Raw genomic sequence first — 57,671 nt, forward strand, 5'->3', positions numbered from 1 at the left:
TCTACGTCGTGGTGGGCCTCGGCGGCGGCGACGCGGCGTACGGCACCGTGTTCGGCGCGGTGTTCGTCGGCATGGCCTGTGGCATGTTCTTCGGGCTCCGGCTGATGCGCGAGCTGTCCAGGCGGCGGCTGTTCGGGCTGGCCATCGTGGCGGCGGGGGCGGTGCTCGCGGCCACCGCGCTGATCCACAACCTGGTGATCGTGGTGCTGCTGACCGTGCTGCTCGGCGCGTGCGCGGGCATCGCGTGGATCATCGGTTACACGCTCATCGGCCTTGAGGTGGAAGACCAGCTGCGCGGACGCACGTTCGCGTTCCTGCAGTCGCTGGCCCGCGTCGTGCTGCTGCTCGTGGTGGCCGTCGCGCCCACCCTGGCCGGACTGTTCGGCGAGCGCGACATCAAGCTCGGCCCCAACGTCGACTACTCCTTCGACGGCTCCAACCTGGTGCTGCTGATCGGCGCGGTGCTCGCCGGGGTCGTCGGCGCCGTGGCGCTGCGTCAGATGGACGACCGCAAGGGCGTCTCCATCGCGAGCGACCTGCTGGCCGCGCTGCGCGGGCACCGGTACGCGCCGGAGGAGCCCGAACGCCCGCGCGGCATCTTCATCGCGTTCGAGGGCGGCGAGGGCTCCGGCAAGACCACCCAGTCCAGGCTGCTCGCGATCTGGCTGCGCGACCAGGGGTTCGACGTGGTGCAGACCCGCGAGCCGGGGTCCACCAAGGTCGGCATGCGGCTGCGCGCGATCCTGCTGGACGCCGCCCACCAGGGCCTTTCCGCGCGTTCCGAGGCGCTGCTGTACGCCGCGGACCGCGCCGAGCACGTCGAGAAGGTGATCATGCCCGCGCTGACCCGCGGCGCGGTGGTGGTGACCGACCGGTACGTCGACTCCTCGCTGGCGTACCAGGGCGCGGGCCGCGCGCTCGACCGGGACGAGGTGGTCAGGCTGAACGGCTGGGCCACCGGCAGTCTGGTCCCCGACCTGACCGTGCTGATCGACGTGCCGCCGTCGATCGGGCTGACCAGGTTCGCCTCGCCGGCCGACCGGATCGAGTCCGAGCCGCTGGAGTTCCATGAGCGGGTGCGGCGGGAGTTCCGGGCGCTGGCGGCGGCCGAGCCCGACCGGTACGTCGTGATCGACGGCACGCTGACGCAGGGGGAGGTCAGCCGGTTGATCCAGGACCGGGTACGCGAGATCCTGCCCGACCCCGTTCCCCACGACTCGGAAGACTCCACCGGCACGATGCCCGCCATCCGCGACTAACCTTTGTTGTCGTGAGCGTCTTCGACGATCTGGTGGGCCAGGAGCGGGCCGCCGCCGTGCTGGCGCGGGCCGCGTCCGCCGCCGCCGAGGCCGTCGCGGGCGGGCGCGGCGCGGGGATGACGCACGCCTGGCTGTTCACCGGCCCGCCCGGCTCGGGCAGGTCCACCGCGGCCAGGGCGTTCGCCGCCGCGCTGATGTGCCCCGACCGCGGCTGCGGCCACTGCGACCTGTGCCACCAGGTGGCCATCGGCTCGCATCCCGACCTGGAGTCCGTCCGCCCGCAGGGCCTGTCCTACAGCGTCAAGCAGACCCGCGAGCTGATCCTGCGCGCCGCCGGGGCCCCGACGCTCGGCCGGTGGCGGGTCGTGCTGTTCGAGGACGCCGACCGCACCACGGAGGCGGCGGCCAACGCGCTGCTCAAGGCCATCGAGGAGCCGCCGCCGCGTACGGTGTGGCTGCTCTGCTCGCCCGCGCCCGACGACATGGTCACCACCATCCGCTCCCGGTGCCGGCTGGTCACGCTGGTCACGCCGTCGGCCGCGGCCGTGGCCAACGTGCTCGCCACCCGCGACTCGGTGCCGCCCGCGCTGGCCGACTTCGCCGCGCGGGCCGCCCAGGGCGACATCGAGCGGGCCCGCAGGCTGGCGCTGGACGAGGAGGCCAGGCGGCGGCGCGAGGCGGTGCTGTCGATCCCGGTGTCGCTGTCGGGCGTGGGGGAGTGCATCTCGGCGGCCGAGCGGCTGGTCAAGACCGCCGAGGAGGAGGCCGCGGCGGCGACGGCCGAGCTGAACGAGTCGGAGACCGCGGAGCTGCGCAAGGCGTACGGCGAGGGTTCGTCCGGCAAGGGGCTCAACAAGGGGCTGGTACGCGGCGGCGCGGGGGCGCTGAAGGAGCTGGAAGATCGGCAGAAGTCCCGCGCGACCCGGATCAAGCGCGACACTCTGGACGTCGCGCTGCTGGAGCTGGTGGCGTTCTACCGCGACGTGCTGGCCGTGCAGTTCGGGGCCGGGGTGGTGCTCGCGAACGAAGACCGCCGCGCCGACATCGACGACCTGGCCCGTACCACGACGGCGGAGCGCTCCCTGCGCCGGATCGACGCGATCATGCAGTGCCGCGAACGGCTGGCCGCCAACGTCAACCCGCAGATCGCGGTCGAGGCCATGACGCTCGACCTGCGCCCGTAGGAGGGGCCCACAGAGGCCCATAGCGGCGCCCATAGGCTCGTGAAGGGCGTGCGCGTAGGGTGGGCCGCATAGGCTGGCATGGCGGCAAGCTGTACGCATGAGGAGGCGAGCACGACTCCATGGGCATGATCATGGCGGTCAGCTTCACCCGTTACGGGCGGCTCTACTACCTTGATCCCGGCGGGCACACGCCCAAGGTCGGCGACAAGGTGCTGGTTCCGACCGACGCCGGGCCGGAGGTCGCCGAGTGCGTCTGGGCCCCGCAGTGGGTGAGCGAGGAGATCGACGGCCTGCCGGTGTGCGCCGGGCTCGCGCAGGAGGAGCACCTGGGCCGCGACGAGGCCAACCGCAAGCGCCGCGCCGAGGGGCGCAGCGTCGCCAAGCGGCTGATCAGACGCCACGACCTGCCCATGAAGGTGGTCGGCATCGACTATCTCGACGGTGACAATGTGTTCACCGTCTACTTCTCGGCCCCGCACCGGGTCGACTTCCGCGCGCTGGTCCGCGACCTGGCCCGCAACCTGCGCGCCCGCGTCGAACTCCGGCAGATCGGCCCGCGCGACGAGGCCCGTCTGCAGGGCGGCATCGGGCCGTGCGGGCGTGATCTGTGCTGCGCGACCTTCCTGAAGGACTTCGAGCCCGTCTCGGTGCGGATGGCGAAGGACCAGGACCTTCCGGTCAATCCCCTGCGGATCGCGGGGGCGTGCGGGCGGCTGATGTGCTGCCTGAAGTACGAGCACCCGCTGTACGTCAAGGCCCACGAGAAGATGCCGCGGCTCGGGCTGAAAGTGGACACACCGGAGGGGTCGGGCACGGTGGTCGGGCGCAACGTGCCGTCCGACTCGGTCGTGGTCCGTCTCGACGACGGCGGGCGGCGCTGCGCGTGCCCGTCCGCGTCGGTCTGCTCGCCGCGCAGGCAGCACGACGCCATGTACACCGGCGGCGGTGGCGATGCCTGAGGCACGCCGGTGGCGTGTACTGGCGCTGGCCGTACTCCTTCTGGGCACGGTCACCGCCTGCTCCGGCCAGAAGGGCGCTGAGCCCTCGCCGGGCGCCTCTGACAGGCGGGCCGCGGCCCCCACCGAGCAGGCGCCCACTCCCGCCCTCCAGCCCTACTACGGCCAGCGGCCGGCCTGGTCGGAGTGCGGCGACGGATTCGAGTGCGCCAAGGTGCAGGTACCGCTCGACTACGGCAAACCGGACGGCGAGCGCATCCAGATCAGCGTGAACCGCCTGCGCACCGAGGACCAACGGCAGCGCATCGGTGCGATCCTCCTCAACCCCGGCGGACCCGGAGCATCCGGGCTCAACTACGCACGAGCCGCCACCTCGGTGCTGACCCCGCAGATCCGCGACCGGTTCGACGTGATCGGCTTCGACCCGCGCGGCGTCGGCGAATCCACCCCGATCCGGTGCCTTTCCACCGAACGCCTCGACGACTACCTATCCCTGGACAACACCCCCGATTCAGACGCCGAGACCGGCGCGCTGGAGGAAGGCGCCCGGCGGTTCGGCGCGGGCTGCCAGGCCACCTCCGGCAAGCTCCTGCCGCACGTCGGCACGGTCAACGCCGCCCGCGACATCGACGTCCTGCGCGCCGCCCTCGGCGAGCCGGGGCTGACCTACCTGGGCAAGTCCTACGGCACGTACCTCGGCGCGGTGTACGCCGACCTGTTCCCCAACCGGGTCCGCGCCCTGGTCCTGGACGGCGCGGTCGATCCCGCGCTCACCCCGATCGAGACGAACCTCACCCAGGCGGCCGGCTTCGAGGTCGCGATGCGGGCGTTCGTCGAGGACTGCTTCAAGCGGGCGAGCTGCCCGTTCCAGGAGCATCGGGTCGAGTCGGCGCTCACCCAGGTGGAAGACCTGCTCCGCCGTACCGACCGCACCCCGCTGACCAACGCCACCAGCGACGGCCGTCAGGTCACCGAGGCGTGGGCCGCCCTGGGCGTGATCACCCCGCTGTACGACAAGCGCTCCTGGGCCACCCTCAGGCAGGCGCTGACGTCGGCCTTCAAGGGCGACGGCACGGAGCTGCTGCAACTGGCCGACATCCTGATCGACCGCCGCCAGGACGGCACGTACTCCAACCAGACCGAGGCCAACATGGCGATCAACTGCGTGGACGGCGAGTTCCCCGCCACCGTCGCCGCCTACCGCAAGGCCGCCGACCAGGCCGCCGACCGCTCCCCCCGCTTCGGCGAGCCGGTCATGTGGAGCTCGTTGCCCTGCGCCTTCTGGCCCGCTTCGCCCACCCCGATCCCGGCCCCCCTCGACGCCAAGGGCGCCCCGCCCATCCTCGTCGTCGGCACCGAACGCGACCCGGCCACCCCCTTCCGCTGGTCCAAGTCCCTGGCCGCCCAACTCTCCTCGGGCGTCCTGCTCGGCTACGACGGCGACGGCCACACCGCCTACCTCACCGGCTCCAACTGCGTCAACAACGCCGTCGACGCCTACCTCCTCACCACCCGGCCTCCCGCCAAGGGCACCCACTGCCGCTCCTGAAGGCACACGAACCGCCCCGATGCCTGTAGACTCTTCCCTGCCACACGCTCGCGCATGTGGCGTGCCGCCTTAGCTCAGTCGGCCAGAGCGACGCACTCGTAATGCGTAGGTCAAGGGTTCGATTCCCTTAGGCGGCTCCACTAATGAACAGGGCGTTCTCCGGCCGGGGAGCGCCCTTGATCATTTTGGGTTGCAGTTCAGGTTGCAGCTCCCAGACCGCTGGCCGCCGTCGTCGAGTACATCGACTGGTTCAACAAGCGATGCCTCCATGGCAAGCTCGGCCACGTCCCTACATGCATCACTGGCCGACGCTCCTACTCTAAGGGTTAACAGTTTTTGTAGGCTCCCTACACTTGCGTGGAATGATCGCATGCCTGTACGTTGGAGGTACAGCGAAGAGCTCTTCGAGGCGGGATTCGTACGGCTATTGGACCAGGAAAAGCCGTGCCCCGGGCGGCATGCAGAGCAGAGGCGGACCCGGGGCTTACGAGGCCCAGTATACCCCGAGGCGCCGCTGCACGTCAGCTATGCCTTCGGAGGTGCCATCTTGCGTGCCGAACTGCCCGGATGGGTTGAGCGGGTGATCTCCGTGCCGCGCTTCGCTCCGTACCTCGGTGCGCTCTCGGGCGATCGCCTGGTCGCGTGGGACTTGTATCAGTGGAATATCCAGGTGTCCGAGGCATTTTACGGGCCTTTGCACTGCTTGGAGATCTGTTTGCGCAACGCCGAGCACGACCGGTTGCGGACCCGGTTCCGAACGGACGACTGGTGGAGAGTGGCTCCTCTGGACGAGTCCGAGGCGGCCAAGGTCGCTGCGGCGAAGCAGAAGTTGGCTAGAAAGGGCATCGGCCTGCCCACCGCCGATGACGTGGTCACCGAGCTGACGTTCGGCTTCTGGGTGTCGCTTCTGAGTCGGAAGTACGATCGGCACCTGTGGGTCCCGGCCTTGCATCGGGCGTTCCCATACTATTCGGGCAGGCGGGAGCCGCTGCGTGACAGTCTGCAGACCATGGTTTTTCTGCGTAATCGCATCATGCATCATGAGCCGATCCATCACCGGCATCTGGCAGCAGACCATGACAAGATCTACAGGTTGCTGGGCTACGTGGAGCCGCAGGTCGTCGGTTGGCTGCGAGCCTTCGACCGGGTGCCGGACCTCCTGACCCGCCGACCAGGGGGGAGGAGACGTTGATTTCGCCGAAGGGTTTCGTCTCCCGGGCCGAGATCGCGCGACTAGCTCATGTGAAGCGCCCCGCGGTGACCAACTGGGAGCGCCGTCACAAAGATTATCCTCGGCCACAGCTCGTCGAAGGAGAGGAACTGTTCGCGGTCGTAGCGGTGCTGGAGTGGCTCGACCAGCACAAGATCGCGAGTAATGCGCTGCTGCCGGATGAGCGGCCAGGCGCGACCTTCGGCGAACGGTTCCGCAGAAATCTTGCAAAATCGGCGGTACAGAGTCCCCCGGCTCGCTCGACAGCCATGCGCGAGCCTTCCGCGACGGCCGATCTGTGGCGGACTGTCGAGCGACTCAGAGGCACATATGACATCGTCCGTTACCGCGATCTGGTGCTCAGCCTGGTCTATACGCGAGCGCAAGACCAAGATGGATGGTCGTCTATCCTCGCCGCCGGCCGTAGCAAAGCGGCGATACCGATGACCTCCATCGTCGACAAGCTCGCAACCGGTGACACGCTGCCGCCCATCGCATTCAACATGAACGCAAAGATCCGCACAGAGCTCGTCGAGTTCGTCGACGATGCGGTGCGTGCCCTGGGCGGTGCCGAAGCCTTTCAGGCTCTGCTGGATCGCTTCGCCACGTTGGAGGGCCAACGTGGCGGCGAGTTCTACACACCTCCTTCCGTTGTCCGCATCCTGGTGGACGCACTCAACGCTGAGGCACCTGGGGACATCTACGATCCGTGCTGTGGCTCGGGAGAGATACTGCTCTCCGCGGCCCTTCGAGCCCCCGGCCTTACCGTCCATGGCGACGCTCTAAATGCCGAAGCCCTGGTCTTGGCGAAGATGAACATGACGCTGCATGGCGTCGACGCCCGGCTCGGCACGCAGTCGATAGACGTCCTCAGCCGCCCCGATCAACACTCGTCTAGTTATCCGTACATTGTTGCGAACCCCCCATTCGGCACGCGCGACTGGTCTCGCAGAGATCCGGAGCTAGTCAAATCCTGGCTATATGGGCCACCACCTCGCCGCAACGCGGAATTCGCGTGGCTGCAGTTCGTACTGGAGCGGCTGGCGCCAGGTGGGCGTGCCGCAGTCGTCATGCCAGTCGGGACTCTCTTTCGCGGGGGACGCGAGCGTGTGATCCGGCAGGCCATGGTGGCGGGCGGTTGCATCGAGTCGGTGATAGCACTGCCTTCGATGCTCTTTTACGGTACGGCGATCGGCACCACGATATGGGTCCTGCGTGCCGCCCCGAATCCACGGCAGGACCTTCTCTTGGTAGATGCGACACGGCTTGGCCAGTTGTCACAGCGTGCTCGGCGAAAGCTGTCGGAAGAGGATCACCAGGCGATTCGCGAAGTTCTCGCTGACTGGCGTGCGGGTGTGACCCCGGCCCATAAGACGTTGCCCACCGCTGTTGTGACCGCTGAGGACCTGAGCGGGAGCGACTATGACCTCACTCCTAGCAAGTACGCCATCGGCGAGCCTGCCGCTGCCGGGACGGGTGATGGCCGTCAAGGTGTTGAGACGCTGCTCCGGGAACTGGTCCGGCTACATGAGCAGGCGGCGAAGGCCGACATGACGGTGGATCAAGTGATCGGGCGGGCCCAGATTCGGGAATTCCCGATTGGTGAGTTGCCGCCAGGGTGGCGCGAAGTGAGCCTCGCCGACCTCGGGGAACTCACCTCGGGCCCCTTCATCCGCGCCTCGGATGACGGAACCGTGGGCATTGTCAAGCCGCGCAATCTCGAAGGGGGATGTATCTCAGGAACTTACGATCGGATAGATGAGGATACCGCTGGCAAGCTGGACAACTATCGGCTCGCGGAGGGGGACATCGTCTGCACACGGACTGGCGGGATCGGCCGGCACGCCCTGGTCACCTCCGCTCATCAAGGATGGGTATGCGGTACAGGGCTGATCAGGATTCGCCCCAGAGAGGGAGCCGACCCCCGGTACCTGAGCGACTATCTGAGCTCTCCATCGGTGCGTGACTGGCTGATTCGTCACTCTGCGGGGAGTGTCTTGCCCAGCATCAACACCCGCGTCCTGGGAACTCTGCCTGTGGTACTCCCGCCTGCTGAGGCGCAGGAGACGATCGGTCGTGTGCTCGAAGCCTTCAGTGACAAGATCACCGCCCATGACGAGATCGCACGGACCACCGCGGCGCTCCGAGACGTGCTGTTCCCCCTGCTGACCTCGGGGAGAGTGATCCCCCCGAGTGACGTGCCCAAATAGTCGTGAGGACGGTGGCGGGGTCACAACCGTCTCCAGGCGCCCAGGGGATTGACGGGGCTGCGCCACGGATACCGGCAGCCGACTGGCCGCGGCCGAGCGCATATCCGCTTGCATCGACCGCGGTGGCGGCCGGTTCGCCCTCTTTGTCAAAATGCTAAATCTGTCGCTCATGGGAACCCGCAGAGTCATTCGGGAATGAGGGCAGGTCCGCTCTGGCCGGGTCCTTCTGGCGGTGATCACCCCTGCCAGGTCGGCGTCCAGCTCCAGAAGCGTCTCCTGCGGCTTGAGGCTCGGGGCGTCGGGCAGGAGGTCGCGGAATTCGTCGAGAGACAGGCCCGACTTGGCCAATGGCTCACACGCGGGTGAGCGTTACCGCGTCGTGCGGCCGGTACTTTCGGTATCCGTCGTCCGGCCATCCGCGTGGGCATGGGTCCGCGGCGGTACGCGCCGGTCCTCATCGCCTCCGGTGCCGGTTCGCCCCGCTCCACCGTCGTGGGCAGGTCCGTGCTCGGTCACGACCTGCTCGGGATTTCCATCCTGTGGTGGGGACGCGTCGGGAAGATTCTTTCCTTCATCAGTGGGGCGCTCATCCTCAGTGGGCTGGTAGGCGCGGAGAAGCTCGCTCGCCATATGCGCCAGGGGGTTCCACTTCGACCTGCTCGCCTCGTGGGGCGTTGACGGCCTTACGCATGTAAGGTAGCTTCGGAGCACTACCTTACGGGTGTAAGAGAGGGGTGCCGGGTGAGCAGGCTGGCGGGGGTGTTGGTGATCGTTGGGGTGGTCGCTGGGTTGGGGAGTGTGGTGCCGGTGTTGGAGGAGCCGGGGTATTTCGGGCGGATTGCCGCGAATGAGGGGCGGATCCTCATGGGGGCGGGGGCTCAGTTGGTGATGGTGCCGGCTTGTGCGGGGTTCGCGTTGTGTTTGTATCCGGTGGTGCGGGGGGTGAGTGAGGCGCTGAGCCTGGGGTTCGTCGGGTTCAGGGTGATCGCGGCGGGGTTTCATTTCGTCGGGGTGATACTGCTGCCGCTGTTCTTGGTGCCGGGGTTGGACGCCGCCACTGTTGAGATGCTGCGGGTGGGGCGGGATCTGGTCAATCACGTCGGGGTGATCGTTTCATTGGGGGTGGCGGACGGGTTTTTGTTCTTTATGCTTTATCGGGCGAAGTCGGTTCCCCGGTGGTTGTCGGTTTGGGGGTTGGCCGGGGCCGGGATCGCGGTGGCGGCGAGTGTTCTGGTGTTGTTTCGGCAGGTGGAGATCGTCGGGCCGGCTTATTTGGGGATGAATGCGCCGATGGCGGTGCAGAGTCTGGTCCTGGCCGGATGGTTGATGGTAAAAGGCCATAAAACGCGGAACCCGCCGAGTGGCGTTCGGCGGGTTCCTTGAACAGGGCGTTTTATGAGCAGAAGTTGAGGGCCACGAGGTCGGGGAGGACGGCCTGGCCGTCGCCGGTGCAGACCACGGTCACCGAGGTGGTGCGGTTGACCAGGTTGCGCGTGGCGGCGGGGAGGGGGCCGGAGGTGGGGGCGCCGGCGGAGCCGACGCAGTTGCCCCAGCCTGCCCAGCCGTCGCCGATATCGGACTTCATGACGTTGTCACAGGTGTACGTGTCGACGAGGGTCGTTGTGGCGCCGGCGGCCGGGGCCGAGAACAGTGCCGTGCCGATGGCGGCGGCGGCGATGAGCGGAAGAGAAAGTGCGCGGGGTATCACGGCTTCTCCTTTTGGAGTGGTGACATGACTTACTCAAGGTGCAGGATCAGGCCATTTCCCGAGAAGTCCCGTCGCCGTCAGAATATCTGTCCCCGCGCACACCCATCTATAACTCGACATACCTCGCTAATTCATCTCGATTATTGGTCATTTTGACCGTTCGTCAAGCGCCGACATAAGCCGCCAGGTGTTCGCCGGTGAGGGTGGAGCGGGCGGCGACGAGGGCGGCGGGGGTGCCCTCGAAGACGATCTGGCCGCCGTCGTGGCCCGCGCCCGGGCCGAGGTCGATGATCCAGTCGGCGTGGGCCATGACCGCCTGGTGGTGCTCGATGACGATGACCGACTTGCCGGAGTCGACCAGGCGGTCCAGCAGGCCGAGGAGCTGTTCGACGTCGGCCAGGTGCAGGCCGGTGGTCGGCTCGTCCAGGACGTAGATGCCGCCCTTGTCGGCCATGTGGGTGGCCAGCTTGAGGCGCTGCCGCTCGCCGCCGGACAGGGTGGTGAGCGGCTGGCCGAGGCTGAGGTAGCCGAGGCCGACGTCGGCGAGGCGGTGCAGGATGGCGTGCGCGGCCGGAGTACGGGCGTCGCCCGCGCGGAAGAACTCCTCCGCCTCGGTCACCGACATGGCCAGCACCTCGCTGATGTCCCGGCCGCCGAGGTGGTGGTCCAGTACCGACGCCTGGAACCGCTTGCCCTCGCACTCCTCGCAGACGGTCGCGACGCCCGCCATCATCGCCAGGTCGGTGTAGATGACGCCCGCGCCGTTGCAGTTGGGGCAGGCGCCCTCGGAGTTGGCGCTGAACAGCGCCGGCTTCACGCCGTTGGCCTTGGCGAACGCCTTGCGAATCGGGTCCAGCAGCCCGGTGTACGTCGCCGGGTTGCTCCGCCGCGACCCGCGGATCGCGGTCTGGTCGACCGACACCACGCCCGCGCCCGCCGGGATCGACCCGTGGATCAGCGAACTCTTGCCCGACCCGGCCACGCCGGTGACGACGACGAGTACGCCGAGCGGGATGTCCACGTCCACGTCCTGGAGGTTGTGCGCGTGCGCGCCGCGGATCTCCAGCTTGCCGGTGGGCGTCCGCACCTCGTCCTTCAGCGCGGCGCGGTCGTCGAGGTGGCGCCCGGTGAGGGTGCCGCCGGCCCGCAGCCCTTCGACGGTGCCCTCGAAGCAGACCGCGCCGCCCCCCGTACCGGCCCCCGGACCGAGGTCGATCACATGGTCGGCGATCGCGATGGCCTCCGGCTTGTGTTCCACGACCAGCACCGTGTTGCCCTTGTCGCGCAGCCGCAGCAGCAGGTCGTTCATCCGCTGGATGTCGTGCGGGTGCAGGCCGACGGTCGGCTCGTCGAAGACGTACGTGACGTCGGTGAGCGAGGACCCGAGGTGGCGGATCATCTTGGTCCGCTGCGCCTCACCGCCGGACAGCGTGCCGGACGGCCGGTCGAGCGAGAGGTACCCCAGGCCGATCTCCACGAACGAGTCGAGGGTCTGCTGCAGTGTCGCGAGCAGCGGGGCCACCGACGGGTCCTCGATGCCGCGGACCCACTCGGCCAGGTCGCTGATCTGCATCGCGCACGCGTCGGCGATGTTGACGCCCTTGATCCGCGAGGATCTGGCCGCCTCGTTGAGCCTGCTGCCGCCGCACTCGGGGCAGGCGGTGAACGTGACCGCCCGGTCCACGAAGGCCCGGATGTGCGGCTGCATCGCCTCGCGGTCCTTGGCCAGGAGCGACTTCTTGACCTTGGAGACCAGGCCCTCGTAGGTGAGGTTCATGTTCTCGAACTTCACCTTGACCGGCTCGCGGTACAGGAAGTCGTGCAGCTCGGTCTCGGTGTAGTCGCGGATCGGCTTGTCGGGGTCGAGGAAGCCGGACGAGGTGAAGATGCGTACCATCCAGCCGTCCGCGTTGTAGCCGGGGATGGTGATCGCGCCCTCGGCGAGCGACTTGCTGTCGTCGTAGAGCTGGGTCAGGTCGATGTCGTTCACCCGGCCCATGCCCTCGCAGCGCGGGCAGGCCCCGGCGGGCAGGTTGAAGCTGTAGTGGAAGGACGGTCCCGCGCTCGGCTCGCCGAGCCGGCTGAAGACGATCCGCAGCATCGCGTTGGCGTCGGTGGCGGTGCCGACGGTGGAGCGGGAGTTGGCCCCCATCCGCTCCTGGTCGACGATGATCGCGGTGGTCAGCCCCTCCAGCAGGTCCACCTCGGGCCGGGCCAGGGTCGGCATGAAGCCCTGGACGAAGGCGCTGTACGTTTCGTTGATCAGCCGTTGCGACTCGGCGGCGATCGTACCGAACACCAGCGAACTCTTCCCCGAACCGGACACCCCGGTGAACACCGTCAGCCGGCGCTTCGGAATCTCGACGCTGACATCTTTGAGGTTGTTCTCACGCGCGCCTTGCACGCGGATCAGATCGTGACTGTCGGCAACGTGCAGCGCGGGCGACTGCGTGTCCGTCCTGATGGGCGTGCTCATACTCTCTCCATCTGTGGTGGGGGTAGCGTTCGCGGCCTCCGTGGGCGTCGCCTCGCTAGATTTAACCAGGTCCGGGCACTATGTCGGGTTCTCTTGAACGCGGATCATGTTCCCGGGTCGGTGTGCGGGAGAAAACCGGCGTAGATGTTGATGTCCATGCCGGCCAGGCTAAACGCGCCCAACCGGGTGGCGCTTCTCGATTCCTGACCGTTCCTGCGCAGGGCGGCTCAGCGCAGCGCGGCGAGGTCGAGGATGCGCGGCGCGAGGCGGCGGGCGGCCTGTTCGGTGAAGTGGACGCCGTCGGCGCGCAGGCGGGCGGGCCCGTCGTCGTGCGGGCAGGGCAGGCCGTGGGGGCAGACGACGGTGCCCAGGTCCAGGAGGGAGACCTGGCGGGGGTGGTGCCCGGCCCATTCGCGGTAGAGGCGGCGCAGGTGTTCGGTGGTGACGGACGCGCGGTCGCATTCGGCGGGCGTGAGGTTGAGTTCGCCGCCGCAGGTGGATTGGGCGCTGGCGCCCGGCCCCCAGGCGGGCAGCAGCACGATGACCCGGGTGCCGTGAATGGAAAGGCGGTTCAGGGCGGCGTCCCAGTTCGCGTAAAGGCGGGCGGTCCATTCCGCGGTGCCCGCGTGGAGTCGCCGCCCACCGGCCCGGATCTCCATGCGGTCGCGCGAACTGTGCCAGAGCACCGCCCGGGGATGAAAGCGGTTCATCAGCTCGCTCTGCAGGCGCGGTGTGCGCTCGGCGCATACCTCCGAACGCGGGAACGGATGGCCGGTCTCGTCCAGCAGCAATGACGTACCGATGCCGCATCCGGGACGCGCCCCGGAAACGAGCGTGTATCCGCGTTGCCGGGCGACGGACGCCAGCCCCGGCTGAAGGCTGGCCGCCACCGAATCGCCGACCAGCCCGACCACCGGGAGATGCGGGTCGGCGTCGCGGGGGACGATGAGGCCGTCGCTCTGCTGCACGTAGGCGGGTTCAGGCCGGGCATTGCCGGTCGCAACGAATGTGGCGCCGAACAATCCGGCCAGTACGACCAGCGCCCCGGGCAGGAATCGCCGCGCGGGAAGCCGGAAACCGGCGATCGCCCCCCGGCGGATCGGCATTTCCAGCAGGTGATAGGACGCCACGCTCACGACCAGGGTCACCGCGACACGGAGTACGGCCAGGGCGAGACCGGAAACGCCGATGCGCTCCTGCGTGAGAATGACGATCACCGGCCAGTGCCACAGATAAACGCCATAGGAGATGCGGCCCAGCGCGGCCAGCGGCGGCACCCCCAGAAACCGGTTCGGCACGGCGACCACACCGGCGATCAACGCCGCCGTGATGAGGGACACCACGAGTGAACCCCCGTGGTAATAGAAGTGCCCCCGATCGTCCACGGTGAGAAAGAGCACCGCGAGCCCTGTCAGCGCGACCGGCGCGAGCCATTCCCGCACCAAATCGCTGACCCGCCCGAAGGAGAGCGCCAGGCCGACGCCGATGAGAAGTTCGTGCAGCCGGGTGTCGGTGCCGTAATACGCGCGGGAGGGGTCGGCCTCGTCGTATAACCAGGCCAGCGCGACCACCGACAGCAGGACCCCCGCCCCCCAGAAGGCCGCCTGCCTGCGCCGGCCGATCCGCGCCAGCGCGATCAGCACCAGCGGAAAGACCAGATAGAACTGTTCTTCGATGGCCAGCGACCAAAGGTGCCGCAGCGGGGAGGGTAACTGGAACTCCCCGAAATACGAGCGCCCTTCGAGCACGAACTGCCAGTTGGTGACGTAGAGCAATGAGGAGAGCAGGTCGTCGCGCAGCGGTTTCTGCATCTCCGGCGGGCGGGTGGCGGCGTAGATCACCAGCACCGCCAGCAGGCCGAACAACGCGGGCAGCAGCCTGCGCGCCCGCCGCACCCAGAACCGGACCAGATCGATCCGCCCGGTCGCGCCGAATTCGGCCGCCAGCAGCCTGGTGATCAGAAATCCGGACAGCACGAAGAAGACGTCCACGCCCAGGAACCCGCCGGGCAGCCAGGGCGCGCCGAGGTGGTAGACGACCACGGCGAGCACCGCGATGCCCCGAATCCCGTCCAGTGCCGGATCACGCTCGGCCGTGACAGGACGACCGGCGGACGTCGCGGCCTTCTCCGTGGTCGTCAAGAGATCTCGTCCCCTTGTGGAAACGGCCGTGCGAGCGCCGCCGGGCCTGCGGTCAGTGACCTCAACACGCTACGTCGCAGGCCGCAGGCTCGCGACAGATCACCGTTCCTGATCCGGTACGCAGACAAGAAGGCGGCGCGCGTCTGGGGCACGCGCGCCGCCTTCAGGTGTGAAAAGGGTTCGCTATGCGGGTGCCCTCAGATGCGTACGAAAGCGATGCTGAACGGGAGTTGCGGGGTGCCCTCGCCTGACGGGCCGCCCTTGTCGAACTGGGAACGCACCACGTAAAGACCGCCGTGCGTGCGGACCATGGTGGTCGGGAGTTGCAGAGCCTGGTCGGTGATCCGCCGGGTCATCTGAGCCGTGCGGCCGTCCTTGCCGATGCTCCACCGGCTGATCGCGTTGGCGTCGAGGATGGGGTGGGCCACCCACAACGTGCCGTTACGTAGTTCCATGCCGTCGGACCGGTTGAGGTCTCCGCCGCGCAGCGCGACCCGGCTGACCCTACCGGAGGGCAGCTCGATGCGGTAAAGGTCGCCGCCGGTCATGTCCACGGTCAGCAGGTAGCGTCCCGTCGGCGCGGCGACGATCCCGTTGAGGGTGATGGCGCCGGGCTCACGCGGGTCCAGATGCCCGCTCAGGTCGAACGCGGGCGTGATCGGCACCGGGCCGTCGTGGTCGCGGGCCTCCTCCAGCTGCCGGGGTGTGACGCGGTAGACCTCGGCGCGGCGGCTTTCGGTGATGTACGCGGTGCCGTCCGGGGCGATGGCCACGTCGTTGATCAGACGATCGGCATCGCGGGGGACCACGAAACGGGCGATCAGCCGCTGGCGTGGGATGTCGTACACCGCGACCCCGGTGTTGCGGTCCGCCACCCACAGCCGCCTGGCCCGGTCGACCTCCAGCCCGAGCGCATGCGCACGCCCGTCCGAGGGCAGGAACTCCTTCGCGACGCGCTGCCCGCGAGTGACCTTGAAGATCGCACCGCCCTCGTAGGCTCCGACGTAGATATCGCCGGTGTGCGGGTCGGCGGCGATGCCTTCGGGGTAGACCCGGTCACCGGGGATCTCGAACGCCGTGGAGACACGGCCGTGCTCGGGGGTTGCCGCCGCCTGGGCGGCGGAACCGATGAACAGCGATGCGGCGACGGCGGCGACAACCGCGGAACGTCGCCAGGTTGCTCGGTACATGCACACCTTCTTCTGACTTCGGCGCGCTGGTCTCGCGTCGCGGACCGGAAAAGCGCGGCTAACCATAGATTTCGGCTATGCGCCCGTCGTGGCTGGGGATAACCTCGCACGAAAGGCTCGCGATGTACTCGAAGGTCTCGAAACACTCGATCACGTTCGTGTGAATGGTCGGCGGCACGCTTTCCCGCCAGTCCTCCGTGTTCCAGTTCTCGTACACCCCGAGCGCGTCGCCCGCGATCAGATACCGCCCGCCGCCGGTCTCCACGAGCACGCCCTGCGACCCCGGAGTGTGCCCTGGCAGCGGAACCACGGTGACCCCCGGGCAGATCCGGTGTTCGCCGGTCACGGTCTCGATGCGGTCCCAGGCGGCCATCCAGGGGGCCTGAAGGCCCGGCAGTTTCTCATAGGCCCGGCGGTGGATCGGCAGTGGATCGATGGCGTATTCGAGCTCCTTCTTGTTCACCAGCACGCGCGCATTGCGGAACAGCCCGTTGTTGGAGCAGTGGTCCCAGTGCAGATGCGTGTTGACGACGGTATCGAAATCGGCGGGGTCGTATCCGTTTTCGCGCAATACGATCAACGGCTCGCTGTCCGGGTCCCTGGCGAAGTCGTACGGGTGGTAGCGCCGCACGTACTCCGGGTCGAGCGTGCCGCTGTCCACCAGGATGCGCCGGTCGCCCGCCTCGACCACGAACATGAACATGATGATGTCCACGGTCTCGCCGTGCGGATGCCCGTACACGGCGGCCTCCATCGGCACGTTCCTGGACCGCCCCACCTGGAGAGGCACGATGCGCGGGCTCACACGGCCACCTCCATCTCCAGCTCGGCCGCGAGCTTGCGCAGGTCGGCCAGGGTCTGTTCGGGCAGCCTGATCCCCTCGGCCAGGTTGCGCGCCGCCGTGCGGTCCTCGATCTCCCACGGGTACACCACCTCGCCCGTCCCGCCCGCCGGCGGGTTGGACTTCAGCTCGCGCACCAGTTCGCCCATCCGCTCGGTGAACTCCGCGGGCGGCATGAACGCCGCGATGTCCATGGCCAGGTACAGGTGCCCGGACCTGCTGCGCTCGTCCGGCTGGTACGGCCCGGCGACCTGGGTGCCGAACCCGCTGCCGGTCAGTACGCCCGACAGCACGTCCATCATCAGCGAGATCGCGTACCCCTTGTGCGCGGCCATCGGCAGGATCGTCCCGGCGATGGCCAGGCTCGGGTCGCGCGTGGGGTTGCCCTCGACGTCGATCGCCCAGCCGTCCGGGATCTGCTCGCCCCGGTTGCGGGCCAGGTAGATCTTGCCCCGGGCGACGGCGGTGTTGGCGATGTCCAGCACCATCTGCCGCTCGCCGTCCAGCGGCACGGCGACGGACCACGGGTTGCTGCCCACCGCCTTGACCCGGCCGCCCCACGGGGCCATGGCCGGGCTGGAGTTGGTGGTCAGGATGCCGACGCAGTTCTTCGGCGGGGCCATCCGGGTGAAGTGGGCGGCCATGCCGAAGTGGCCGGAGTTGCGCACGGCGACCGCGCCGATGCCGTGCCGCGCGGCGCGCTCGGTCGCCTCCCGGGCGGCATGGGCGGCGATGACCTGCCCGATGCCGTCGTGGCCGTCGATCGTCGCGACCGCACCCGCGTCGATGACGGTCTCCGGCGTGGTGCGCGCCCGCATCGCGCCCGAGCGCAGCCGCGCGACGTACCAGGGCAGCCGCAGCAACCCGTGCGACTGGTGTCCCCACAGGTCCGCCTGGACCAGGCAGTCGGCCACCAGGCGGGCGTCCTCGGCGGGCACGTCATGGGCCAGCAGGATGCGCGTGGCGGTGTCGGCCAGCAGGTCCGCGGGGACGGGCGGGGGTGTGTCGTCGGTCGTCACCGGTCGCCGTCCTTGGCGGGCTCCAGCAGCACCAGGCGCTCCTCGGTCATCTCCCTGGCCGCGTACTTCGGCCCCTCGGTGCCGTAGCCGCTGTCCTTGACGCCGCCGTAGGGCATCAGGTCGGCGCGGGTGCTCGACGTAGAGTTGATCACGACGCCGCCGACGCGGAGCCGCTTGGTGGCCTCAAGGGCCTGGTTCAGGTCGCGGGTGAAGATGCCCGCCTGCAGGCCGTACGGCGTGTCGTTGACGACCCGCAGCGCCTCGCCGAAGTCCTTGAACGGGATCACCGACACGACCGGCGCGAAGATCTCCTCGCAGACGACGCGGGCGTCCGAGGGGACCTCGGTCAGGATCGTCGGGGCGAACGCGACCCCGTCGCGCTGACCGCCGTGGATCAGCCGGGCGCCCTGGGCGACGGCCTCGTTCACCCACTCCTCGGCCCGCTTGGCCGCGGCCTCGCTGATCATCGGGCCGATGTCGGTGGCCGTGTCCTCGGGGTCGCCGACCACCAAGGTGGAGGCGGCGGTGGTCAGGTGACCCAGGAACTCCTCCAGGATGTCGGCGTGGACGTACAGCCGCTGCACGGAGGTGCAGACCTGGCCGGCCTTGCGGAACGCGCCCCTGGCGCACTGCTCGGCCGCGTCGCGTACGTTGGCGTCCGCGCACACGATCGTGCCGGACACGTTGCCGCACTCCATCGTGCCCCGGCGCATGCCCAGGCGGGCGGAGATGGCCTTGCCGGTCGCGGTGCTGCCGGTGAAGGTGAAGAAGTCCACGCGCTCGTCGTCGACCAGGCTCGTCCCGACCGGGTCGCCGGGGCCGAGCAGCAGGCCGATGAAGCCCGGCGGCAGCCCGGCCTCCAGCAGCATCGTGCACAGCGAGGCCGCCGCGATCGGCGTGAACGGCGACGGCTTCACCACGACCGCGTTCCCGGCGGCGAGCGCGGGGCCGACCTTGTGCGCGACGGTGTTCAGCGGCGAGTTGAACGGCGTGATCGCGCCGACGACGCCCACCGGGTACCGCACGGTGAACGCCATCCGGTGCGCGAACCCGGGGGCCCCGGCGATCGGCACCATCTCGCCGGTGATCCGCTTGGCCTCCTCGGCGGAGGTCCGCATGGTCTCCACCGCGCGGTCCATGTCGCCCAGGCAGTCCTTGAGGGTCAGGCCGGACTCGCGGCAGACCTCCAGCGCAAGGCGTTCCTTGTCGCGCGCGATCGCGTCGGCGACCTTGGACAGGATCTCGAAGCGCTGATAGGGGTTCAGCGGCGACTCGCTCGCCTTGCGGGCGGCGGTCACCGCGTCCGTGACCTGGGCGGGGGTGGCGTCGTGCGCGATGGCGAGGACCTCGCCGGTGTACTTGTGCAGCACCTCGCGCTCGGTGCCGTCGAAGTGCCACTCGCCGTTGATCAGGTTTCCGATGCGGGGGACAGCGGTCACTGTGCCCCTCCTTCCAGCTCATTGGTGGTGCGCAGCGGGGGGACGGCGTCCGTCCACCGCGCGCACTGCTCGTAGGCGTGCCCGATGCGCAGGGCGAGGGCGTCCTGGTGGCGCGCGGTGACGATCTGGAGCCCCACCGGCAGGCCGTCGCCGGTGAGGCCGCAGGGCACGCTCAGCGCGGGCTGCCTGGTCATGTTGAACGGATAGGTGTACGGCGTCCACGCGGCCCACACCTCCGACGGCGAGCCGTCGGGCTGGTCGCGGCCCGCCGCGAACGCCGTGATCGGGGTGGCCGGGGTCACCAGGGCGTCGTAGCGCTCGTGGAACCGGGCCATCCGGATGCCGAGGTCGGTGCAGACCGCCAGGGCGTCCAGGTACGCGGGCACCGAGACCGCCCGCCCGCTCTCGCCCGACCGCAGCAGCCCCGGATCGACCCGCGACAGGTCGGCGTCCTGGTACCGGTCCAGCGTCTTGGCGGCCCCGGCGCACCAGAGGGTCTGGAACGCCTCGATCGGGTCGGCGAAGCCGGGATCGACCTCCTCGACCTTGGCCCCGAGGTCGGCCAGCACCTCCACGGCCCTGGTCACGGCCGCCTCGACGGCGGGGTCGTTGCGGCCGTAGCCCAGGGTGCGGGAGTAGGCGATGGTCAGGCCGGAGATGCCCGCGTTCAGGCCGTCCACGAACGAGGCCGATGGCGGCGGCAGCGCCGCCGGGTCGCGCGGGTCGTAGGCGGCCACCACGTCCAGCATCCCGGCCACGTCCGCCACGGTCCTGGCCATCGGCCCGCGGTGGGACAGCAGGCCGTTGTTGCCCTGCGGGTACATCGGGATCAGGCCGCCGGTCGGCTTGAGCCCGACCGTCCCGGTGAACGCCGCCGGGAGCCGTACCGAACCGCCGCCGTCGGTGCCCATCGCCCAGGTGGCCATCCCGGTGGCGACCGCGACCGCCGACCCGCCGCTCGACCCGCCCGAGGTCAGCGCCGGGTTCCACGGGTTGCGGGTGACGCCGAACCCCGGCGAGTCGGTGACGCCCTTCCAGCCGAACTCCGGCGTCGTCGTCTTGCCGACCAGCACCGCGCCCGCCTCGCGCAGCCGGGCCACGCTCGGCGAGTCGTCGTGCCACGGCCCGGAGGGGTCCACCAGCAGGCTGCCGCGCAGGGTCGGCCAGCCCCGGGTGAGCAGCAGGTCCTTGACCGCGACCGGGACGCCGTCGGCGGGCCCGAGCTGCGTCCCGGACGTCCAGCGCGCCTCGGACTCCGCCGCCGCACGCAGCGCCGCGGGCCGGTCGGCCAGCACGAAGGCGTTCAGCTCGCCGTCGTGCGCGTCGATGGCATCGAGTGCGGCCTTGGCGGCCTCGACCGGGGACAGCTCCCGCCGCCGATAGGCCCGGACCAGTTCGGCGGCGCTCAACCGGCCGGGATTCACCGGACCGCGGACAGGTCGAGGTCGAGTTCGGTGAGCGCGGCCACCTCGTCGGGGGTGAAGCCGGGGGCGACGTACTCCATCCGGAACCTGGACCCGTCCCAGCGGAACACGCCGAGGTCGGTGACCACGATGTTCACGCACGCCAGGCCGGTCAGCGGGAAGTCGCACTCCTTGACCAGCTTCGGCTTGCCCTTGGAGTCCAGGTGCGTCATCAGGACCATCACGGTGGTGTCGCCCGCGACGAGGTCCATCGCGCCGCCGATGCCGCCGCCGATCATGTCGGGGGTGCTCCAGTTGGCGAGGTTGGCCTTGCCGTCCACCTGGAACCCGCCGAGCGCGACGAAGTCGACGTGCCCGCCCCTGACCATCTCGAACGACGTGACGCTCTCGAAGAACGACGCGCCGGGCGTGAGGTGGACGTACTGGCCGCCCGCGTTGTAGAGCTCGGGGTCGTAGTCGTCCTTGGTGGCCATCCCGCCGTACCCGAGCACGCCGTTCTCCGAGTGCAGCACGATGTCGCGGCCCTCGATGTAGTTGGAGATCAGCGTGGGGATGCCCAAACCGAGGTTCATGTAGCTGCCGGGCGGGACCAGCCCGGCGGCCACCTCGGCCATCTTGTTGCGGGTCATCGCGGGCTTGCCGTTGTAGGTGCGGGCGCTGTCGGCGCCGCGCCCGGCGCGCGGGGTGGGGAAGTCGTGCGGCACGTCCACGGTCCGGATGACCACGCGGTCCACGAAGATGCCGGGCACGCCGATGGCCTCGGGGTCGAGTTCGCCGTCCACGATCTCGTCCACCTCGGCGACGGTGATCTTGGCGCCCTTGGCGAAGGACGGCATGAAGTTGCGGCCGACGCCGGTGAAGGAGAGGTTGCCGAAGCGGTCGGCGCGGGCCGCGCGGATCAGCGCGTAGTCCACCTTGAGCCCGTACTCGAGAACGTGTTCCACGCCGTCGATCGTGCGGGTCTCCTTGCCCTCCGCGATGGCCGTGCCGACCCCGGTGCGCGTGTAGAACGCGCCGATGCCCGCGCCACCGGCCCGCAGCCGTTCCACGAGGGTGCCCTGCGGTACCAGCTCGACCTCGATCTCACCGGCCGCGATCTGCTGCTCGGCGGCCGAACGGGCCTCGCCCGCCCGTGCCGAGAACGACACGATCAGGCGGTTGACCTGGCGGTTCTCGATCAGCGTGTTGGACCGGTACTCGCCGGTGCCCAGGGAGTTCGCCACGATGCACAGCCGCCGCGCGCCCTGCTCGCGCAGCGCGACGGTGAGGCTGGTCGGGAAGCTGTGCGTCATGCCGAACCCGGCGATGGACACACTGGAGCCGTCGGGGACGTCGGCGACCGCCGCGGCGGGGGATTCGTAGACTTTGTTGATTGCCATGGCCTGGTACCTCTTCTGCGGTCGGTCGGCGTCAGCGGGGGGCGGGACGGAACCGGGGGAGCGCGCTGCCCTGGCCGGTGTCCTCGAAGACGACTTCGACGGGGTCGCCGATGGCGACCTGTTCCACGTCGCAGTCCACGATGTTGGTCATCATCCGGGGGCCTTCCTCCAGCTCCACGTACGCGAGCACGTAGGGCGTGACCCCCTTCCAGTCGCCGCCGGCCTTGCGCACGACGCTGAAGGAGTAGATCACCCCGCGCCCGCTCAGCGGCTCCCAGACGGTCTCCTGGCTGTGACAGAACGGGCAGATCGGCCGCGGGTACCAGATGTACTGCGCGCAGTTCGTGCAGCGGCGGGTGATGAACCGGCCCTCCGCCGTCGCGGCCCAGAACTCCGCGCTGTCGGGGTTGATGGTGGGAACCGGCGTCGGCAGCGCCGTGCTCGTCCGGACCTCGCTCATGCGTCCTCCCTGCCCAAGATCATCGTGGCGGCGCGCATCCGGGTGCCCAGGTCGCCGCCGTTGCCGTGTACGAGCGCGATCTCACAGTCGGGGATCTGCACGCCCGGGTTCGCCTCGCCGCGGAGCTGCCGGACCGCCTCGATGATCTTCGTGATGCCGCCCCGGTGACCGGGGTGGTTGTTGGCGAGGCCGCCCCCGTCGGTGTTGAACGGGAGCCTGCCGTGCGGGGCGACGAGCGTGCCGTCCTGGACGAACTCGCCGCCCTTGCCCTTCTCGCAGAACCCGAGATCCTCCAGGATCTCCAGCACCGTGATCGTGAAGCTGTCGTAGACCGAGACGTAGTCGATGTCGGCCTGCGTCACGCCCGCCTGCTCGAACGCGCGCGGCCCGGACCACACCGCCGGGGTGTAGGTCAGGTCCAGCTTGCCGCCGTTGACGATCTTGCCGGCCTCGCCCTGCCCGAGGACCTTGACCGACCGGCGGTTCAGGGTGCGGGCGATCTCCGGGCTGGTCACCACGACCGCGCCGCCGCCGTCGGTGACGACGCAGCAGTCGCCGCGCCGCAGCGGGTCGGCGATCAGCGGGGAGTTGACCACGTCCTCGACGGTCAGCGCCTTGCGCAGGAAGGCGTTGGGGTTGTGCGAGGCGTGGATCGAGGCGGCCACCTTGATCTCGGCGAGCTGTGCGCTGGTGGTGCCGAACTCGTGCATGTGCCTGCGGGCCGACAGCGCGTAGGAGGCGACCAGCCCGGTCACGCCGAACAGGCGGCCCTCGAAGCTCTCCTCCGGCGTCAGCGGCCCGCCGCCGCCCGGCTGGATGCCGGTCCGCGGCTTGCCCGCCAGCGCCACCAGGGCGATCTTGCACTTGCCCGCGGCGATGGCCGCAGCCGCGTGCGAGACGTGGTAGATGGGGGAGGCCCCGCCGCTCTCGGTGGAGTCCATGTACGTGAGGTTCCGCAGGCCGAGGTACTCGGCCATGGAGATCCAGCCGCCGCCGTAGCCCGGCGCGTCGTGGCCGACGAAGAAGCCGTCCACGTCGTCGAGCGTCAGCCCGGCGTCGGCGACCGCGCCGAGCGCGACCTCGGCGTGGACCTGGGCGAGGGATTTGTCGGGGAGTTCACGTCCTGGATGCTCGTAGGCCCCGACGATCACTGCGTTTCCCCGGGTGTTCATCTCGTTCCTCTCATCTGCGCTGGGGCGCCTTCGTGGGATTGCCGCGGGCCGCTGAGCACCACGGCGTTGTGCTGGCCGAGGGAGGGGGCGGGCCCGGGGTCCGGGGGCTCGTATTCGCAAAGCCGCAGCGGAAAGCCCTTCCGGCGCGGTACGCCGGGAAGGAACACCCGGCGGCGGTGGAAGTGCGGATCCCTGGCCCGCTCGTCCGCCGACACCACCGGCGCGCAGGGGACGCCCGCCTCGGTCAGCTCGCGCACGCAGTCGGCCTTCGCGCGGTCGCCGGACCAGCGGGTGATCGCCGCGTCCACCGTCTCGCGTTCGGCGAGCCACCACCCGGCGGGACGTCCGGCCAGTTCGCCGGCCCCGATCAGCCGGGCCAGCGCGGCGCGCTCGTCGTCGCTTCGGCAGGCGATGCCGACCCACTGGTCATCGCCCGCGCACCGGTAGACGTCGTGCGGGGTGCTGCCCGGCCGGTGGTTGCCGGTGGGGGTGGCGACCTCGCCGGTGTCCAGGTACCGGGCGATGCTGTCGGCGAGCGTCCAGGTGACCAGTTCGCGCTGGGACAGGTCCAGGTGCGTGCCGCGCACCTCCTGGTTCAGGCAGTAGACCACCAGGGCGGCGCCGAAGAACGACACGATCTGGTCGGGGTAGTTGAGGTCCGCCGACGACCAGATCGGATGGCCGTCGTCGTAACCGGTCACCGACGCCAGGCCCGACAGCAGGTCGAGCGTGGAGCCGTAGGAACGGCCGCGCGCCTCCGGTCCCGTCTGGCCCTGGCTCGACAGCGAGAGGTACACCAGCCGCGGGTTGATCTCGCGCAGCGTCGGGTAGTCGACGCCGAGCCGTTCGGTGACGCCGACCGTGAAGTTCTCGATCAGTACGTCTGCCGTGGCGACGAGTTCGCGCATCGCCGCCCGGCCCTCCGCCGTCTTCAGGTCCAGCGTGATGCCCAGTTTGCCCGCGTTGTTCGACTCGAACAGCGGCGATTCTTCCAGGCCGCCGTCCGTGGCGTCCGGGCGGGTGGACGGCCACAGCCGGAAGGAGTCCGGGCGGTTCATCGACTCGACCTTGATGACCGTGGCCCCGTAGTCGGCCAGCAGCCGGCCCGTGGCCGCGCCCGCGGTGATGGTGCCGAGGTCCAGCACGGTCACCCCGGCCAGCGGGGGATCGGCGACCTCGCGGGCCGCCGGTTCGGTCTCAGGTACGGCCGCCTGGCCGGGTGCCGGGGGCGGGCCGCTGCGCCAGCCGAGTTCGGCGGAACGCACGATCGGGCCGATGCCCCGCCGCTCGTTCGCGGAGATGAAGCCGCGCTCCAGGTACTGCGGCGTGGCGACCAGCTCGGCGACGTCAACGCAGTAGCCGAACGGCAGCCCGGCCCGCTGCGCCTGCGCGTAGACCTCCCGCATTGGCAGCCCGGCCGCCCACCGCTCCACCGCGGGCCACCACTGGCCGGCCAGCTCGAAGCGGCCCCGGTCCTCGCGCAGCCGGGGGTCGGCCAGCGCCGGATCGCCGACCAGGGACGCGACGGCGTCCCACTGGGCGGGCTGGTACACCACGCCGATCCAGCCGTCGGCGGCCCGCAGGATCCGCCAGATCCCGGCGCTCGCGCCGGTGCGCGTCGGCACCGTGCCGTTGTGCGCGTAGGTGACGTCGCTCTTCCAGTCGATGTAGGCGGCGATGTCGCACAGTGCGATGTCGGCGATGTCGCCGCCGGGCCGGCGCAGCGCCAGCATCGCCCCGAAGAACGCGGTGAACGCGGCGGCGTGCGCGGTCTGCTCGCCGCCCAGGGCGAGCGGCGGGCGGTCCGGCTCGCCGACCATCGCGGCGAGGCCGCCCGCGCACTCGGCCAGGAAGCTGTCACCGAACCGGTCGGAACGCGGGTCGTCCAGGCCGTACGGGGTGATGGACACCACGACCAGGCCGGGGAACTCCTCCCGCAGCCGCGTCGCGGACAGCCCCGCGGCCTGCGCGGCGGCCGGGCCCAGGTCGGTGATCAGGACGTCGGCGTCGGCCAGCAGGCCGCGCAGCGGGCCGCCGTGGCCGGTGAGGTCCACCTCGACGCTGTGCTTGTCGGCGTTGTGCGCCGCGAACCGGTAGCTCAGGCCGCTCGCGTCCACCGGTTCCAGCGTCCGCAGCGGATCGCCGCCGGGCGGCTCGCACTTGGTGACGGCGTGCCCGAAGCCCGCGAACAGCCGGCCGCAGACCTGCGCGGCGATCCCTTCGGAGATCTCGACCACGCGCAGCGAGCGGCCGGGCAGCGGCGAGGAGCCCAGGTCAGCCATCGCCGGCCGTCCGCCGGGGCGTGGCGAACCCGTCGTCAAGGACGCCGGTACGCGCCTGGACCTGCACCTTCAGGCTCTCGCCGTACGCGAGCGCGGTGGACCAGTCCGAGATGTGCATCGGGATCTCGCGCAGCGCGCGCTTGGCCCACGCCAGTGCGACCGGGTTGTGCCGGGCGATCCGCGCGGCCAGGTCGAGCGCGGCGGGCAGCAGCTCGCCCGCCGGTACGGCCTGGTTGACCAGGCCCCACTCGGCGGCGGTGCTGCCGTCGATGCGCTCGGCGGTCAACACCATCCAGGCGGCCCGCTTGGGGCTGAGCCGGAGCTGCGTGGACGGCCCGGCCAGGCCCGGGTAGAAGCCCAGCCCGACCTCCGGCATGCCGATCGGCGCGTTCTCGGCGGCGATGGCCAGGTCGCTGGAGTTGATCAGGGTCACCCCGCCGCCGAGCGCGAACCCGTTGACCGCGGCGATGATGATCGCCGGGTGCTCGCGGATGCGCTCCTGTACGGCGTGCCAGCTCGTGCGGCGGCCCTCGGCCGTGGCGTCGGTGTCCGGCGGCTCGGCGCCGGCCTCCTTGAGGTCCACTCCGGCGCAGAACGCCGGGCCCGCGCCGGTGAGGATGACGACCTTGGCCGGGCCGTGGGAGGCGTCCAGCGCGTCGAGCAGCGCCGCTCGGGCGGCCCGGCTCATCGCGTTGCGCTTGGCGGGGCGGTTGAGCGTGATCAGGGCGATGCCGTCGCCCAGGGACTCGTGCTTCACGAGCGGTTCCGCCGCGGTGGTCTCGCTCATCGGGTCACCGCCCCGGCGGACTCGACGGCGAACCGCACGATGGGACGCCCGGACGGGCCGGGCCCGAACACCGCGCGCACCGGCTGGTCCAGTTCCAGGTCGGCGGGGGGATCGACGAGCGAGCTGATCAGGAACGGCCCCTCGGTGAGTTTGATGTAGGCCACCAGATAGGGGATCTCGTCGGCGAAGGCCGGGAAGTACTTCTGGTGCATGGTGAACCAGGACCAGAGCGTTCCGGTGCCGCTGACGGTCTGCCAGGTGTGCGCACGGGAAAGGCAGTTGGGGCAGGTGGGCCCGTCGGGAAAGCGGTGGGTCGCGCATTCCGTACACGTTTGCAGCCGCAGTTCTCCGGCGGCGCAGCCGTCCCAGAACGGCTTGTTCGCCGCGGTGATCTCGGGCAACAGCCTGGCGTAGGCTTCGACGTTCATCGTCCGCTCCCCGCTAGTCGATCGTGAAGATGTGCGAAGTGACGATCGGCGAGGCGCACATGTACTGCACCGTGCGGCAGCCGCGGACCTGCCGGTCACCGGCCTCGCCGCGCAGTTGGCGCACCGCCTCGACGTGCAGCGCGAAACCCTGCATGTAGCTCTCGCTGGTGTGACCGCCGGAGGTGTTCAGCGGACGCGATCCGTTGAGGTTGATCGTGCCGTCCGCGACCCATTCCCACGCGCTCCCCTTGGGTGCGTGGTCGAAGCCCTCCAGGGTGAACAGGATCGTCGGCAGGAAGTTGTCGTACACCTGCATGCAGTCGATCTGGTCCGGGCCGAGGCCGGTCTCCTTGTACAGCCGGTCGGCCACGTCACGGCAGGCCGCGAAATAGAAGTCCGGGCTGGTGTAGTGGTTGTTCAGCTCGGCCATTCCCGCGGTCCCGGCGATCCGGACCGGCTTCTTGCGCATGGACCGCGCGCGGTCGACCGAGGTGACGATGAACGCCACCGCGCCGTCGTTGATGATGCAGTAGTCCAGCTTGCGCAGCGGCTCGGCGATGAACCGCGAGCCGATGTATTCGGCGTGGTCGATCTCGCGCTGGAAGACCGCGCGGGGATTGCGCGCGCCGTTGTAGCGGTTGTTGATCGCGAGCGGCGCGAGGGCGTCTTCGGGGACCCCGTACATCTTGCGGTACCGCTGGTACATCAGCGACACGTAGGCGCCGGTCGAGGTCATTCCGTACATCGTGTCGTAGGCGGTGGTCGGCCCCCCGTCCTCGCCGCCGTACTTCATTCCGACGGAACGGCCGACTGTGGCGTAAACGACGGCCACCACATCGGCGAGCCCGGCCTGCACGACCGCGCAGGCCTCCTGGAGGGACACGCCGCTCATGCGGCCGGTGCCTTCCAGGTCGTGCACGAATTTGGGATTTCGCAGGCCGATCACATCGCCCATGCGGCCGTACTTGAGATTCGTGCACAGCAGGCCGTCGATGTCGTTCTTGCCAAGGCCGCAGTCGTCCAGCGCCTCGCGCAGCGCGTCCGCGGCCAGTCCGTACGGATCTCTGGAGGCGTCCTTCTCCGCGTAGAGTTCGTGGAAGTTGGACGAGCCGACACCTACGATTGCGACGTCTTTCGCGATCATCAGTATTCAGCCTTCGCTGTTCGTGATGGGCGGGGGAGCACCACGCCACATCTCCGGAGTGGCTCCGGAGGCCGGCTGGGAGGCGCGTATCTCCGTGCGGCCAGGGGAGGTCACCACGCCTGCCCGCGCCAGGTGGTGGCGCGGGGCGCGGTCGATCGGCCCGTGACCGGGTCCGGCGTCATGGTGCGACGCCGGCCGGACGCGGGCTCATGGTCGGCAAAGGGTCATCGCCGTTGTTTCTCGAAGATCTTCACGGCTTCCAGCGCGGCCTTGGCGGCCGCCCTGACGTGCCGGTGCGACGCTTCGGCCGCCCGCTCGGGCGAGCGGTCCGCGATCGCGTCGGCGAGATCGCGGTATTCCTGGATGGAGGCCTCCCGGCGACCGGGAATGGTCACAGAAAGGCTGCGCAGCGCGTGAATGCGGGTGTGCAGGGGGGAGAGCATGGAGGCGAGCAGCGTGTTACGGGCGCCCGCCACGAGCAGTTCGTCGAATTCGAATATCGCCCGCTGCCGCTCGTCTCCGGTGGCCCTCGGCTGCACTTTCTCCACCAGGGCGGCGACTTCTTCGTCGGTCGCCCTGAGCACGAAGAGCTCGGCGGCGGCCGGCTCCAGCGCGTCGCGCACCTCGTAGATCTCCCGCACCTCGGCGCTGCCGAGCACGGCCACCCGTACTCCGCGGCTCGGCGAGGCCTCCACCAGACCGAGGGTCTGGAGATGTCGCATCGCCTCGCGCACCGATGTGCGGCTGACGCCGGTGAGCTCGGTGAGCTCGCGCTCGGTGAGCTGCCGCCCGGGGGGCAGCAGGCCATCGGCGATCGCCCTGCTTATCCGTCGCACGACCATTTCCGGGACGGACTCGGTCGGGCGTTCGATGGCCAGGTCGAGCTTACGGTCCACCAAGGCTCCCTAGAGTTTGTCTGACGTATGTAATAGTACGTCTGCCGATAAGTCGCCGTCAAGGAGAAGTTGATCTCCACGGGCTGTAAGAAATGCCACATTAATGTGGTCCTACCAGCCAAGACGACTTCATGCGCGACGTATCGCCGCAGCGGTCAGGTCGCCCAGGGGCGCCCCGGAGAGTTCCGGGCCACTTGTTTGCAGATGACATGCCACCTCGCCACCGCCGTTGATCGCCGTGTGCTCGGGCATTCGCTCCGCGCAAATGTCCATGGCGAAAGCACAGCGGGTCCTGAAGGGGCATCCCGACGGGGGTCGCGCCGGGTCCGGCACTTCACCGGCGAGCACGATTCTGCGGTCGGCGCGCCGGTGCGGGCTGGGATTGGGGATGGCCGACAGCAGCGCCTGTGTATAGGGGTGGGCCGGCTCGTTGTAAACGCGTTCGGCGGGGCCGCTCTCGACGATTCTGCCGAGATACATCACCGCCACCCGATGGGAGATATGGCGGACGATCGCCAGGTCGTGCGCGATGAACAGATAGGCCAGGTCGAACTCCGTGCGCAGCCGCTCCAGCAGGTTGATGACCTGGTTCTGGGTGGACACGTCGAGCGCGGAAACGGCCTCGTCGCACACGATGAAATCGGGATTCAGCGCGATGGCCCGCGCGATGGCGATCCGCTGCCGCTGGCCGCCGGAGAACTCGTACGGATATCGGTCGGCATGGCTCGCCCGAAGGCCGACGAGTTCGATGAGTTCCAGCGCCCGGGCGCGCGCCGCGCGGGCCGAGACATGGTCGTGGACCATGAGCGGTTCGGAAATGCTCGCCGCCACGGTCGCCGACGGATCGAGCGACGAATAAGGGTCCTGGAAGACCATCTGCATTCGCCTGCGGGCCTTGCGCAATGCCCGGCCGTTCAGGTCGGTGAGATTCTGCCCGCCCACGGTGATGTCGCCGGAGGCGACCGGTACCAGCTTGAGCACCGCGCGGCCGGTGGTGGACTTGCCCGAACCGGACTCGCCGACCAGGCCCAGCGTCTCGCCCCGGTCGATGCCGAAACTGACGCTCTTGACCGCCTCGACGCTGCGCGTCTTCTTGAACAGCGCCTTCTTGTGGAACACGACGCTGACGTCGCGTACCTCGACCAGCCGGTCGCTCACCGGACACCTCCCAGCGCGAGGTCACCACTGCGGCAGCAGCGGCAGGCGCGGCCGTCGTCCAGCACCCGCAGCGGGATCGCGGCCTTGCCGCACTCCTCCACCGCGTGCGAACAGCGCGGGCTGAACCGGCAGCCGCTCGGCATGCTCCACGGCTCGGGCGTGCGGCCCGGGATCGTGGGCAGCTCCTGGCCGCGTACGCCCTGTTGCGGCATCGCCGACAGCAGCCCTTCGGTGTAGGGGTGCTTGGGCTGGATGTAGAGATCGCGGGCGAGGGAGGTCTCGACGACCTCGCCCGCGTACATCACCACGACCTTGTCGGCCAGTTCGGCGACCACGCCGAGGTCGTGGGTGATGAACAGGATCCCGCACCCCGTCTCGTCGCGCAGCCGGATGAGCAGTTCGACGATCTGCGCCTGCACCGTGACGTCCAGGGCGGTGGTCGGCTCGTCGGCGATGAGCAGCCGGGGTTCGCAGATCAGCGCCATGGCGATCATCGCCCGCTGCCGCATCCCGCCGGAGAACTCGTGCGGGTAGTCGCGGACCCTCGCGCCCGCGTTGGGGATGCCGACCAGGTCGAGCATCTCCGCGGCCCGCGCCAGCGCCGCCTTCTTCTTGCCGCCGCGGTGCCGCCGGTACGCCTCGGCGATCTGGTCGCCGACGGTGAACGCCGGATTGAGGCTGGTCATCGGCTCCTGGAAGATCATCGAGATCTCGTTGCCGCGGATGTCGCGCAACTCGCCGATGGGCAGCTCGGTCAGGTCCTTGCCGTCGTACCAGATGTGCCCGCTGGTCTTACGACTGTGCGCCCGCGGGACCAGCCCCAGGACGGACAGGCTGGTGACGGTCTTGCCGGAGCCGGACTCGCCGACGAGCACCACGATCTCGTTCTTGCCGACGTCGAAGGACACGCCGTTGAGGACGTTCACCCAGCCACGGTCGGTGGCGAAGTCGATCCGCAGGTCCTCGATGCTGAGCAGGCTGCCGGAAGGTTCGGTACCGGTCACCCTTCCGCCTTTCTCGTCGCGCGGCCGAACGAGTCGCGCAGGCCGTCGCCGACCAGGTTGAAGGAGAGCGTCGCCAGCGCGATCGCGATGCCCGGGAAGACGGCCAGCGAGGGCGTGCCGCGGATCTCGGCGAACGCCTGGCCCAGCATGCTGCCCCAGCTCGCGGTGGGCGGCAGCGCGCCCAGGCCGAGCAGGCTGATCGTCACCTCGGCCAGCAGCGCGGACGCCAGCAGGAACGAGACCTGGATCAGCAGCGTCGGCAGCACGTTCGGCAGGATCCGCCGCCACAGGATCGTGTGGTTCGCCGTGCCGATGCTGATCGACGCCTCGATGTACACCTCCTGCCGGACCACCAGCGTCGCGCTTCTGATGACCCGGAAGAGCCGCGCGGAGTAGACGATGCCGAGCGAGATCATCGCCGTGGTGAGGCCGGGGCCGACCACCGCGATGATGGCGATCGTCAGCACCAGCGCCGGGAACGTCATCAGGATGTCGGAGGCCCGGTTCAGCAGCCAGTCGGGGCCGCGCCCGACGTACCCGGCCAGGATGCCCAGCGGCAGGCCGATCAGCGTGGCGATGGCCACGGACAGCGCGGAGGCCGCGAGCGAGATCTGCCCGCCGAACAGCAGGCGGCTGAGGGTGTCCCGGCCGAGGGCGTCCGTGCCGAGCCAGTGCGCGGGCGTCGGGCCGGACAGCCGGTCGGCGATGTTGATCTGTTCAGGTGTGTAGGGGGCGAACAGCGGGGCGCCCATGGTGACGACGAGGATGACGAACAGCAGTATCCCGCCGGCCACCGCCGGCTTGTTGCCGGCGAACCTGCGGGCGAGCTGTGCGAACCGTCCCGCGCGCTTGCGGCGTACGGCAGGCTCTTTCGGTCGTGGCATCGTCCCCGCCGTCATTACCGGGGGGTCGGTGGACTGCAATCCCTGATTCTGTGTCATGTCGCTTTGATCTTCGGGTTGAAGTAGCCATAGGACAGATCGACGGCCAGGTTGACGAACATGATCAGAATGGCGGTGATCAGCAGAATTCCCTGCACCATCGGAAAGTCGCGGGAGAACACCGAGAAGTACGTCAGCTTTCCCACTCCGGGCAGCGCGAACAGTTGTTCCATCACCACCGTGGCGCCGATGAGCCGGTTCGCCTCGACCCCGAAGGCCGTGACGACCGGCACCGCCGCGTTCTTCAGCACGTGCTTGCCGACCAGGCGGATGGGCCGCAGCCCCTTGGCCTCGGCGGTGCGCACGTAGTCCTCGGTCATGACGCCCGTCACCGCGGCGCGGGTCTGCCGCGCGACGACCGCCACCGGCACGATCGCCAGGGCGAACGCCGGTGTGATCAGGTGCAGGAACCAGTCCGTCGGGCTCTGCGCGAACGACACGTAGCCGATGGCGGGCAGGATCCGCAGGTCGATGGCGAAGACCAGGACCAGCATCATCCCGACCCAGAAGTACGGGAGGGACATGAAGAGGCTGGCGATGATCGTCGCGGTCCGGTCGATCCAGCTACCCGGGCGCAGCGCGGCGGCAAGGCCGAGCCCCAGCCCGAGGACCGCCGCGATCAGCAGCGTCAGAGCGACGAGCGAGAGCGTCACCGGGAATCCGCCCGCGATGGCGGACCAGACGCTCTGCCCATTGACGAACGAATTGCCGAGGTCACCCTGGACCGCGGCGGTGAACCAGTTCCAGTACTGCACCAGGAATGGTTCGTTGAGGCCCAGTTGCTCGCGCACCATGGCCAGCTTTTCCGGCGTCGGGTTGCTGCCCGCCAGCGCGGTCTCCGGGCCACCGGGGACCAGCGCGATCAGGCCGTAGATCAGGAAACTGACGACGAGCAGCAACGGGACCATGGTCAGCAGCCGGGTGCCGAGAAGACGAAGCACGTGAGTTCTCCGTTCCTTTCCGGGCGGCCGGCCGGATCACCGGCCGGCCGCCCGGAAGGCCGTTACTTCTTGATTGCGACTCCGCGGAACTGGCGCGATCCGTCGACGTACACCTCGACGCCCTGCACCTTGGCGTTCATCGCCAGCGGTGTGTTGAGGTGGCACAGGGTGACGGGGGGAGCGGCGTCCGCGTACGCCTCCTGGAACAGCTTCTTGTACACCGCGGCGCGCTCTTCCTTGCTCTGCGCGGCCTTCGCCTCGGCGTCGAGTTCGACGACCTTGGCGTTGGTGTAGTTACCGGGGTTGCTGAAGCCGTTCTTGAGGTAGAACGCGGCGATCTGGATGCTGGGGTCGGCGTCGGCCTTCTGCTGGACCATCACGGCGTCGGCGGTCTTGTTGACCGAGAAGTTCTCCATGAGCTTCGGCAGCTCGACCGGCTGGATCTTCATTTTGATTCCGGCCTGCTGGAGATTGGCCTGAATCAGTTCGGCCACGCTCGTGTAGGACTCAAGGTTGTCGGTTTCGAGGGTGAATTCGAAGCCGCTGGGAACGCCGGCCGCCTTCAGCAGTTCACGCGCCTTGGCGGGGTCGTAGGGGTACTTTTCGGCGGTCAGGTCGGGGTCGGAGGCGTAATAGGAGGTCGGGAACATCTGGATGCCCGGCTGGCAGAATCCCTGCATCAACTGGTTGATCGACTTACGGTCGATCGCGTAGTTGAGCGCCTCCCGCGCCTCCTTCTTGTCGAAGGGCGCGTGGGTGGTGTTCAGGGCGATGGTGAAGCTCGCCAGGCTGGGCTTCTGGCAGACGACGAGCCCGCCGTCCTTGGCCGGCTGGTACATGGCCGAACGCAGGAAGGTGGCGTCCGCCTGGCCGGTCATGACGGCGTTCAGCCGCGCGTTGTCGCTGCTGGAGATGAGGAAGATCATCTTTGCGACGTTCAGCGCGTCGGGGTCCCAGTAGTCCTTGACGGCGGTGTACTCCACCTTGGTGGCGGGGTCGTACCCGGTCACCTTGAACGCGCCGGACCCACCGGTGGGCATGTTCGCCTGCTTGGGGTCGTCGAACACGGCCGGGCTCATCATCATGCCCGCCGAGCTGGCCAGAATGCTGATGAGCGGCGCGGCGCCGTGGCCGGTCGTGATCTTGACGGTGCTGTCACCGCTGACATCGACCTTCTTGACATCGGACAGCGCCTGCTCGTTGAACGAGCCCTTGGCGCGGTGCCGATCCAGGTTGGCCTTGACCGACTTGGCGTCGAACGGCGTGCCGTCGTGGTATTTCCAGTTCTCTATGAGGTCCAGGGTGAGGGTCTTTCCGCCGTCGCCGACCTCCCATTTCTTGGCCAGCATCGCCTCGGGCTCGCCGTTGGCGTTCAGGCGGGTAAGCGTGTCGTAGACCGGGAACAGGTACATCCAGCTGTTGCTGGTCGTCACCTTGTCCGGGTCGAAACTCGTGTTCGCGACGCTGTACATCCAGGTGAAGGTCGCGTTCTTGTCGATCGCGCCCTTGTCGGTGGGGGGACAGGCCACATTCTGGGCGGGCTGGCCCGCCGCTGTGCTGGTGGAGCCGGGATTTAGGTCGCCAGGTTTTCCGGATGCGCTGGAGCAGGCGGTCGAAACAGCCAACAAAGCCACGGCCGTGGCGACAATCAGTTTCGTCCCCATATGGAGAGTCCTCCAGGCTAGATCTGAGGGCGCGAGAGTGCCCTAGAGCTCCCCGATTAGTTGAGTGGTGATGTTCGCTCCACGCCTGTGGTGCCCGTCGGGCGCAGGGTCGCTGCTTCGATGCCGCCAACGGTGTGCGGAGCGGACCGCCTATAGGTCGGATCCCTGTTTGTCCGACATATGAAATCATACGTATGTCGGCCCGTAAAGACCTGGAAGCAGGGAGATGAACCCCGGGCTACGGGGACATGACGCCCCAGCCCACCGGGAGCAGGCCGCCGGACGCGGGCGCACGGCCGTCCTGCTCAGAGGTCCGCAGGCGGTACCCGCCCCGAGAAGTGACGCCCCGCCCCCACCAAGGAAGAGGCCCCACACGGCCGGCCTCCACACCGAGCGGGTACCGAGCGGGTACCGATCAGGCGGACCGACGCCCACCGCAGGCCGGCCACGGCTCCTCCCTACCGGTCCGGCTACCGGCCCACCCATCAGCCGATCGGCCGCCACCGCGGACCGGCTGCGGCTGATCCCCATCGGGCCGGGCACCGGTACCCCCATTGGGCGGATCGGTGGCCATGACCGCTGAGACCCTTCTCCGACCGGCCGCTGTCCACCAGTCGTGGCGTCGGTCACGGCAGGCCGGCGAGATCCCCTCAAACTGAGGGGACCACGCACACCTGCCGGGCGGGGGCTACCGTCGGCCGTCCACTATCCCTTTCTCGCCGGCCGTGATGGCGTCCCGCCGAGTGGTGTAAATGGGAGCGTTCAAATCGGGCATCGCGCAGGTCGGCCACGCCAGGGTGCGGGGAAGTCCCACCACTCCACGGGACGCGGTCCCGGCCGTGGCCCATGCACGCCGGGTGGGTACTGGTACACCGGGCTACCTCTCGGGCTGGGCGGCGGCCACGGCAGACCGGCGAGACCTCTTCCCCCTTCGTCGCCGCGAGCCCCGCGACGTGATCTTCGGTTGCCGGGAGACGGATATATCATGCTTCGCCGGGTCAGTGGCCTTCCGCTGCCTTGGCGGCCTCGGCGAGGAGGCGGGTGCGGTGGGATGGGGAGATCCAGGTGCCGTCGGCGAGTACCGCGTGGACGCGGGTGGTGTTGGCGATTTCGCGCAAGGGGTCCGCGTCCAGGATGACCAGGTCGGCGAGCTTGCCGCGTTCGACGGTCCCGAGGTCGTGTTCGCGGCCCAGGTACCTGGCCGGTTCAAGGGTCGCCGCGCGCAGGGCCCGGCTCGGGCTGAAGCCCGCCCACACCAGACCGGCCAGCTCGTCGTGCAGCCCGAAGCCCGGTACGACGTACGGCACATCGCCCCCATCGGTGCCGGTCATGATCGGCACGCCCGCCTCGTCCATCGCGCGGACCAGCTCCAGCCGCAGGTCCAGCAGGCGCGACCAGCGCGCCGCCTCCTTCTGGGTACGCCCGCCCCGCAACATGTCACGCAGCGCCCGCGCCCAGAACCCCGCGATCCGCGCGGGCACGTACTTCATCCGCCGCGGGTCCGGCCCCACCGTGTGCGGCCGGTCCAGCACCCGGTACACGGTCAGCGTCGGCGCCACCCGCGTCCGCGCCTGCGCCAGCCGCTCGAAAGCCATGGCCGTCAGCCTCCGGCTCTGACTCCTGGCGGCCATCCACTCCAGTTCATAACCCGCTCGCAGCCGGCCAGGATGGTCGCCCGGCGGTATCTTCTGCGCCTCGATGGCCGCGCGGATCTGCCGTTCGCGGGTCGAAGTGGAGTACCAGACGGCGTTCAGGTGCTCGATCCCGCGCTGCCCCGCCGCCGCGGCCTCGGCGATCGGCACCCGGTCGGGCAGGTGCCCGGCGTACGGGACGCCCAGTTCGCGCGCTTCGCGAGCGATGGCCCGGTACGGCCCCGGGCGCAGGTTGGAGTAGACCTTGATGAAGTCGGCGCCCTCGCGTACGGCCTGCCGTACCGCCGCCCGCGCCTGCTCCTCCGTCTCCACCGTCACCGCGATGGCCGGGTCCGTGCCGATCGGTGACGGACCGTCCAGGATCTTGCTGCCGATCACCCAGCGCGGCCCGAGCAGATCGCCCCGCCCGATCCGCCGCCGCCACTCGTGGAACTCCGGCCTGCCGTACATCTCGCGCACGGTCGTGACGCCGTTGGCCAGGTACAGGGCAGGGGAGATGCCCTCGACCAGGAAGCTGTGAACGTGCATGTCGCACAGCCCGGGGATCACGTAACGCCCGGTCAGGTCGATCACCCGCGCGCCGTCCGGAATCGGTACGGCCGGGCCGACGGCGGCGATCCGCCGCCCGCGTACCAGCACCGTGACGTTCTCCCGGGGCGGCCCTGAGGCGTCGATCACCGTCACATGCGTGAGCGCGATCACCTGGTCGGCCGGGCCGATGGCCGCGCCGGTGGTCACGATCGCCCCCGCTCCAGTGACGGCCACGGCCCGCAGAGCGTCCCGCCGTGAGATCTGTCCCGCCATCCTCGCCTCTCCCCGCTGAGGTCGTCCCGGACGCCTCACGCTAGGGAGACGGTCCCCTTCCTGTCGTCGTCCTGCGAGCGGGATTCGCCCTACCGCCGGCGGCGCACCGCCCTCGCCGGGTACCACGGCGGGAGTAGCTGAATTTCTCAATCTCCCCCCTTGGAATCACGACGGACCGTTCGTTTAGGATTGCCTACGGCGGGCAGCAAAGCCGTTACCCGCGTACTGGTCCCTGTCTGGAACATTACCTACGCACTTCCGCAATACCGCGAACATCGCCACCCACGCCGGTCGAGAGAAGGGTGATTGTGGATGACCAGGACGACGCAGCTCCGCGTATACACCGTGCGCGCGGGGCTGCTGGACGAGTGGGCTGACAAATGGCGAAGACTTGTCGTGCCGCTACGACAGCAGTTCGGTTTCGAGATACAGGGCGCCTGGATGGATCGGGATCGAAACCAGTTCTTCTGGATCTTGTCGTATGCGGGAGCAGAGAATTTCGCCGAGATCAACCAGCGCTACTGGGTGTCGCCGGAGCGCGAGCGGATCGGGCTCGATCACCGCGAGTATGTTGTGAAGACCGAGGTCCGAGAGGTGGACGAGGTCTAGGGGCCGAGGGCTGAACACCCTCCGCAGCCGGATGGGTGTGATCGAACGAGACGGTGGCCGCCTGAGCGGGGGCCACCGTCTTCTCGCGTGAATTGATGGACACCTGCCGTCCGGGAATTACTCTGAAGAGGGATTTGGGTCTCCCAGGAGAGGCGGCAGGGCGATGCGGGATGACGCGGCCCGTGGGCCGGGCGAACGACTGCGGCAGTTGCGTTCTCGGCGCGGGTTCACCCAGGAAGGACTGGCGGAGGCGTCCGGGCTGAGCGTGCAATGCATAAGGAAGATCGAGCAGGGCGGTAGCGCCCGTATGGAGACATATCACCAAATCGCCAAGGCGCTCGGCGTGCCGACGGTATGGTTTGTCGTACCCGGCTCGCCCGAGCCTATTGCGGAAAGTGAGAATGTCGCTCTCCTGGCCGACATACGCGGCGCGATCATTCCGCCGGTCGGTATGGACGGCACCGCGCTGTACGACACGGCCGACCAGGAGGAGCCGTCGCTGCCGCGCCTGCGGACCGCGGTCGATGCCACCGCCGCCGCCTACCATGGCGACCGGTACGACCACCTCGCCCAGGTCTTCCCCGAGCTGATCAAGTCGGCTCAGTACCACGTCGCCCGCTTCGACGGCCCCGACGCCGACGGACGCGAGGCCGTGCGCCTGCGCGCCGACGTACTCGGCCTCGCCGGACGCTACCTGCTCCAGGTCCGCGCCCATGACCTGGCCCTCACCGCCCTCCAGCAGTCCCTGCGCGACGCCTCGGCGATCGGAGACGTGCCGCTCGCCGCGTCCGCGCTGTGCTCACAGGCGTGGGCGATGCTGCGGCAGGGCCGACTGGCGGAGGTCGAACGCTTCTGCGCCGCCACGGCCGGGGAACTGGAACCGCGCGTGTCGGTCGCCACCAAGGAAGAACTCGCCGCGTGGGGCTGGCTGCTGCTGCGCGCCGCGAGCGCGGCCGTGCGCAACACCCGGACCAAGGAGGCCGAGGAGTACCTGTCGATCGCGGAGATGGCCGGGGCGCGGCTGGGCGAGGAGGAGAAGGGCTTCCCCGGGCACCGGGCGTTCGGGCCGGTGACCGTCGCCCTGATGCGCGCCGAGGTCGCCATGGTGGCCGGTGAACCCGGACGCGGGCTGAGCATCATGGACGGCATCTCACCCGCCGCCGGACGCCCCCACTCCTCCACCTGGAACCGCAGCCAGATCGAGCGGTCGTGGGCCTGCCTGGAGACGGGAGACACCGACCGGGCCACGGAGATCCTGCAGGAGTTGAAGGCCCGCAGTCCGCAGTGGTTGCGGTACCAGCAGCGGGCGAAGGACGCGGCGGAGGCCATCCTGAAGGCCCGCACCCGCATCCCCACCGCCGCCCAGCGCGAGATCGCCGACTTCCTCGGAGTGCGGGACTGAATGACCGGCTTGGCGGACAGGTGGGAAATGCGGGGAGTTTTTGGTGTATTGAGCGCCCTGGGATTTTTGCTTTCGATTCGATTGCTGGTCTGAATGAGCGACGCGTGCCTAATCTTGGGATGAATAGGTCTCCCCGGGAGAGGCGGCAAAGCGATGCCGGATGACAGGACGCGCGAGCCAGGTGCGCGACTGCGGGAGCTGCGGTTTCGGCGCGGGTTCACGCAGGAAGGGCTGGCCGAGGCGGCCGGGCTGAGCGTTCAGTGCATAAAGAAGATCGAGCAGGGCGGAAGTGCCCGTATGGAGACATATCACCAAATCGCTAAAGCGCTCGGCGTGCGGACCGTATGGTTCGTCGCACCCGGCTCGCCTGAACCGGTGGCTGAGACCGCGAACGTCGCGCTGCTGGCCGATATACGCGGGGCGATCATTCCGCCGCTCGGTATGGACGGTAATGCCCTTTATGGCACGGCCGATGCGGATGACGTCTCGTTGCCCCATCTCCGCGAAGCCGTTGATGCCAGCGCGCTGGCCTACCATGGCGACAAGTACGACCATCTCGCTCAGGTCCTTCCAGAGCTGATCAAATCCGTGCAGTACCACGTCAGCCGCTTCGATGGCTCCAGCGGAGACGGACGGGAGGCGATCCGCTTGCGTGCCGACGCGCTCGGCGTCGCGGGCCGCTATCTGATCCAGATTCGCGCCCACGACCTCGCCTTGACCGCTATCCAGCAGTCGCTACGCGACGCCCGGACCATTGGGAGCGTGCCCCTGGCCGCGTCGGCGATATCTCTTCAGGGCTGGGCGCTGCTACGCCAGGGCAGGTTCGATGAGGTGGAGCGATTGGCTGCGGCGGCGGCCCATGAGATGGAGCCTCGGGTGTCGGCTGCCAGCAAGGGAGAACTGGCCGCCTGGGGATGGGTACTGCTGAGTGCCGCAACCGCCGCAGTCCGGAACAATCGCCCGAACGAAGCGCAAGACTACGTGTCGATCGCCCGCACCGCCGCGACGAGGTTCGGCAAGGAGCAGCGGGGATTGCCGGGATATCGAGCCTTCGGCCCGGTGAGCGTGTCGATGAAGGCTGGTGAGGTCGCCATGGTGGCCGGCGAACCAGCACAGGCCCTAGAGGAGATAGAGAGGATCACCCCTGAGGACGGCCGCCCGTACGCCAGCACCTGGAATCGCGGGCAGATCGAGAGGGCCTACGCCTACCTAGAGTCGGGCGACACGGAACGGGCCACGGAGGTCTTGCAGGAGTTGAAGGCCCGCAGTCCGCAGTGGTTGCGGTACCAGCAGCGGGCGAAGGACGCGGCGGAGGGCATCCTGAAGGCCCGTACCCGCATCCCCACCGCCGCCCAGCGCGAGATCGCCGACTTCCTCGGCGTCAAGGAGTAGCAGACGAGACGACTACGCTACGTAGTCCCGTTCAACGAGGCGCGGCCGGATGGCCGCGCCTCGTTGCTGTTGCGCTGAGTGATCGCCCCATTACATTTCTCGCGTCAGGAGGGGGTGTGGGGATGTGTCCACAGAACCACGCCAGGGCGAGGAAGGTGGGCCTTGGCCGAGTGTCGCGGAAGAAGTACAAGCCACGTTCATCGACTGGGACATCGAGCGCGAAGTACTTGACGACCACCACGGTGACTGGGTGGCCCGCCACCGGAACACCGAGAGCGTCGTCCGGGCGGCGGACATCTTCACCTTGCGTGACCTTTTGCAGTCTTCTTCACGGAAGGAGCCGGGGCCGTGAGCGATGGCAGGCCGCGTGACGTATTCGTCGTTTGGGAAGTGGACGCGGGGACCGGTGGCGCGGGCGGCGTCACGGCCGATGCGGGACGAGCCGAGAAACAAATGGTCAACGCCCTGGAGGGATTCCCGGATGGGCGGGGCCGGGTGCGGGAAGCGCGATTGTCGGCGTTCGGTGTCTACGTGTACGGCGAGACCGTGGTGGCGGCCCGGCGTACCGGCGGGGGAGCGATCACGCTCACCGGAGACATCTGGAACGCGTGCGACGCGTGGGACACGCCTTTGTAGAACCGGCGTGGCGGTGTGGCGGGGCAGGGACGCCATGCCGTCCCGGGCGCGGGCCTCAGGTAGCGGCCCGCGACGCGCGGCCGGGCGGCCTTTGGTGGCCGGCCTCCGTCCGGCCGTGCGATTCCCGAGCGTACGGCGGGCAGCGGACGCGTCTTCCCCACAGGGCGTCCCGCCCGCCGTACCTGCGACGGAGCGTGGAAGGAGACCGGTGGACGAACTCACCATTCGGGAACGGGCGCATCTGGGCGCACTGGAAGTGACGTTTCCCGGCTGGCGGATATCGGTGCGCGGTGGCGTATGGTGGGCGACCAGATACGCTCCGCCGACCGATGCGCAGAAAGCAGCCGGACTGTGCCATCAGCTCGCCCGGTGGGGTCCCATTGAGCTGGCGGACGCCTTGACCGTGCAACTCGGCGTCCTGGTGCGGATGGGGGCGGCCTGACCGGCGGGTTTTCCATTATTCACAATGCGAGTGCCAGGACGGTGGGATACTCGCGAAATGCCCTCTCGCATCGCTCGTGAGAACGCTCGTTGTTTCGGCGGCGCGCTGCCGACCTTACTCCTCGCGGCTGCCGATCAGGTCGAACACCTGCCGATACTCCGCCTTGACGCGGGAAAGCCGACACCCTGCCCGGGCTGGGCAATCCGGCCCAGCCTCACGATCACCATCGTGAACGGCCCGGGCGATTCCGGCTTCCTCGTGGAGGGGATTTCCAACCCGGGCGAGGCCGAGGAGCGCCAGGCGTGGCTGAGCACGGTAGACCGCGTCGGCGGAGCCGTCGTGGTGGTCGTCAACGCGCTCAGCGACGCCCGCGACTGGGCGGCCCTCCTCGCCGAGGAAAGGGCCCGTGGCGGCTTCATGCCCTCCGACCACTGAGCCCTCGTTCCACGGATCTCACGGGATGGCCTGCACCTGAGCCTCCAACTCCTCAACGATCCGCTGGGTAAGCGTCCGCAACCGACTCCTACGCCCGGTCAACTCCCCAACGAACTCCCGCGCCGCCGGCCCCACCCACACGGCCTTCCCGGTGACCGCGGCATGCGCCGGATCCAGCGCGGCTTCCAGTCGCGCCGCATGTGCTCGTACCTTGGTCAGCGCCTGTAGCAGCTCGGCCTTGCGGTGGGCCATATCCTTTGATTCAAGGGTCAAACGCTTCCCTTTCTCCTTCGGACGACAGGGCTGGCGGCTGACTCTTAGGAGGATATCCAATGCCCCGTTCCAGGCGAAGCACCCAGATATGGTTAAGCGCGTTACTCGTGCTCGCGGCTCCCTACGGCACGGAGAGTGAGCTTACGGCGGCCGACGCCGGAGCCACCCTTAGGTCACACATCCTGAGACTGCTCGACAAGGTGAGCGCCCAGCCCCCTCATATCACCGACCCTGGAGGCAGGGACATTCCATGCGGAGAGGCCAAGGTCAAGCAGACCTTCGCCGCCACCGCCCTGGACAACGCCGAGCAAACCCCATCAGGGCAGGCACGATTTCAGCGTTGTCGGTAAGGGTACGAAGACGTCGCTCCATCTAAAATCATCGAAGCACGGGGAGTGCTCGGTGAGCGGCGAAGCGGCCTGCCTCGCGACTGACTCTTAGGAGGGCATCGAATGCGCCGTTCCAACCGAAGCGCCTACGTGCGATTAGGTACGGTGCTCGTGCTGGCCGCCCTGGCCGCTGCGGTGACTGTGGCCGCCATGGCCACTCCCGTTCCCCAGGAGCGTCAACCGACAGCGGCCGAAGCGGGCGCGACCCTTAAGAAGCACGTCATGAGACTGCTCGCCGAGGTGAGCAACGAGCCCTTCCACATAACCGACCCTAGCGGCAAGGACATCCTGTGCGGAGGTGGCGAGGTCAGGCGTACTTTTGCCGCGTCCGCGGTGGACCATAGTGGGCAGAGGGATGCCCGGACGCTCAACATTCAAATGGTCGCAGCCGTGAACGAGTTCGCCGACTATCACTTCACCAATTCGGAAGGGCCCGATTTTAACATGTCCAGTGATAGCACGAAGACCTCCCTACATCTGAATTCGGTGGGCGAGCGTAGGTATTCGGTGCGCGGGAAAACATTCTGCCTCAGTCCATCGTGAGCATCGCACGGGCTCCCGTACAGTTAAGTATCATGTTCGCGGTGGCCATCCTGGCAACTTCCTGCGGCCTGGGGAACATGAAGAGCCAGCCCACGGCGGCTGAGGCAGGCTCGACCCTTAAGACACACATCCTGAAGTTGCTCGACAAGGTGAGTAGCGAGCCTGCCCAGATAACAGACCCCGGCGGTAGGGAAATCCCCTGCGGGGATGGCAAGGTTATGCGTACTTTCGCCGCGACCGCCGCAGACAATAGCAGGCAGAGGAGCCCTCACACGCTCAACGCGAGGATGCTCGGTGCCTTGAGTGGGTTCGCCGATTACCACCTGATTGATCCGGGTAAGCTGGAATACAACCTCGCTAGCGAAACCACTCGAACTTCGCTCTACCTGAAGTCGTCAAAGCACAAGTACTCGGTCAGCGGCCAAACAGGCTGCCTCAGTCGGTCGTGAGCTTCTCAAATGAGCTCGCGTGTGCAGACGGCTGACTCTTAGGAGGTATCGAATGCCCCGTTCCAACCGAAGCCTCCCCATACGGTCTGGCGCGCTACTCGCGGCCGCCGCTCTGACCGCCTCCTGCAGTATGGGGAACACGAAGAGTCAACCCACAGCGGCCGAGGCGGGGGCGACTCTTAAGGCACACATCATGAGGCTGCTCGATGAGGTGAGTGCTGGCCGTATCCATATCACGGACCCTGGCGGTAAGGACATTCCATGTGGGGATGGAAAGGTCAAGCGGACTTTCGCCGCGACCGCCCCTGACAATGTCGAACAGACGGGACCGCGATCGCTAAATGCGATGATGCTGGGCACCTTGAGCGGATTCACCGACTACTACCTGACTGGCCCTGGCGACCAGCAGTTCAATGTCGTCAGCGACGAAACGAAGACATCGCTCCATCTGAACTCTTCGAAGCAAGGGGAATACTCGGTGCGTGGCGAAACGGCCTGTCTCAATCCGTCGTAAGTTTGTCCTTGTAAAGCTTAGCCCTGTTGAAGGCAGGCTGCTTTTCTCCGTCGAAGCTCACCGCCACACGACGACTCAGCTCCCCGAACGATAGTTCATCTCCCTTGCCCATCCCGTTGTCGATCAACCACTGATCGATCGCCTTCATTCCTGAATCCCCCCGCTTGAGGATCTCCTGGAAGGAACGCAGCGTGCCGTCCTGGTCGGCGATGAGTCCGGACGGGGGAACTTCGGGGGTGAAACCATGTCGTATGAGGAGCTGGGCGACTTCGTACCGGCGGGCGAGAGTCTCGCTTCCGTCTAGTTTCTCAACTTCTTCCACTCGCATCTTTGGGTTGCGCCCATAGGTGTAGTACGCGGAGACCCCTGTGGAGAGCGTGGTCCATGTCCTCGGAATGAGGGAGAAGGGCGTGACGAGGCCAAAGGCTCCCAGTAACGCGCCTGAGAGGAAGCTCTCAGCGGCCTCGGCGTTCTTGAGGGCTTCGTCCTTGGGCTTGAGCACTCGCACGGCGGCTGCCAGCTCGAAACCCCGTACGTTGCCCAGAGCGTTGAAGAGCCGGTCCAGCAGCAGGATGTCTTGGCCGCTTTTAACCGGATCAGCGACAATCGGAAACATGCGTTCCAAGAGCGCGTCCATACCGTCTTCGAAAGGACGGCGAGTCTGCGGGGTTCCGGCGAAGGTAGTCATGAAGCGGAAGGTGTCCTTCGGGCTCAGCCGGAAGGCCCCGCGCAGACCCGGGATCGTGATCGGGGCGAGCGCTTCGGGGATGGGCTGCATGGCGCTGTCCTTGGTCATGTCAGTGTCACCGAGGTCTGCGCCCATGGTGATCTCCGAGGCGTAGGAGCCGGCGATCTTCGACAGGTGAACTCGGGTCGCGTCGTTCAGTGACCACTCGTCCGCCGATGTCATCACGGTGTAGGTGAACAGCGCCGCCTCTCGGCCATGCTGCCCGTCCCGTTCGTCGTAGGCCCCGGAGGCGGCGGCCAGGAGGCGGCCGAAGGCGTCAGAGATCTCCGGGGAGTGTGACACCCGCTTGTTGAGGCCCTTCAGGAACGCGGCCAGTTTCGGTCGGCGGTCCCAATGCTCAGGCGATTTGGGAAGGGGGCCGAACGGCACGGTGAGAGTGGGCATCGGCGGGCGGGGGCCGAATCGGGTTGCCGCGCCGATGGCGAGGCGGGCGGCGGCCGGGTTGTTGCCGAGGGCGTTGAGCAAGCCTGCGAGGGTGGGGCCGGTGATGCGGCTGTCGGGCAGGAGCGCGGGCTGGACCAGTTCGGCCAGCCACACGTCTGGGTAGTTCCCGTGGCTCAGCAGGGCGCTGATGGCCTCCAATTCCTCGTCGTCCTCGGGCTTGCCGGACTTCGCCGACCTCTCCACCGACTTCATCACCGCCGCGAATCCCGGCACGCTCGCTCCGCCGCTGACCGCCATGGCGAAAGCCGTACCGGCCGCCATGCGAGCATCCGCTTGCTTCTCCTCCGCAAGCCGCTCCGTCGCGGCTGCCATTTTCTGGGCCGCGGATGGGCCGAGGGCGGCGAAGAATGCGGCGCTGTAGACGGCGTCCTGACTATGCGCGCTCAATTCCTTGAGCGCGGCGGCTATCTTGTCGGACGCGTACGGGCCGGTGAGGCTGAACTCGTCGGGGTCGAGGGCGGCGAACCGCTTGCCTAGCGCTGTGCCCTGGCGGCGGGCTTCGGCTGGGGCGAGCAGGGATGCTTCTTGGTAGGGCATCAGTTGCGCCGGATCGGACATCCCCGGCAGGGTGGGCATCGGCGCGTTGATGGTGGCCAGTCGCTGCCGCAGCCTGGGCAGTTCCTGTTCGGTCCAGCCGCCGATCTCGCGTATCGGGGCGAGCCCGGCAGCCGACAGGTCCACGGCGGCCAGTTCCCTGCGGATGTTCTCGGCCTGCTCAGCGATCACCTGCCCCGCCCGTTCCAGCTCGTTGATGAATCCGCTCATCAGCGTCGGGTCGATTCCGGAGTACTGCGGGGCGAGGGGGCCGGTTCCCGGTGGTACAGAGGGGGACTCTGTCATCCGTCCATAATCGGTGAAAGAACATGATGGTGCGAGGCTCCGGCATGAAATCGTGCCGGAGCCGTTTCGCTAGCGGATCGCTGAATGGAGCAAGGTGGCGAGGGCGGTCTGGCCCTTGCGGTTGGGGTGGAAGCTTTCCATCCGGTGGGCGGGCTTGACCCGGTTCATGTACGGCTCCGGAGTGCAGAGTTCGTGGCCGGTGAAGGCGTTGTAGGGATCGATGAAGGTGACGCCCGCGTTCATCGCCGCTGAGCGGATCACATTGTTGAGCCGACGTACCGAGGCGTTCAACCACAGCATGTCGGAGCGGTAGAACCGGCTGCCCGCTCCCGTGCCGCACTGCTTCGGCGGGTCCGCCGGGAAGAAGCGCGGATATCCGATGACCACGACTTCGGCGTTCGGGGCGCGCAGGGTGATTTCCCGGTGGACGCCGAGGACGGCGGGGTGGAGGCGGTCGATGGCCTCGCGTAATTGCTCGCCGTACCGTTCCTCGCACACCGCCTTCGGCGCGAAGCTCAGCACGCACCCGGTCATGATGGGGGTGAAGCCGACGTCGTTGCCGCCGAGGCTGATGGTGACCAGTCCGGTGTCGCTGTTCAGGTGGTCCTTCTGGGCGGGCTCGCGGCCCCGGTTGGCGGCGTTGGGGGACCAGAAGTGCTCGACTCGGGCGCCGCTACAGGCGAAGAAGACCGTTTTGGGGTGCTTGTCGCGCACGGTGGGCTGGAGCAGCCTCGGGTAGGCCCCGGTGGAGCGGTGGCACATGTTGGCCGGCTTGTTGGTGCCCGCCTCGTACGGCCTGGCGCCCTCGCCCGCCGAGTAGGAGTCGCCGATGGCGACGTAGGTCCGTGGCGGGCAGCCCTTGTTGTCGGCGGGGCCGGTCTGGTCGGGGCATTCGTCGGCGGGGTCGGCGATGCCGTCGCCGTCCGTGTCCTCAGGGGTGGGGGACACCGTCGGCGACGCCGTGGGTTCGGGGGTGGGGGCGGTGGGGATCACCCACTCCGCGTACGGCGAGCGGTAGCACGCGGGCTCCGAGTAGTGCTCGCCGCCGTACGCGTACCCGCCCCACACCACGCATGCCGAGTGCGTGCCCGGCCCGCTGAAGGTGTGGCTGCGGGAGAAGGGCGGGATGGTGGTCCTCGTTCCATCCGGGTTGGAGCACTGCCCGGTCGGGATGCTCTCCTTCGTACCGTCGCTCCACCAGACCTCCAGCCGGCTCCATCCCAGGTGGGCGTCCTCGCCTTCCCAAGCGACGGTCACCGTGAGCGGGGACGAGTGCCCGCTGGGCAGGGGCTCGGGTGTGAAGCGGAACGTTCCACGGCCGGGCATGGCCGCTTCGCTACAGGTGTCGGCCGACGCGCCTGACATCGGTAACAGGACGCTGACCAGCGGCGCCAGCAGCGTCAGGACGGCCACCTGGTACAGGCGGCGGCGGGTTGGGGCGGGTAAGTGCATGAGCTTCCTTCCAGAAGGTCACGGGGTGCGGTTGTGGATCTTGATGAGCCGGGCCAGGCGGGCGCGGGCGGCGGCGTTCTCCTCGATCTCGCTGGAGTCGCCCCAGGCGAGGTTCCAGTTGAGGCCCGTGCGGACGTACTCGTACGGCTCGTCGCCGCCGTCCTTGAAGCAGCGCACCTCGATCACGCTCTGCCGGTCCTTGGCGTCGTGCGCCGGCTGCCAGTCCACCTCGACGATCTCGTTCGCCCAGGTCGCGAACCGGAGCATGGTCGAGTCGCGGATGTCCTGCGCCTGGAACGGCTCGTAGGCGGCCACCGCGACGCGCAGCCTGATCTCGTCCTCGGTACGGTGCGCGTTGCGCAGCCCGTCCGCGAGGAGCTTGAGTCCCACCTGCATCACGAGTGGGAAGGTGTTGTTCCTCTCCTGCCGCTCGATGTGGGAGAGCTGGACACAGCGATACTGGGCTTTTCCGTCAATCGTCTTAAATCCACCAAATGCTGCGAAAAGTGCGTTCTCCGCCCTCGTTTCGTAGAGCGCGCCGTCTATCGTGGAATCCGCATCGAACGCCTCCTGAACCGCCTCTATCGCCGATTTCGCTATTTTTCCGGCACTGTCCAGCACCTTCCCCGGAAACTCCGACGCCGCGAACTCCTTGATCGCCGAGCCGACCAGGTCCACCGCCAGCGCTGCCAGCGGTTGTGCCAGTACCGACGAGGACCCGCAGGAGCCGAGCCAGGCCGGAATGGCGAGCGCGCTCCCGGTCAGCGCGGTGTTCCGGAGAATGGCCCGGCGGGTAAGGCCCATGACCCTCATGTGTCCCCTTGATGCCTGTCACCGCCCCCGAACCGTCTGGGCGGGGCGCGGCAGGTGAATGCCCGACAAGGAGAGCATGGCAAACGCGCTTAGCGCATGACGGCCGTACGGACTACAACAACCGTGCCGGATAACGACGCAACGTGCCGCCCGGCGGTAACATTAGGCGATGGCGGACTCGTCACCATCGAGCCCATCATTCTGCCCGTGCCTCTCCGTCCGCACAGACATCAGGCGTCCCTCTTCCTCGCGCTCGCGGAATCCACCCCCTATGAGGATTCATGGTCCTAAATACCCTTATGTCGGAAACGGCGGGGAAAGAGCCTGCTGCGCTGGTCCTGGAACGCGTCGTCGCCCGGTGCGGCGCGGCGATGCGCGGTGGGGTGGGGCTGGTGGCGAGCGTCGCCGCGGTGTTCGGGCTCGGCGTACCGGCCTCCCCGGGCTGGACGGCCGTCGCGGTCGCCGCGAACACCGTCTGGGTCGCGATCTTCGTGGCCGTCTCGGTGACCCGTGGCCTGCTGCCCTGGTTGATGGCCGGTGAGGTGGCCCTGACCTGCGTGCTCTGCCTCACCCAGGGCGACCTGGTGGCCGCGGGCATGCTGTCCGGCGGGGTGAGCTGGGTCGCCGGGCTGGTCACCATGACCATCGTGACCACCGGGTTCGCCTGGCGGCCGGGCCTCGCCGTCCCGGTCGGCGCGGCGGTGGCGCTCTGCCACCTCGCCGGGGCCCGGATGGCGGAGGCAGGCGACGGCGGCACGGTGACGGCGGGCATCCACGTCGTGCAGATCCTCGCGGTCGCCGGGCTGATGACGGTGCTGCGCCGCGCCGCCCGGCTCGCCGACGACACCCTCACGGCGGCGACCGACGAGCAGGCCGCCGCCGAGGTGCTGCGCGAGCGGCGCAGCGCCCAGCGCGAACAGAACCGCGTCTGGCACGACACCGCGCTCAACGTCTTCACCGCGATCGACCAGGGCGGCCTGCGCCGCGGCGACCTGCGATTACGCAACCAGGCGGCACACGCCCTGGTGGAGTTGAACCTCACCGGACGCCCCGGCGAGGCCCCCGCGGAGGCCAAGCTCGACGCCCGGCTGCGGGTCGTGGTCGAGCTGGCCGACCTCACCGTCCACACCCACCTGGTGCCGTGCGCCGTGCCCTGGGCGGTGGCCGAGGCGTTCGCGGGCGCGGTCGCCGAGGCGCTCACCAACGTCGCCCGATACTCCGGCGTACGCGAGGCCGGCATCGACATGGCGATCAGCGACGACGGCGAGGTCCTGGTCGAGGTGGTCGACCACGGCAGGGGGTTCGATCCCGGGGCGGTACCGGCGCACCGGTACGGCCTGCGCGAGTCGATCAAGGGCCGGATGACCTCGGTGGACGGCCTGGCCGAGATCACCTCCCGCCCCGGCCGTACCGCCGTACTGCTGAGCTGGCCCGCCTCCGCCAAGGCCCGCCCGTGATCGCGGATCGCAGGGAGGTCCCGGCCGCCGACCCCGCGGCCGTTCCCGGGGCGGTGGGGTCGTGACGGTGGTGAGCGGTGGGTCTGAGGGGCCGGCGACCATGGCGGCGGTGGCGCGGCGGTACGCCGAAGGGGGCAAGGTCGCGGCGGTGCTCATCGCCGCCGCCTGGCATCTCGGCTTCGACCTCACCGCCACCCTTGGCAACTGGTCGCTGTACCAGCCCCGCACGGCCGTCGCGCTCGCCTGGGCGGCGTACCTGGTGATCGCCGCCGCGGCCGGATACGTGCTGCTGTTCTACGACCGGGCCGCGCGCCTGTGGTGGGTGTACGGCGGGGCCGCGCTGGTGCTCGATGTCGTGGTCATGGCCGCCACCGCCCCCGATCACATCCTCGGCGCGGCCGACTGGGGCTGGGGCTCGATCGGCTGGCTGGGCGTCCTCGTGCTGTGGTGGCGGCGGTTCCTGGAGCTGATCGCGTTCCTCGCCGCCAACGCCCTGCTCATGCTCGGCGCGCTGGCCGTCTCCGGCGCGCTCGACCCCGCCTCGCTCGCCAAGTACCTGATGGTGATCGCCGGAAGCGCCGCACTCCAGCTCGGCTACAGCGCCGGGGCGCACGCGCTGGAGGGCGACGCCCGGACCGCCGTCGCGCTGTCCGAGGCCAGAGCCGCGGTGATCACCCGGACCCGTACGGCCGAAGCCGTACACGCCGACCGGCTGGAGCGCCAGGCCGCCGTACGCGAGATCGCCACCGAACTCCTCACCGAGCTGGCCCGCGGGGCCGCCCCCGACGACGAGGACCTGCGCGCCCGCTGCGCCATCGCCGCCTCCCGGCTGCGCAGGCTGATCTCCGAGAGCGAGGACGTCCCCGACCCGCTGGAGAACGACATGCTCGCCTGCGCCCTCGACGCCGAACGCCGGGGCGTGCGGATCACCCTGCACCGGGTCGGCGAGATCCCGCCACTGCCCGCCGACGTACGCCGTGCGCTGGTCGAACCCCCGGCCGAAGCGCTCGCGCGGGCACGTCCGCGCACCCACGCCCGGCTCGTCATCGCCGCCACCGCCGAGGAGGTCGCGGTCAGCGTCCTGGTGGAGGGCCAGGAATCGCTGCGGATCCCGGACGGCGCGGGGGCCGCCTCGCGCGTCGAGTTCATACAGGACATCACGGAGGAAGGGCTGCTGTGGGTGCGGACGCAGTGGACGGGCGGGTGACGGTCGCGATCGTCGAGGACGAGCCGATCGTGGTGGACGGCCTGCGCATGTGGATCAAGGAATACCCGTCGTACGACATCGAGCTGGTCGCCGCCACGGCCTCCATCGAGTCCCTGCTGGCCGGGCCGGGGGCCGACGCCGACGTACTGCTCCTGGACCTGGCCCTGCACAGGGAACGGGTGGTGGACCGCGTCCACGAGCTGTGCGCGGACGGGCGGCGGGTGATCGCGTTCTCGGTGCACAGCGACCCGCCCGTGGTGCGGGCCGTGCTCGACGCGGGCGCGGCGGCGTTCCTGGCCAAGAGCGAGGGCGGCGAGGACTGCCTGCGGGTGATCAGGGACGTCGCCGAGGGCCGCCCCTGCGTCACGCCGAGCATGGCCGAGGCGATGGCCGACGGCAAGGTCGTGAGGCTGTCCCGGGGGGAGAAGGAGGCGCTGCTGCTGTGGTTGCAGTGCATGTCCAAGGCGTCGGTGGCGCGCCGGATGGGGATCAGCGAGGCCACCGTACGCCAGTACATCGCCCGCGCCCGGATGAAGTACGCGGCGGTCGGCCGCAGGGCCTCCTCCAAGGACGCCATGCTCGCGCGGGCCATCGAGGACGGCCTGATCAAGGCCGAGGACGTGCGCGAATACCGTTCCTACGCGGCCGAACCGCAGGAGGAGTAGGGGGCAGGCCCCACCACCAACAAGCCGGAGCGCATGACTGATCTCGCAGGGTGCGAGGCCGAAGAATCATTCGCGTCAGTCCGCACCGAAGGAGACGCACCACATGCGCAGGATTCTCGCCGCTGCCGCCGCCGCAACCGTCCTCACCGCGGCGCTCGCCGCCCCGGCCGCCGCGGTCGCCCACCATGGTGGCAAGGACGCCGTGCAGCGCCGGATCGACCGGCTGACCACGCAGGACGGCCTGGCCGGCGCGGTGGTCTCGGTACGCGAGCGGAACGGCCGCAGTACCACCTGGACCTCCGGCACCGCCGAGCGCGGCACCGGCCGGCCGATGGTCGGCGCCGACGCCCACTTCCGCGCGGCCAGCGTCACCAAGGCGGTCATCGGGGCGCAGGTGATGCGGCTCGCCGCCGAAGGCAGGATCGACCTGAACCGGCGGGCCGAGCACTACCTGCCCGGCGCGCTGGACGGCAGGGCGATCACCGTGGCCCAGTTGCTGCGGCACACCAGCGGCCTGCCGGAGTACTTCGACCTGGTGGACTGGACCAAGCCCGCCACCCCGGCCGACCACCTCAAGCTCGCCATGACCCGCGAACCGGTCGGCGAGCCCGGCCAGAAGTGGTCCTACTCCAACACGAACTACCTGGTCGCAGGCATGATCATCGAGAAGGTCACCGGCAGGGACTTCCGCGAGGTCACCCGTGAGGGCGTACTGCGCGGGCTGCGCGGCACGTACTGGCCCAAGCCCGGCGAGCTGGACATCCGCGGCGAACACGCCCACACCTACGGCGTGAACCCGGTCGATCCGGACGCAGGCGAGGCCGACGTGACCCGGCTGCCCGGCCACGCCTTCGGAGCGGGGGGCGGCCTGGTCGCGACGCCCGCCGACCTGAACCGCTTCTGGCAGGCCATCCCGCGCTCCACGCTGAACACCATGCTCGCCGGCCGGGTGCCCGCCACCGAGCCGAAGAACAGCAGGTACGGGCTCGGCCTCTACACCTACCCGCTGAGCTGCGGACCCGCGCTGATGCACGACGGCGGCCTGCCGGGCGTGCGGGTGCTCAGCGGACGCGACCGCGCGGGCCGGGCCGCGACGGTGTACGTCACCGGCACCCCGAAGGACGACCGGCACATCTTCGCCGCCTTCGACGCCGCCCTGTGCGGCAGGTGACCGTCAGCTCGCGCCCGCCGCGGTGGCGGCGGTGGACGCGGCGATGGCCCCCGCGATCACCGCGGTGTTGATGGAGGCGATCGTGCGGGCCACCGCCGTACTCGCCCAGTCGCCCTCGGCGATCTCCTTGACCCGCTTGCGGTCCGCGCCGGGGAAGACCCTGCGGTCCAGGCGGCAGGCGCGCAGCACGCCGATCAGCACCGCCGTGCGCTCGTCGGGGTCGGCCCCGCCCAGCACGTACCACACCCGCTCACGGACCGCCGCCCCAAGCTCCGGGTCGCGCTCGGGGTAGCGGGTCACCGGGAACAGCCCCAGCACCTTCACCCGCTCCTCATCGAGCACCCCGCGCGCGGCCAGCCTGCGCAGCAGGCGCTTGCGCCGCTCGGCGGAGTGCAGTTTGCGCACCCACCACTCGGGCTTGCGCGGCCGGGACTGCGTGGCGATCTGGGCGAGCACGGTGTCCAGCTCGGGGTCTGTGCCGGCGTCGCCGGGAACGGCCGGGCGGCGGGCGGTGATGGTCTTGTCGCCCAGGTCGATGCGGCCGGTGAGGGCCAGCTCGGCGAGCAGCGCGCCGGCGATCCCGGCGTCCAGCTCGGTGGAGCCGATCAGCGGCCTGCCGTCCGCCCCCCGGTGGGCGAGCAGGAGGAGTTCTTCGGCGATGGTGACGGGCATCCTCCGAGCGTACGCCGAGTTCTCCCGCCCGACAGGGCGTCTTGGGGTTTCCCGGGGAATGGGACTTCAAGCTACAAACGTCGCTAACGTACTGTGGTGGCATGCCGGAGCTGCCCGAAGTGGAATCGCTCGCGGAGTTTCTTCGCGAGCACGCCGTGGGCCGCGCGATCGCTGGTGTCGACGTGGTGGCCTTCCAGGCGTTGAAGACGGTCGATCCGCCGGTCACCGCCCTCGGCGGGCTGATCGTGACCGGTGCGGGGCGGTACGGCAAGTTCCTCGATCTCGACTGCGACGGCCTGCACCTGATCTTCCACCTGGCCAGGGGCGGGTGGCTGCGCTGGCGCGACGACCTCAGCGGGGCCAGGCCGGTACGTCCGGGCAAGGGTCCGCTCGCGGTCCGGGTACGCCTGACGCCCGACGACGACGGCCGCGCCCCCGGCTTCGAGCTGACCGAGGCGGGCACCCAGAAACGGCTCGCCGTCTACGTCACCGAAGACCCCGCGAGCGTGCCGGGCATCGCCGCGCTGGGGCCCGATCCGCTCGCGCCCGACTTCACCGCCGACACGCTCAAGGGCATCGTGGGCGGCAGCCGGGCGCAGATCAAGGGCCTGCTGCGGGACCAGAAGGTGATCGCGGGCATCGGCAACGCCTACTCCGACGAGGTGCTGCACGTCGCCAGGATGTCGCCGTTCAAGATCGCCTCATCGCTCACCGACGCGCAGGTCGCCGACCTGTATGAGGCGATCGTGACGACCCTGCGCGACGCGGTGGCCCGCTCGCGCGGGCTGGCCGCCAAGGACCTGAAGACGGAGAAGAAGTCAGGCTTGCGGGTGCATGGGCGGACCGGCCAGAAATGCGAGGTCTGTGGGGACACCATCCGCGAGGTCTCGTTCGCCGACTCCAGTCTCCAGTACTGCCCGACCTGCCAGACCGGCGGCAAGCCGCTGGCCGACCGGAGGTTGTCCCGGTTGCTGAAGTGACCTGGGACAATCGAGGTCATGAACGTTCCCGAGATCGACGCCAACGCCGTCCCCGACGACGCCTACCTGCTCGACGTCCGCGAGCACGACGAATGGCACGCGGGCCACGCCCCGACGGCCACCCACATCCCGCTGGGCGAGCTGCAACGACGGGTCGAGGAGGTCCCGGCGGAGGCCACCGTCTACGTGGTCTGCCGGGTCGGCGGGCGCTCCGCCCAGGCCACCGCCTGGCTCAACCACATCGGCCGCCAGGCGGTCAACGTGGGCGGCGGCATGCAGTCCTGGGCGGCGGCGGGGCGGGCGATGTCCAGCGAGAGCGGCCAGGAGCCCTTCGTCGCCTGAAGATCGCTTGAAGATGGCTTGAAGGCCGCCTGAATAGGGCTAAGGTGGCCCCCCATGACCGAATCTTCCTCCCACCTCACCGTCACGGCGGACGCCTACGACGCCATCGCCGCCCTCTACGCCGACCTGTCCCGCAACGCGCTCGATGACCAGCCGTTCGACCGCGCGTCGCTGGAGGTGTTCGCCGAGGTCGTACGGACCGCCGGGGGCGGTCCGGTCGCCGAGCTGGGATGCGGCCCCGGGCACACCACGGCGTACCTGCGGAAGCTGGGCCTGGACATCTTCGGTCTCGACCTGTCCCCGGTGATGATCGACCTCGCCCGCGAGGCGTTCCCGGACCTGCGCTTCGAGGTCGGCTCCATGGACGCCCTCGACCTGGCCGACGGCGCGCTGCGGGGCATCGTGTCCTGGTACTCCATCATCCACACGCCCCCGCGGGAGCTGCCCGCCTACCTCGGGGAGTTCGGCCGCGTGCTGGCCCCGGGCGGCCATCTGCTGCTCGGCTTCTTCGAGTCCGAGGGCGATCCGGTGACGCCCTTCGACCACAAGGTGACGCGGGCGTACCGCTGGCCGATCGACGAACTGGCCGCCCTGACCCGCGCCGCCGGCTTCGCCGAGGTCGGCCGGATCCTGCGCGAGCCGCACGAGGGCGAGCGGTTCCGCCACGGCCGCCTGCTGATGCGCCGGGAGCCCGCAGCCGCGGTGTGAATGCGCATGCGGAAAGACGCGTTCCGTCACGTCGGCGGGTTTTGCCGTGGTGTTGACTTCCGGATTCCCGCAATTTATCGTTCACGGGGCAAGCGATCCCAAATGGCATAACGGGGGTGATCGACTGCCTTTCTGGAAAGCGCTATCCGCTCACGCTTGATGATCACGGCGCGGACAGGTGTGTTCGCCTATCGTCAAGCCCGTGGAAGGCCCGTGGAAAGCCCGCGGATCAAATCGATCAGTGCGACCTGGAAAGAGGCATGCTCATGTTCAAGCGATTACTGATCGCCTGTGTGGCGATCTTAGGTGTGACCGGAGTCCTGGCGGGCCCGGCCCAGGCGTCCGGCCCTGAGACCATTCAGGGCAAGGGCGCCTACGCGACCCTGCAGCATCAGGCCGGAAAGACCACGTACACCGTGACCGCGACCGACGAGCTGGGGGTCGTGTTCATCCCCGGGGAGTTCGCGACTCCGTTCGACGCGTACGGCTGTAGCGGCGCCGTGTGCATTCGGCTCGACTCGGAGCCGAACAACTCCAACTACATCGCGTCGTGGGAGACCACCGCCACCGCGTCCAACGCCCGGTGCTCCTACCCCGTCTACTTCATCAACGACGGAATCGTGAAGCAGGGCAGCACCTACTGCAGCCAGGGAGCCGGCGTCTTCTTCGCGGTCTGGAACGCCAAGAGGTACTTCCCCTCGCCCAGCCTCGCCTGTAACGAGTGGGCGGGCTTCCCGTCCCCGGCGAACCGCCCCTGCAAGACCATCAGCAACTAAGCTCGGGTCGTCGGCTTGAATACGCTGCGGCGGCTCGGCCTGTGCGGCCGGGCCGCCGCGGTGACGTGTTCGCAAAGGATGCCATATGGATATTCCCGCACTGGGTCCTTCCCGGGTGATAGCAGAAGGCCGGACACCGGAAGCGGCCGAATGGCGAGTGGAGACCTTCGGCCAGGGCGGCGAAATGTCGGTCATTCTGACGACCGTCTTTCCCGATGGCCGCCGCGACAGTGGCGGGATGGGCGGCGGCGGCATTGCCGGGGACACCACGATGGCCGTCTATCACGGGAGGGGTGAAGGCACGCCGCTGTCCGTCCTTTGCCGTACCGGCCCGCTCGTGTCCAGAGTGCGGATCGTGACCACGGCTCGGAATGGCGAACACCTCCTTGAGCCCGTCGCGACGCTTCCTGAGCCGGGAGAGAAGATCTTCGTGGCGGTCCTGCCGCCTGGCATCGATTTCGTGAACGCGTACGCGTTGGACGACGCGGGTGAGGTCATCGGGCGGCACACGCCGCGCCGGCCTGGAGAAGGACACGGATAGCCGGACCACCCCCTGTGGTCAAGCCGCGACCGATACGGCATGATGAGGGCGCAATTCAGACCTCGCGGGAGCTCGGGGCCGAACCGGGCTGAGAGGGCAGTAAACGCCGCTGCCGACCGCATGAACCTGTCCGGGTAATGCCGGCGTAGGGAGCGTGTGATGGCGTCTGACGTCATTGATCCGCACATCGATCCCCCATCCTCATCCAACGAGGTGCCCCTCACCCTCGATCAGGCCCCGCCCAAGACCCTCGGCATGCTCGACCAGAGCGCGTTCTGGGCCAACCTGGGAGTCAGCCTGCTCGGTTTCAGCGGGGCCCTCACCCTGCTCAATGCGGCCGGCCCAGGGGCGCCCCTGACCTTCGCCGCCGCGATCCTGGCCACCGTGGTGGGCAGCCTGATCGGCACCGCGATGGTGGGGCTCGCGGCGGTGCCGGGGGCGCAGACCGGGCAG

General features: G+C 68.9%; 53 protein-coding genes, 1 tRNA gene and 1 riboswitch (2 of these 55 cut by a window edge). Of the genes, 27 read left to right on the forward strand and 27 right to left on the reverse strand.

Going from position 1 to position 57,671, the window contains the following annotated elements; all coding sequences use genetic code 11:
* From tmk to DP939_RS00285, 8 genes are all read left to right on the forward strand, one after another.
* Positions 1–1,259, forward strand: the 3' portion of a protein-coding gene (gene tmk, locus DP939_RS00250) for a dTMP kinase (RefSeq protein WP_113977421.1). 838 nt of this gene lie to the left of the window's left edge; the window shows 1,259 of its 2,097 coding nt (coding positions 839–2,097); its start codon lies beyond the left edge, outside the window; its stop codon occupies positions 1,257–1,259.
* Positions 1,260–1,270: 11 nt separating this feature from the next.
* On the forward strand, positions 1,271–2,443 hold the full coding sequence (locus tag DP939_RS00255) for a DNA polymerase III subunit delta' (RefSeq protein ID WP_113977423.1): 1,173 nt from the start codon (positions 1,271–1,273) through the stop codon (positions 2,441–2,443).
* Between the two features lie 119 nt (positions 2,444–2,562).
* Entirely contained in the window at positions 2,563–3,402 is an 840-nt protein-coding gene (locus tag DP939_RS00260) for a PSP1 domain-containing protein (protein WP_404828569.1), read from the forward strand.
* Entirely contained in the window at positions 3,395–4,948 is a 1,554-nt protein-coding gene (locus DP939_RS00265) for an alpha/beta hydrolase (protein WP_113977425.1), read from the forward strand. Before DP939_RS00260 ends, DP939_RS00265 begins: the two co-directional genes overlap by 8 nt.
* A gap of 63 nt (positions 4,949–5,011) precedes the next feature.
* A tRNA-Thr gene (locus DP939_RS00270) sits at positions 5,012–5,088 on the forward strand.
* Between the two features lie 407 nt (positions 5,089–5,495).
* Positions 5,496–6,140: a hypothetical protein gene (locus tag DP939_RS00275; RefSeq protein WP_113979429.1), complete on the forward strand. Its 645-nt coding sequence runs from the start codon at positions 5,496–5,498 to the stop codon at positions 6,138–6,140.
* Positions 6,137–8,368 (forward strand): type I restriction-modification system subunit M/S, encoded by a 2,232-nt coding sequence (locus DP939_RS00280; protein ID WP_147267793.1) that lies wholly within the window; start codon positions 6,137–6,139, stop codon positions 8,366–8,368. Before DP939_RS00275 ends, DP939_RS00280 begins: the two co-directional genes overlap by 4 nt.
* 741 nt (positions 8,369–9,109) lie before the next feature.
* A complete protein-coding gene (locus DP939_RS00285) occupies positions 9,110–9,751 on the forward strand; it encodes a DUF4386 domain-containing protein (RefSeq protein WP_113977429.1) in 642 nt (213 codons plus the stop codon).
* 10 nt (positions 9,752–9,761) lie between these two features.
* Here the strand turns inward: DP939_RS00285 and DP939_RS00290 are convergent, their stop codons facing one another.
* The 22 genes from DP939_RS00290 to DP939_RS00395 all read right to left on the reverse strand — a co-directional run bounded on the left by DP939_RS00290 (position 9,762) and on the right by DP939_RS00395 (position 37,318).
* Complete coding sequence (locus DP939_RS00290; protein ID WP_113977431.1) at positions 9,762–10,076, reverse strand: hypothetical protein; 315 nt, start codon at positions 10,074–10,076, stop codon at positions 9,762–9,764.
* A 163-nt stretch (positions 10,077–10,239) separates the two neighbouring features.
* Positions 10,240–12,552 (reverse strand): ATP-binding cassette domain-containing protein, encoded by a 2,313-nt coding sequence (locus tag DP939_RS00295; RefSeq protein WP_113977433.1) that lies wholly within the window; start codon positions 12,550–12,552, stop codon positions 10,240–10,242.
* 227 nt (positions 12,553–12,779) lie between these two features.
* Positions 12,780–14,693: an acyltransferase family protein gene (locus DP939_RS00300; protein WP_113977435.1), complete on the reverse strand. Its 1,914-nt coding sequence runs from the start codon at positions 14,691–14,693 to the stop codon at positions 12,780–12,782.
* Between the two features lie 197 nt (positions 14,694–14,890).
* Positions 14,891–15,883, reverse strand: a complete 993-nt coding sequence (locus tag DP939_RS00305; RefSeq protein WP_199564880.1) for an SMP-30/gluconolactonase/LRE family protein — start codon at positions 15,881–15,883, stop codon at positions 14,891–14,893.
* 58 nt (positions 15,884–15,941) lie between these two features.
* The gene (locus DP939_RS00310; protein ID WP_147267794.1) at positions 15,942–16,637 is read right to left on the reverse strand and encodes an N-acyl homoserine lactonase family protein; all 696 of its coding nucleotides are present in this window, start codon (positions 16,635–16,637) and stop codon (positions 15,942–15,944) included.
* A gap of 47 nt (positions 16,638–16,684) precedes the next feature.
* On the reverse strand, positions 16,685–17,743 hold the full coding sequence (locus DP939_RS00315; RefSeq protein WP_199564881.1) for an Ldh family oxidoreductase: 1,059 nt from the start codon (positions 17,741–17,743) through the stop codon (positions 16,685–16,687).
* The gene (locus DP939_RS00320) at positions 17,740–19,182 is read right to left on the reverse strand and encodes an aldehyde dehydrogenase family protein (RefSeq protein ID WP_113977439.1); all 1,443 of its coding nucleotides are present in this window, start codon (positions 19,180–19,182) and stop codon (positions 17,740–17,742) included. The genes DP939_RS00315 and DP939_RS00320 overlap by 4 nt, the downstream gene beginning before the upstream one ends.
* Positions 19,179–20,591: an amidase gene (locus DP939_RS00325; protein WP_263972283.1), complete on the reverse strand. Its 1,413-nt coding sequence runs from the start codon at positions 20,589–20,591 to the stop codon at positions 19,179–19,181. Before DP939_RS00325 ends, DP939_RS00320 begins: the two co-directional genes overlap by 4 nt.
* Positions 20,592–20,602: 11 nt before the next feature.
* Complete coding sequence (locus tag DP939_RS00330) at positions 20,603–21,985, reverse strand: 3-oxoacid CoA-transferase (RefSeq protein ID WP_199564882.1); 1,383 nt, start codon at positions 21,983–21,985, stop codon at positions 20,603–20,605.
* A 31-nt stretch (positions 21,986–22,016) separates the two neighbouring features.
* Positions 22,017–22,445 carry a Zn-ribbon domain-containing OB-fold protein gene (locus DP939_RS00335; RefSeq protein WP_113977443.1) on the reverse strand — a complete coding sequence of 143 codons (429 nt, stop codon included), beginning with the start codon at positions 22,443–22,445 and terminating at the stop codon, positions 22,017–22,019.
* On the reverse strand, positions 22,442–23,617 hold the full coding sequence (locus DP939_RS00340; protein ID WP_113977445.1) for a thiolase domain-containing protein: 1,176 nt from the start codon (positions 23,615–23,617) through the stop codon (positions 22,442–22,444). The genes DP939_RS00335 and DP939_RS00340 overlap by 4 nt, the downstream gene beginning before the upstream one ends.
* Positions 23,614–25,899: a CoA transferase gene (locus tag DP939_RS00345; RefSeq protein ID WP_113977447.1), complete on the reverse strand. Its 2,286-nt coding sequence runs from the start codon at positions 25,897–25,899 to the stop codon at positions 23,614–23,616. Before DP939_RS00345 ends, DP939_RS00340 begins: the two co-directional genes overlap by 4 nt.
* Positions 25,892–26,686 carry an enoyl-CoA hydratase/isomerase family protein gene (locus tag DP939_RS00350; RefSeq protein ID WP_113977449.1) on the reverse strand — a complete coding sequence of 265 codons (795 nt, stop codon included), beginning with the start codon at positions 26,684–26,686 and terminating at the stop codon, positions 25,892–25,894. Before DP939_RS00350 ends, DP939_RS00345 begins: the two co-directional genes overlap by 8 nt.
* A complete protein-coding gene (locus tag DP939_RS00355; protein WP_113977451.1) occupies positions 26,683–27,114 on the reverse strand; it encodes a Zn-ribbon domain-containing OB-fold protein in 432 nt (143 codons plus the stop codon). The genes DP939_RS00350 and DP939_RS00355 overlap by 4 nt, the downstream gene beginning before the upstream one ends.
* Positions 27,115–27,127: 13 nt before the next feature.
* Entirely contained in the window at positions 27,128–28,258 is a 1,131-nt protein-coding gene (locus DP939_RS00360) for a thiolase family protein (protein WP_113977453.1), read from the reverse strand.
* A 224-nt stretch (positions 28,259–28,482) separates the two neighbouring features.
* Entirely contained in the window at positions 28,483–29,154 is a 672-nt protein-coding gene (locus DP939_RS00365; RefSeq protein WP_113977455.1) for a GntR family transcriptional regulator, read from the reverse strand.
* A 129-nt stretch (positions 29,155–29,283) separates the two neighbouring features.
* Positions 29,284–30,312 carry an ABC transporter ATP-binding protein gene (locus DP939_RS00370; protein WP_113977456.1) on the reverse strand — a complete coding sequence of 343 codons (1,029 nt, stop codon included), beginning with the start codon at positions 30,310–30,312 and terminating at the stop codon, positions 29,284–29,286.
* Positions 30,309–31,316 carry an ABC transporter ATP-binding protein gene (locus DP939_RS00375; RefSeq protein ID WP_225877973.1) on the reverse strand — a complete coding sequence of 336 codons (1,008 nt, stop codon included), beginning with the start codon at positions 31,314–31,316 and terminating at the stop codon, positions 30,309–30,311. The genes DP939_RS00370 and DP939_RS00375 overlap by 4 nt, the downstream gene beginning before the upstream one ends.
* Positions 31,313–32,200 (reverse strand): ABC transporter permease, encoded by an 888-nt coding sequence (locus DP939_RS00380; protein ID WP_113977458.1) that lies wholly within the window; start codon positions 32,198–32,200, stop codon positions 31,313–31,315. The genes DP939_RS00375 and DP939_RS00380 overlap by 4 nt, the downstream gene beginning before the upstream one ends.
* A 53-nt stretch (positions 32,201–32,253) precedes the next feature.
* The gene (locus DP939_RS00385; RefSeq protein WP_113977460.1) at positions 32,254–33,198 is read right to left on the reverse strand and encodes an ABC transporter permease; all 945 of its coding nucleotides are present in this window, start codon (positions 33,196–33,198) and stop codon (positions 32,254–32,256) included.
* A gap of 62 nt (positions 33,199–33,260) precedes the next feature.
* Entirely contained in the window at positions 33,261–34,727 is a 1,467-nt protein-coding gene (locus DP939_RS00390) for an ABC transporter substrate-binding protein (protein ID WP_158578412.1), read from the reverse strand.
* Between the two features lie 1,133 nt (positions 34,728–35,860).
* The gene (locus DP939_RS00395) at positions 35,861–37,318 is read right to left on the reverse strand and encodes an amidohydrolase family protein (RefSeq protein WP_113977464.1); all 1,458 of its coding nucleotides are present in this window, start codon (positions 37,316–37,318) and stop codon (positions 35,861–35,863) included.
* 312 nt (positions 37,319–37,630) lie between these two features.
* Here DP939_RS00395 and DP939_RS00400 point away from each other — a divergent pair, with 312 nt between their 5' ends.
* From DP939_RS00400 to DP939_RS45265, 6 genes are all read left to right on the forward strand, one after another.
* Entirely contained in the window at positions 37,631–37,927 is a 297-nt protein-coding gene (locus DP939_RS00400) for an NIPSNAP family protein (RefSeq protein ID WP_113977466.1), read from the forward strand.
* Positions 37,928–38,090: 163 nt separating this feature from the next.
* Complete coding sequence (locus DP939_RS00405; protein WP_113977468.1) at positions 38,091–39,329, forward strand: helix-turn-helix domain-containing protein; 1,239 nt, start codon at positions 38,091–38,093, stop codon at positions 39,327–39,329.
* Positions 39,330–39,482: 153 nt separating this feature from the next.
* Positions 39,483–40,721: a helix-turn-helix domain-containing protein gene (locus DP939_RS00410; RefSeq protein ID WP_113977470.1), complete on the forward strand. Its 1,239-nt coding sequence runs from the start codon at positions 39,483–39,485 to the stop codon at positions 40,719–40,721.
* A gap of 348 nt (positions 40,722–41,069) precedes the next feature.
* Positions 41,070–41,357: a hypothetical protein gene (locus DP939_RS00415; RefSeq protein ID WP_113977472.1), complete on the forward strand. Its 288-nt coding sequence runs from the start codon at positions 41,070–41,072 to the stop codon at positions 41,355–41,357.
* A 208-nt stretch (positions 41,358–41,565) separates the two neighbouring features.
* Positions 41,566–41,799 (forward strand): hypothetical protein, encoded by a 234-nt coding sequence (locus DP939_RS00420; RefSeq protein WP_113977474.1) that lies wholly within the window; start codon positions 41,566–41,568, stop codon positions 41,797–41,799.
* A gap of 57 nt (positions 41,800–41,856) precedes the next feature.
* Positions 41,857–42,234 (forward strand): hypothetical protein, encoded by a 378-nt coding sequence (locus DP939_RS45265; protein WP_147267795.1) that lies wholly within the window; start codon positions 41,857–41,859, stop codon positions 42,232–42,234.
* 18 nt (positions 42,235–42,252) lie between these two features.
* Here DP939_RS45265 and DP939_RS00430 read toward each other — a convergent pair whose 3' ends face one another.
* Entirely contained in the window at positions 42,253–42,486 is a 234-nt protein-coding gene (locus DP939_RS00430) for a hypothetical protein (RefSeq protein ID WP_113977480.1), read from the reverse strand.
* Between the two features lie 473 nt (positions 42,487–42,959).
* Here DP939_RS00430 and DP939_RS00435 point away from each other — a divergent pair, with 473 nt between their 5' ends.
* The 3 genes from DP939_RS00435 (at position 42,960) to DP939_RS45270 (ending at position 44,402) form a co-directional block, all read left to right on the forward strand.
* On the forward strand, positions 42,960–43,439 hold the full coding sequence (locus tag DP939_RS00435; protein WP_147267796.1) for a hypothetical protein: 480 nt from the start codon (positions 42,960–42,962) through the stop codon (positions 43,437–43,439).
* A 32-nt stretch (positions 43,440–43,471) separates the two neighbouring features.
* Entirely contained in the window at positions 43,472–43,888 is a 417-nt protein-coding gene (locus tag DP939_RS00440) for a hypothetical protein (RefSeq protein WP_147267797.1), read from the forward strand.
* Positions 43,889–44,081: 193 nt separating this feature from the next.
* On the forward strand, positions 44,082–44,402 hold the full coding sequence (locus DP939_RS45270; RefSeq protein WP_147267798.1) for a hypothetical protein: 321 nt from the start codon (positions 44,082–44,084) through the stop codon (positions 44,400–44,402).
* Here the strand turns inward: DP939_RS45270 and DP939_RS00445 are convergent.
* The 3 genes from DP939_RS00445 to DP939_RS45275 form a co-directional block, all read right to left on the reverse strand.
* Entirely contained in the window at positions 44,389–46,359 is a 1,971-nt protein-coding gene (locus DP939_RS00445; protein WP_113977488.1) for a hypothetical protein, read from the reverse strand. The genes DP939_RS45270 and DP939_RS00445 overlap by 14 nt on opposite strands.
* Before the next feature lie 144 nt (positions 46,360–46,503).
* Positions 46,504–47,886 (reverse strand): SGNH/GDSL hydrolase family protein, encoded by a 1,383-nt coding sequence (locus DP939_RS00450; RefSeq protein ID WP_113977490.1) that lies wholly within the window; start codon positions 47,884–47,886, stop codon positions 46,504–46,506.
* An 18-nt stretch (positions 47,887–47,904) separates the two neighbouring features.
* Positions 47,905–48,699 carry a hypothetical protein gene (locus tag DP939_RS45275; RefSeq protein ID WP_147267799.1) on the reverse strand — a complete coding sequence of 265 codons (795 nt, stop codon included), beginning with the start codon at positions 48,697–48,699 and terminating at the stop codon, positions 47,905–47,907.
* 299 nt (positions 48,700–48,998) lie between these two features.
* Between DP939_RS45275 and DP939_RS00460 the strand changes: the two genes are divergently transcribed.
* The 4 genes from DP939_RS00460 to DP939_RS00475 all read left to right on the forward strand — a co-directional run bounded on the left by DP939_RS00460 (position 48,999) and on the right by DP939_RS00475 (position 53,199).
* Positions 48,999–50,156 carry a sensor histidine kinase gene (locus tag DP939_RS00460; protein WP_113977495.1) on the forward strand — a complete coding sequence of 386 codons (1,158 nt, stop codon included), beginning with the start codon at positions 48,999–49,001 and terminating at the stop codon, positions 50,154–50,156.
* Between the two features lie 100 nt (positions 50,157–50,256).
* Positions 50,257–51,363: a hypothetical protein gene (locus DP939_RS00465; RefSeq protein ID WP_113977498.1), complete on the forward strand. Its 1,107-nt coding sequence runs from the start codon at positions 50,257–50,259 to the stop codon at positions 51,361–51,363.
* Positions 51,333–52,028 (forward strand): response regulator, encoded by a 696-nt coding sequence (locus tag DP939_RS00470; protein ID WP_225877974.1) that lies wholly within the window; start codon positions 51,333–51,335, stop codon positions 52,026–52,028. Before DP939_RS00465 ends, DP939_RS00470 begins: the two co-directional genes overlap by 31 nt.
* A gap of 103 nt (positions 52,029–52,131) precedes the next feature.
* Positions 52,132–53,199: a serine hydrolase domain-containing protein gene (locus tag DP939_RS00475; RefSeq protein ID WP_113977501.1), complete on the forward strand. Its 1,068-nt coding sequence runs from the start codon at positions 52,132–52,134 to the stop codon at positions 53,197–53,199.
* A gap of 3 nt (positions 53,200–53,202) precedes the next feature.
* Here the strand turns inward: DP939_RS00475 and DP939_RS00480 are convergent, their stop codons facing one another.
* A complete protein-coding gene (locus tag DP939_RS00480) occupies positions 53,203–53,871 on the reverse strand; it encodes a GOLPH3/VPS74 family protein (protein WP_113977503.1) in 669 nt (222 codons plus the stop codon).
* Positions 53,872–53,972: 101 nt separating this feature from the next.
* Here DP939_RS00480 and DP939_RS00485 point away from each other — a divergent pair, with 101 nt between their 5' ends.
* The 6 genes from DP939_RS00485 to DP939_RS00510 all read left to right on the forward strand — a co-directional run.
* The gene (locus DP939_RS00485) at positions 53,973–54,851 is read left to right on the forward strand and encodes an Fpg/Nei family DNA glycosylase (protein WP_113977506.1); all 879 of its coding nucleotides are present in this window, start codon (positions 53,973–53,975) and stop codon (positions 54,849–54,851) included.
* Between the two features lie 18 nt (positions 54,852–54,869).
* Entirely contained in the window at positions 54,870–55,193 is a 324-nt protein-coding gene (locus DP939_RS00490; RefSeq protein ID WP_113977508.1) for a rhodanese-like domain-containing protein, read from the forward strand.
* A 54-nt stretch (positions 55,194–55,247) separates the two neighbouring features.
* Complete coding sequence (locus tag DP939_RS00495) at positions 55,248–55,901, forward strand: class I SAM-dependent DNA methyltransferase (RefSeq protein WP_113977510.1); 654 nt, start codon at positions 55,248–55,250, stop codon at positions 55,899–55,901.
* A 266-nt stretch (positions 55,902–56,167) separates the two neighbouring features.
* On the forward strand, positions 56,168–56,677 hold the full coding sequence (locus DP939_RS00500) for a hypothetical protein (protein WP_147267800.1): 510 nt from the start codon (positions 56,168–56,170) through the stop codon (positions 56,675–56,677).
* 85 nt (positions 56,678–56,762) lie between these two features.
* Positions 56,763–57,218: a hypothetical protein gene (locus tag DP939_RS00505; RefSeq protein WP_147267801.1), complete on the forward strand. Its 456-nt coding sequence runs from the start codon at positions 56,763–56,765 to the stop codon at positions 57,216–57,218.
* A 54-nt stretch (positions 57,219–57,272) separates the two neighbouring features.
* A riboswitch (TPP riboswitch) is annotated at positions 57,273–57,387 on the forward strand.
* A protein-coding gene (locus tag DP939_RS00510; RefSeq protein WP_113977516.1) for a purine-cytosine permease family protein crosses the window boundary here: on the forward strand, positions 57,378–57,671 show its 5' end (the start). The gene runs 1,068 nt beyond the window's last position; the window shows 294 of its 1,362 coding nt (coding positions 1–294); it begins with the start codon at positions 57,378–57,380; the stop codon falls past the right edge of the window. Its footprint overlaps the riboswitch before it by 10 nt.

The sequence above is a fragment of the Spongiactinospora rosea genome, assembly GCF_003315795.1.
Taxonomy (GTDB): domain Bacteria; phylum Actinomycetota; class Actinomycetes; order Streptosporangiales; family Streptosporangiaceae; genus Spongiactinospora; species Spongiactinospora rosea.

Bases quoted from the DNA above. Each gene is read 5' to 3' on its own strand.
- DP939_RS00265 (WP_113977425.1), top strand. From the start codon at position 3,395: ATGCCTGAGGCACGCCGGTGGCGTGTACTGGCGCTGGCCGTACTCCTT.
- DP939_RS00465 (WP_113977498.1), top strand. From the start codon at position 50,257: ATGGCGGCGGTGGCGCGGCGGTACGCCGAAGGGGGCAAGGTCGCGGCG.
- DP939_RS00500 (WP_147267800.1), top strand. From the start codon at position 56,168: ATGTTCAAGCGATTACTGATCGCCTGTGTGGCGATCTTAGGTGTGACC.
- DP939_RS00410 (WP_113977470.1), top strand. From the start codon at position 39,483: ATGCCGGATGACAGGACGCGCGAGCCAGGTGCGCGACTGCGGGAGCTG.
- DP939_RS00400 (WP_113977466.1), top strand. From the start codon at position 37,631: ATGACCAGGACGACGCAGCTCCGCGTATACACCGTGCGCGCGGGGCTG.
- DP939_RS00405 (WP_113977468.1), top strand. From the start codon at position 38,091: ATGCGGGATGACGCGGCCCGTGGGCCGGGCGAACGACTGCGGCAGTTG.
- DP939_RS00305 (WP_199564880.1), bottom strand. From the start codon at position 15,883: ATGTACCGAGCAACCTGGCGACGTTCCGCGGTTGTCGCCGCCGTCGCC.
- DP939_RS00360 (WP_113977453.1), bottom strand. From the start codon at position 28,258: ATGATCGCGAAAGACGTCGCAATCGTAGGTGTCGGCTCGTCCAACTTC.
- DP939_RS45270 (WP_147267798.1), top strand. From the start codon at position 44,082: ATGAGGCTGCTCGATGAGGTGAGTGCTGGCCGTATCCATATCACGGAC.
- DP939_RS00475 (WP_113977501.1), top strand. From the start codon at position 52,132: ATGCGCAGGATTCTCGCCGCTGCCGCCGCCGCAACCGTCCTCACCGCG.
- DP939_RS00440 (WP_147267797.1), top strand. From the start codon at position 43,472: ATGTTCGCGGTGGCCATCCTGGCAACTTCCTGCGGCCTGGGGAACATG.
- DP939_RS00330 (WP_199564882.1), bottom strand. From the start codon at position 21,985: ATGGCAATCAACAAAGTCTACGAATCCCCCGCCGCGGCGGTCGCCGAC.
- DP939_RS00490 (WP_113977508.1), top strand. From the start codon at position 54,870: ATGAACGTTCCCGAGATCGACGCCAACGCCGTCCCCGACGACGCCTAC.
- DP939_RS00505 (WP_147267801.1), top strand. From the start codon at position 56,763: ATGGATATTCCCGCACTGGGTCCTTCCCGGGTGATAGCAGAAGGCCGG.
- DP939_RS00335 (WP_113977443.1), bottom strand. From the start codon at position 22,445: ATGAGCGAGGTCCGGACGAGCACGGCGCTGCCGACGCCGGTTCCCACC.
- DP939_RS00355 (WP_113977451.1), bottom strand. From the start codon at position 27,114: ATGAACGTCGAAGCCTACGCCAGGCTGTTGCCCGAGATCACCGCGGCG.
- DP939_RS00445 (WP_113977488.1), bottom strand. From the start codon at position 46,359: ATGAGCGGATTCATCAACGAGCTGGAACGGGCGGGGCAGGTGATCGCT.
- DP939_RS45265 (WP_147267795.1), top strand. From the start codon at position 41,857: ATGCCCTCTCGCATCGCTCGTGAGAACGCTCGTTGTTTCGGCGGCGCG.
- DP939_RS00495 (WP_113977510.1), top strand. From the start codon at position 55,248: ATGACCGAATCTTCCTCCCACCTCACCGTCACGGCGGACGCCTACGAC.
- DP939_RS00435 (WP_147267796.1), top strand. From the start codon at position 42,960: ATGCGCCGTTCCAACCGAAGCGCCTACGTGCGATTAGGTACGGTGCTC.
- DP939_RS00460 (WP_113977495.1), top strand. From the start codon at position 48,999: ATGTCGGAAACGGCGGGGAAAGAGCCTGCTGCGCTGGTCCTGGAACGC.
- DP939_RS00450 (WP_113977490.1), bottom strand. From the start codon at position 47,886: ATGCACTTACCCGCCCCAACCCGCCGCCGCCTGTACCAGGTGGCCGTC.
- DP939_RS00310 (WP_147267794.1), bottom strand. From the start codon at position 16,637: ATGGAGGCCGCCGTGTACGGGCATCCGCACGGCGAGACCGTGGACATC.
- DP939_RS00260 (WP_404828569.1), top strand. From the start codon at position 2,563: ATGGGCATGATCATGGCGGTCAGCTTCACCCGTTACGGGCGGCTCTAC.
- DP939_RS00480 (WP_113977503.1), bottom strand. From the start codon at position 53,871: ATGCCCGTCACCATCGCCGAAGAACTCCTCCTGCTCGCCCACCGGGGG.
- DP939_RS00430 (WP_113977480.1), bottom strand. From the start codon at position 42,486: ATGGCCCACCGCAAGGCCGAGCTGCTACAGGCGCTGACCAAGGTACGA.
- DP939_RS00295 (WP_113977433.1), bottom strand. From the start codon at position 12,552: ATGAGCACGCCCATCAGGACGGACACGCAGTCGCCCGCGCTGCACGTT.
- DP939_RS00485 (WP_113977506.1), top strand. From the start codon at position 53,973: ATGCCGGAGCTGCCCGAAGTGGAATCGCTCGCGGAGTTTCTTCGCGAG.
- DP939_RS00345 (WP_113977447.1), bottom strand. From the start codon at position 25,899: ATGGCTGACCTGGGCTCCTCGCCGCTGCCCGGCCGCTCGCTGCGCGTG.
- DP939_RS00340 (WP_113977445.1), bottom strand. From the start codon at position 23,617: ATGAACACCCGGGGAAACGCAGTGATCGTCGGGGCCTACGAGCATCCA.
- DP939_RS00350 (WP_113977449.1), bottom strand. From the start codon at position 26,686: ATGAGCGAGACCACCGCGGCGGAACCGCTCGTGAAGCACGAGTCCCTG.
- DP939_RS00380 (WP_113977458.1), bottom strand. From the start codon at position 32,200: ATGCCACGACCGAAAGAGCCTGCCGTACGCCGCAAGCGCGCGGGACGG.
- DP939_RS00395 (WP_113977464.1), bottom strand. From the start codon at position 37,318: ATGGCGGGACAGATCTCACGGCGGGACGCTCTGCGGGCCGTGGCCGTC.
- DP939_RS45275 (WP_147267799.1), bottom strand. From the start codon at position 48,699: ATGAGGGTCATGGGCCTTACCCGCCGGGCCATTCTCCGGAACACCGCG.